This is a genomic window from Streptomyces sp. S6, from assembly GCF_054880855.1.
In genome coordinates this window covers 1-57671 of sequence record NZ_JBTYMC010000002.1, presented here as the reverse complement: position 1 = coordinate 57671, position 57671 = coordinate 1, and the positions used below count along the sequence as shown (strand labels likewise).

43 protein-coding genes (1 of these 43 running past the window's edge) are annotated in these 57671 nt (G+C 69.9%); 16 read left to right on the top strand and 27 right to left on the bottom strand.

The window, feature by feature from the left end; all coding sequences use genetic code 11:
- On the bottom strand, nucleotides 1–2297 hold the 5' portion of the coding sequence (locus tag ACVNF4_RS00570) for a type ISP restriction/modification enzyme (protein ID WP_461800603.1). Its footprint begins 1084 nt before the window's first position; only the first 2297 of its 3381 coding nucleotides appear in the window; its start codon is at nucleotides 2295–2297; the stop codon falls past the left edge of the window.
- A gap of 330 nt (nucleotides 2298–2627) precedes the next feature.
- Between ACVNF4_RS00570 and ACVNF4_RS00565 the strand changes: the two genes are divergently transcribed.
- Both ACVNF4_RS00565 and ACVNF4_RS00560 read left to right on the top strand, forming a co-directional pair.
- Nucleotides 2628–3974 (top strand): endonuclease domain-containing protein, encoded by a 1347-nt coding sequence (locus ACVNF4_RS00565; protein ID WP_461800602.1) that lies wholly within the window; start codon nucleotides 2628–2630, stop codon nucleotides 3972–3974.
- A gap of 252 nt (nucleotides 3975–4226) precedes the next feature.
- On the top strand, nucleotides 4227–5648 hold the full coding sequence (locus ACVNF4_RS00560; RefSeq protein WP_461800601.1) for a hypothetical protein: 1422 nt from the start codon (nucleotides 4227–4229) through the stop codon (nucleotides 5646–5648).
- 315 nt (nucleotides 5649–5963) lie between these two features.
- Here the strand turns inward: ACVNF4_RS00560 and ACVNF4_RS00555 are convergent, their stop codons facing one another.
- Together ACVNF4_RS00555 and ACVNF4_RS00550 are read right to left on the bottom strand one after the other, a co-directional pair.
- Nucleotides 5964–6617, bottom strand: a complete 654-nt coding sequence (locus tag ACVNF4_RS00555; RefSeq protein WP_461800600.1) for a class I SAM-dependent methyltransferase — start codon at nucleotides 6615–6617, stop codon at nucleotides 5964–5966.
- A 78-nt stretch (nucleotides 6618–6695) separates the two neighbouring features.
- Nucleotides 6696–7196, bottom strand: a complete 501-nt coding sequence (locus ACVNF4_RS00550; RefSeq protein WP_461800599.1) for a glycine-rich domain-containing protein — start codon at nucleotides 7194–7196, stop codon at nucleotides 6696–6698.
- A gap of 307 nt (nucleotides 7197–7503) precedes the next feature.
- On the opposite strand from ACVNF4_RS00550, the gene ACVNF4_RS00545 reads away from it, so the two are divergent.
- The 3 genes from ACVNF4_RS00545 to ACVNF4_RS00535 are packed head-to-tail and all read left to right on the top strand — an operon-like array spanning nucleotide 7504 to nucleotide 9106.
- Entirely contained in the window at nucleotides 7504–7755 is a 252-nt protein-coding gene (locus ACVNF4_RS00545) for a hypothetical protein (RefSeq protein ID WP_461800598.1), read from the top strand.
- Entirely contained in the window at nucleotides 7730–8245 is a 516-nt protein-coding gene (locus tag ACVNF4_RS00540; RefSeq protein WP_461800597.1) for a DUF6879 family protein, read from the top strand. Before ACVNF4_RS00545 ends, ACVNF4_RS00540 begins: the two co-directional genes overlap by 26 nt.
- Nucleotides 8246–8251: 6 nt before the next feature.
- Nucleotides 8252–9106, top strand: coding sequence for a DUF5753 domain-containing protein (locus tag ACVNF4_RS00535; RefSeq protein ID WP_461800596.1), 855 nt, complete (start codon nucleotides 8252–8254; stop codon nucleotides 9104–9106).
- Between the two features lie 139 nt (nucleotides 9107–9245).
- Here ACVNF4_RS00535 and ACVNF4_RS00530 read toward each other — a convergent pair whose 3' ends face one another.
- The 3 genes from ACVNF4_RS00530 to ACVNF4_RS00520 form a co-directional block, all read right to left on the bottom strand.
- Nucleotides 9246–9581, bottom strand: a complete 336-nt coding sequence (locus tag ACVNF4_RS00530) for an XRE family transcriptional regulator (protein ID WP_461800595.1) — start codon at nucleotides 9579–9581, stop codon at nucleotides 9246–9248.
- 2 nt (nucleotides 9582–9583) lie between these two features.
- Nucleotides 9584–9940 (bottom strand): type II toxin-antitoxin system RelE/ParE family toxin, encoded by a 357-nt coding sequence (locus tag ACVNF4_RS00525; protein WP_461800594.1) that lies wholly within the window; start codon nucleotides 9938–9940, stop codon nucleotides 9584–9586.
- A gap of 581 nt (nucleotides 9941–10521) precedes the next feature.
- On the bottom strand, nucleotides 10522–10767 hold the full coding sequence (locus ACVNF4_RS00520; protein ID WP_461800593.1) for a hypothetical protein: 246 nt from the start codon (nucleotides 10765–10767) through the stop codon (nucleotides 10522–10524).
- A 262-nt stretch (nucleotides 10768–11029) separates the two neighbouring features.
- Here ACVNF4_RS00520 and ACVNF4_RS00515 point away from each other — a divergent pair, with 262 nt between their 5' ends.
- Both ACVNF4_RS00515 and ACVNF4_RS00510 read left to right on the top strand, forming a co-directional pair.
- Nucleotides 11030–11272, top strand: coding sequence for a GntR family transcriptional regulator (locus ACVNF4_RS00515; protein WP_461800592.1), 243 nt, complete (start codon nucleotides 11030–11032; stop codon nucleotides 11270–11272).
- 188 nt (nucleotides 11273–11460) lie between these two features.
- Nucleotides 11461–11601 (top strand): DUF397 domain-containing protein, encoded by a 141-nt coding sequence (locus tag ACVNF4_RS00510; RefSeq protein ID WP_461800613.1) that lies wholly within the window; start codon nucleotides 11461–11463, stop codon nucleotides 11599–11601.
- Between the two features lie 15 nt (nucleotides 11602–11616).
- Here ACVNF4_RS00510 and ACVNF4_RS00505 read toward each other — a convergent pair whose 3' ends face one another.
- The 7 genes from ACVNF4_RS00505 to ACVNF4_RS00475 form a co-directional block, all read right to left on the bottom strand.
- The gene (locus ACVNF4_RS00505; RefSeq protein WP_461800591.1) at nucleotides 11617–13263 is read right to left on the bottom strand and encodes a hypothetical protein; all 1647 of its coding nucleotides are present in this window, start codon (nucleotides 13261–13263) and stop codon (nucleotides 11617–11619) included.
- 312 nt (nucleotides 13264–13575) lie between these two features.
- Nucleotides 13576–14727: an EcsC family protein gene (locus tag ACVNF4_RS00500; RefSeq protein WP_461800590.1), complete on the bottom strand. Its 1152-nt coding sequence runs from the start codon at nucleotides 14725–14727 to the stop codon at nucleotides 13576–13578.
- Between the two features lie 33 nt (nucleotides 14728–14760).
- On the bottom strand, nucleotides 14761–18768 hold the full coding sequence (locus ACVNF4_RS00495) for an Eco57I restriction-modification methylase domain-containing protein (RefSeq protein WP_461800589.1): 4008 nt from the start codon (nucleotides 18766–18768) through the stop codon (nucleotides 14761–14763).
- Nucleotides 18768–21728 carry a helicase-related protein gene (locus ACVNF4_RS00490; RefSeq protein WP_461800588.1) on the bottom strand — a complete coding sequence of 987 codons (2961 nt, stop codon included), beginning with the start codon at nucleotides 21726–21728 and terminating at the stop codon, nucleotides 18768–18770. Before ACVNF4_RS00490 ends, ACVNF4_RS00495 begins: the two co-directional genes overlap by 1 nt.
- Before the next feature lie 29 nt (nucleotides 21729–21757).
- Nucleotides 21758–28051 (bottom strand): protein kinase domain-containing protein, encoded by a 6294-nt coding sequence (locus ACVNF4_RS00485; RefSeq protein WP_461800587.1) that lies wholly within the window; start codon nucleotides 28049–28051, stop codon nucleotides 21758–21760.
- A 14-nt stretch (nucleotides 28052–28065) separates the two neighbouring features.
- Nucleotides 28066–28524 (bottom strand): hypothetical protein, encoded by a 459-nt coding sequence (locus ACVNF4_RS00480; protein WP_461800586.1) that lies wholly within the window; start codon nucleotides 28522–28524, stop codon nucleotides 28066–28068.
- A 748-nt stretch (nucleotides 28525–29272) separates the two neighbouring features.
- The gene (locus tag ACVNF4_RS00475) at nucleotides 29273–29407 is read right to left on the bottom strand and encodes a hypothetical protein (RefSeq protein WP_461800615.1); all 135 of its coding nucleotides are present in this window, start codon (nucleotides 29405–29407) and stop codon (nucleotides 29273–29275) included.
- A gap of 74 nt (nucleotides 29408–29481) precedes the next feature.
- Between ACVNF4_RS00475 and ACVNF4_RS00470 the strand changes: the two genes are divergently transcribed.
- Both ACVNF4_RS00470 and ACVNF4_RS00465 read left to right on the top strand, forming a co-directional pair.
- Nucleotides 29482–30267 (top strand): SDR family oxidoreductase, encoded by a 786-nt coding sequence (locus ACVNF4_RS00470; protein WP_461800585.1) that lies wholly within the window; start codon nucleotides 29482–29484, stop codon nucleotides 30265–30267.
- Between the two features lie 371 nt (nucleotides 30268–30638).
- Entirely contained in the window at nucleotides 30639–31769 is a 1131-nt protein-coding gene (locus ACVNF4_RS00465; protein ID WP_461800584.1) for an ADP-ribosylglycohydrolase family protein, read from the top strand.
- Nucleotides 31770–31883: 114 nt separating this feature from the next.
- Here ACVNF4_RS00465 and ACVNF4_RS00460 read toward each other — a convergent pair whose 3' ends face one another.
- From ACVNF4_RS00460 to ACVNF4_RS00450, 3 genes are all read right to left on the bottom strand, one after another.
- On the bottom strand, nucleotides 31884–34469 hold the full coding sequence (locus ACVNF4_RS00460; RefSeq protein ID WP_461800583.1) for a bifunctional FO biosynthesis protein CofGH: 2586 nt from the start codon (nucleotides 34467–34469) through the stop codon (nucleotides 31884–31886).
- Nucleotides 34470–34596: 127 nt separating this feature from the next.
- Complete coding sequence (locus ACVNF4_RS00455; protein ID WP_461800582.1) at nucleotides 34597–35442, bottom strand: LLM class F420-dependent oxidoreductase; 846 nt, start codon at nucleotides 35440–35442, stop codon at nucleotides 34597–34599.
- A gap of 103 nt (nucleotides 35443–35545) precedes the next feature.
- On the bottom strand, nucleotides 35546–36409 hold the full coding sequence (locus ACVNF4_RS00450; RefSeq protein WP_461800581.1) for a serine hydrolase domain-containing protein: 864 nt from the start codon (nucleotides 36407–36409) through the stop codon (nucleotides 35546–35548).
- A 129-nt stretch (nucleotides 36410–36538) separates the two neighbouring features.
- Between ACVNF4_RS00450 and ACVNF4_RS00445 the strand changes: the two genes are divergently transcribed.
- A complete protein-coding gene (locus ACVNF4_RS00445) occupies nucleotides 36539–38062 on the top strand; it encodes a CehA/McbA family metallohydrolase (RefSeq protein ID WP_461800580.1) in 1524 nt (507 codons plus the stop codon).
- 138 nt (nucleotides 38063–38200) lie between these two features.
- On the top strand, nucleotides 38201–38596 hold the full coding sequence (locus ACVNF4_RS00440; protein WP_461800579.1) for a nitroreductase/quinone reductase family protein: 396 nt from the start codon (nucleotides 38201–38203) through the stop codon (nucleotides 38594–38596).
- A gap of 97 nt (nucleotides 38597–38693) precedes the next feature.
- Here the strand turns inward: ACVNF4_RS00440 and ACVNF4_RS00435 are convergent, their stop codons facing one another.
- The 9 genes from ACVNF4_RS00435 to ACVNF4_RS00395 all read right to left on the bottom strand — a co-directional run bounded on the left by ACVNF4_RS00435 (nucleotide 38694) and on the right by ACVNF4_RS00395 (nucleotide 48154).
- Nucleotides 38694–39485, bottom strand: coding sequence for an alpha/beta fold hydrolase (locus ACVNF4_RS00435; protein ID WP_461800578.1), 792 nt, complete (start codon nucleotides 39483–39485; stop codon nucleotides 38694–38696).
- Nucleotides 39486–39557: 72 nt separating this feature from the next.
- A complete protein-coding gene (locus tag ACVNF4_RS00430; protein ID WP_461800577.1) occupies nucleotides 39558–41009 on the bottom strand; it encodes an aldehyde dehydrogenase family protein in 1452 nt (483 codons plus the stop codon).
- A complete protein-coding gene (locus ACVNF4_RS00425; protein WP_461800576.1) occupies nucleotides 41006–42736 on the bottom strand; it encodes an N-acyl-D-amino-acid deacylase family protein in 1731 nt (576 codons plus the stop codon). The genes ACVNF4_RS00430 and ACVNF4_RS00425 overlap by 4 nt, the downstream gene beginning before the upstream one ends.
- A gap of 6 nt (nucleotides 42737–42742) precedes the next feature.
- The gene (locus ACVNF4_RS00420; RefSeq protein ID WP_461800575.1) at nucleotides 42743–43861 is read right to left on the bottom strand and encodes an LLM class flavin-dependent oxidoreductase; all 1119 of its coding nucleotides are present in this window, start codon (nucleotides 43859–43861) and stop codon (nucleotides 42743–42745) included.
- A 97-nt stretch (nucleotides 43862–43958) separates the two neighbouring features.
- Nucleotides 43959–44267, bottom strand: coding sequence for a cupin domain-containing protein (locus ACVNF4_RS00415; protein ID WP_461800574.1), 309 nt, complete (start codon nucleotides 44265–44267; stop codon nucleotides 43959–43961).
- A gap of 115 nt (nucleotides 44268–44382) precedes the next feature.
- On the bottom strand, nucleotides 44383–45162 hold the full coding sequence (locus ACVNF4_RS00410; RefSeq protein WP_461800573.1) for an SDR family NAD(P)-dependent oxidoreductase: 780 nt from the start codon (nucleotides 45160–45162) through the stop codon (nucleotides 44383–44385).
- 94 nt (nucleotides 45163–45256) lie between these two features.
- Nucleotides 45257–45910 (bottom strand): LuxR C-terminal-related transcriptional regulator, encoded by a 654-nt coding sequence (locus ACVNF4_RS00405; RefSeq protein ID WP_461800572.1) that lies wholly within the window; start codon nucleotides 45908–45910, stop codon nucleotides 45257–45259.
- A 76-nt stretch (nucleotides 45911–45986) separates the two neighbouring features.
- Nucleotides 45987–46925, bottom strand: a complete 939-nt coding sequence (locus ACVNF4_RS00400) for a TIGR03619 family F420-dependent LLM class oxidoreductase (protein ID WP_461800571.1) — start codon at nucleotides 46923–46925, stop codon at nucleotides 45987–45989.
- A complete protein-coding gene (locus ACVNF4_RS00395; protein ID WP_461800570.1) occupies nucleotides 46922–48154 on the bottom strand; it encodes an amidohydrolase family protein in 1233 nt (410 codons plus the stop codon). Before ACVNF4_RS00395 ends, ACVNF4_RS00400 begins: the two co-directional genes overlap by 4 nt.
- 384 nt (nucleotides 48155–48538) lie before the next feature.
- Here ACVNF4_RS00395 and ACVNF4_RS00390 point away from each other — a divergent pair, with 384 nt between their 5' ends.
- From ACVNF4_RS00390 to ACVNF4_RS00380, 3 genes are all read left to right on the top strand, one after another.
- Nucleotides 48539–49141 (top strand): hypothetical protein, encoded by a 603-nt coding sequence (locus ACVNF4_RS00390; RefSeq protein WP_461800569.1) that lies wholly within the window; start codon nucleotides 48539–48541, stop codon nucleotides 49139–49141.
- 74 nt (nucleotides 49142–49215) lie between these two features.
- Nucleotides 49216–50382, top strand: coding sequence for a sensor histidine kinase (locus tag ACVNF4_RS00385; RefSeq protein ID WP_461800612.1), 1167 nt, complete (start codon nucleotides 49216–49218; stop codon nucleotides 50380–50382).
- Nucleotides 50379–51044, top strand: coding sequence for a response regulator transcription factor (locus ACVNF4_RS00380; RefSeq protein ID WP_461800568.1), 666 nt, complete (start codon nucleotides 50379–50381; stop codon nucleotides 51042–51044). The genes ACVNF4_RS00385 and ACVNF4_RS00380 overlap by 4 nt, the downstream gene beginning before the upstream one ends.
- Nucleotides 51045–51181: 137 nt before the next feature.
- Here ACVNF4_RS00380 and ACVNF4_RS00375 read toward each other — a convergent pair whose 3' ends face one another.
- Both ACVNF4_RS00375 and ACVNF4_RS00370 read right to left on the bottom strand, forming a co-directional pair.
- Nucleotides 51182–54157: an AfsR/SARP family transcriptional regulator gene (locus ACVNF4_RS00375; protein ID WP_461800567.1), complete on the bottom strand. Its 2976-nt coding sequence runs from the start codon at nucleotides 54155–54157 to the stop codon at nucleotides 51182–51184.
- A gap of 182 nt (nucleotides 54158–54339) precedes the next feature.
- Entirely contained in the window at nucleotides 54340–56001 is a 1662-nt protein-coding gene (locus tag ACVNF4_RS00370; RefSeq protein ID WP_461800566.1) for a fatty acid--CoA ligase family protein, read from the bottom strand.
- 110 nt (nucleotides 56002–56111) lie between these two features.
- Between ACVNF4_RS00370 and ACVNF4_RS00365 the strand changes: the two genes are divergently transcribed.
- Nucleotides 56112–57260, top strand: coding sequence for a lipid-transfer protein (locus ACVNF4_RS00365; RefSeq protein ID WP_461800565.1), 1149 nt, complete (start codon nucleotides 56112–56114; stop codon nucleotides 57258–57260).
- A 46-nt stretch (nucleotides 57261–57306) separates the two neighbouring features.
- Nucleotides 57307–57671 (top strand): Zn-ribbon domain-containing OB-fold protein (locus ACVNF4_RS00360; RefSeq protein WP_461800564.1); only part of this gene is annotated, 365 nt, incomplete at its 3' end.

The following is a 57671-nucleotide window of genomic DNA, read 5'->3' as shown; positions in this document are numbered from 1 at the left end:
CCGGGCAGGGGCGGTTCGGGCTTGTCCGGTCGGCGGTCTCCGGTGCTCTTCATCAGCGCCGCCTTGGCTTCCGCCGGCGCCTGGATGAGCCGGCGCCAGCGCCTTTCCAGAACTTTCCGGCTGGGTGAGACGGGCCAACTCCGGTTGTTCTTATTGCCGGAGCTCGTCCAGGGCAGCAGGGCGTCCACCGGTGGCATGACCGACCACTCGGAGTCGGACGTGACATGGAAGGGCGCGGTCCATTGGGTGGGGCAGAGCTGCCAGGAAGTCCCGTTCCTGTGCCCCTTGACGCCGAGCCCTTCCAGCCAGTCGAACTTCTCCTCGCGCGTGCCCTCCGGGACGTCGAGTCGCCATACCGGTGCCGGGGTCCCCGGGTCCGGAGAACCCCGGCGGACGAAGACGGCGACGCAGATCTCGCGCTTCACGTCCTGGAACACACGGGTGCGGGTGTCGGAGTAGGGGCCTTCCGGAGAGAGGCCGATGACCCAGCCCTCGTCGGCCGCCTCGCGCAGATAGTGACGCATTCCGGCCGCGCCCTCACTGTCCAGGTATCCGGAGTTGGTGATGAGGGCGACGATCCCGCTGGGCGCCTTCGGTGTGCCCGAGGCCGTGAGCTGGTCGAAGACCTTCCAGGTGGACCACGCCCAGAAGTAGACGTAGAGGTTGTCGAGCGCGTATCCGACGCGTCCGTTGTCCTCGGGGTGGAAGCGGGCGAGGATCGGGCCCTGCTCGTTCGGGTTGCCCTCGGTGATCCAGCGTCCGACACCCGACTGTCTCGCACCCCGCAGGTAGGGCGGATTGCCGATGACGACCATGACCTTCTCGTCCGCCTTGATCTTGTTCGCCATACGGCGGTGGCGGGCGATCGCCTCGTACATCAGGCCCAGATGGTGCTCGACGGCTGGATCGTCGAGTGTGTCGGCCACGAGAAGCCTCGGCGGGTGACGCGTCACATCGGAATCGTGGGCCTGGAACGCGTGGTGGACACGGAGTTCGGCCACCGCGTAGGGCCCGGTCTGTTTCTCCAACCCGACGAGCCGCTTCGAGAGTTCCCGCAGGAGCCCGGACTTGAGGTGGCTGCCGTACTTCAACGCGAAGTCCTTGGCCACATGGTCGATGATGTTGATGAGGAAGGTCCCGGTACCCATGGCCGGGTCGACCACAGTGACATCCTCGCTTCCGTACCCGTCCTCCTGGCCGAGCCGGTCGCGCAGCACCTCGTCGGTGAACCCGACCATGAAGCGGACGACTTCCCCGGGTGTGTAGTACGTCCCCGTCCGCTGCCGCAGTTCCGGGTCGTAGGCGCTCAGAAAGCCCTCGTACAGGTGGAGGTAGGCGTCCCCGGTCTCGTCCTTGAACATCTCGGGGTCGACGGCGGATATGACGTCGATCAGCGTGTCGATGATCCCCCGCAGGTCGACGAGGGCCTCGTCCGTCAGGACCGCGAGCGCCTTGCCCATCAGGGAGTGACGCTTGCCTAATCGGATCGCGACCTCGGGGAGGGAGAGCTTGCGCAGATCGATGCGATCGAGACGGGCCAGCAGGACGGCGAAGGTCAGCGTCTGGCTGTACTGGTCCGCGAACTCCTCCGGACGCGCGTCGGGGAAGAGCAGGTCCTTCCAGTTCCCGGCCAGGATCGAGAAGGCCGCGTCCGCCTCGCCGCGTTCCTCGCGGGTGAGACGTTCGGTGACCTCGTCGCGCAACAGGTCGCAGATTCCCGCGATGCGCCTGACCAGTTCGTCGATGCTGCCGTGGGTGAGAGGCGCCGGCGTGAAGAAGTGCGTGAGGGCACGCTCGAACCCCTCGTCCGCAACGACAGGTTGCCGACCACCTGACTTCAGATCTCCGACGAGGTGTCCAATGGGGCCTACTTGTACGCCGAAACGGTAGACCGCCCACTCGTGTCCGTCGGTGTACAGCACGTTGGGGAGGGCCTTGATCTTCTCCCACTGCTTCCGGTCGTGGCTCTTCAGGGGCCACTTCTCCGGATCGACCCCCTTGCCCGGTTGCTTCAGCTCGACATGCCCTATGGTCCTGCCGCCGCAGCTGATGGCGAAGTCCGGTCGGATCCCTAGTCTTTTGACGCGGCTCTGGCCGTGGGCGACGAGTCTGAGGCGCTGCCGCGAGGCCATGCCGCGCAGGAGGTGCTCCACCGGTGCGGTGAGGCTGTCCTCCTTGCCGCTGTCCGCCCCGGCGGGGCCTCGCAGTTTGGCTCTGACCTCCTGGCCGAACCGGGCGACGAGATCCGCGACCGATCCGGTGGTACCACTTCCCGCCCAGCCGTCCCCTCGTGACATCGGCCCCCCAAGGCTGCGCCCACCCAGGTGATCAGACCCATACAGAATGCCCATGACACGGCAACCAGCAAACACCGGACAACTCGGGTGAGGGGAGCGCGTGAAGCCTGCTCAAACGTGCCATGTCGACCGGACGGGGCGCGACGGCCTTACGCAGGGGCGCCGTCTGCGGGCCGTCCAGGGGAGGCCGCTACCGCCCGCGTGAACCGCAGCGGGTGCCGTCGGCAGGAAGCCGAACGACGGGCAACTGCCATCGAGTTGAGTGCGGGTGACCGACTGCCCGAGCCTCTTGGCGAGCCGTCGCCGCGTCGGCGCCATTAGCCTGTCGGCATGTCAGAGCGTGTCATGCCCGGTCGCATGGTCGGCCTGATCCCCTTGGACGCCGCGGACGCTCTATGGGTCGAGCTGACGGCCGACAGCGCCGTGCCGACGACTTCCGGGGCGTTCACCCTCTCTCCTGCCCATGCGCGGTCGGGGTACGCCCTGCTCGGCGGCCACGTGGTGGCGACGGTGCGTGCGGACGGCGGTCAGTGGAGTGTCCCGGAGAGTGGGATACGCCAGGCAGCCGCGGAGCTGAACGCGGTGAGGACGGACCGGCAGGACCTGGTCCGCATCGGCCCGTTTAGTGGGGCACCGAGGCAGAAGGGCGACGAGGAGACGGCCCTGCGTTGGCGTCGGCGCATCACGGAGGAAATGCAGGAGTCGGGCCGCCCCCAGCAGACCGCACGACGTGATCGCGACCGGCCGTACCATCTGGCGGGACTCGACTGGCGGCGGATGCTCGTGGAGCAGACCGACCGCGACGGGACGCGGCGGACGTGGTGGCTCCCGCGCGCCGTGGTCAGGCTGTTGGACGCGGCCGAGCACGCCGAGACGCAGTGGGTGAAGGCCACGCGGACCCGCCAGGCAGACGCGACCGTCACCGAGTCCCCCTCCCGTCCTCGGCGAGCCCGAGGCGCCGAGGGGCAGCGGACGACGAGCCCCGAGGGCCCCACCCCCGCACTGCGCCCGTACAGCGGAGAGCTGGAGGGCCAGTTGCACTCGGCGCTCAGCAGGAAGCCCGGTACTCCCCGCAGAGTGGCCGGGTGGGCGTGCGCCGTCTGCCGCACCGCGCCCGCCACCGTGCTCGACCACTGCCACGAACACGACTACGCCCGCGCCCCTCTCTGCCAGTCTTGCAACACCCTGGAACGCCCCGACCACCTGTACAGCAACGACATCCGGGTGGCGAACCGCTACACACGCCTCTTCGACACCGACACCGAGGACTGGCTCCGCCACTGGCACCGCTGCCCCGGCTGCCGCGCACGCACCACCCTGCCCCTGCAACACCTCGCCGCATGGACCGCCCACACAGCCTGCCGATCGCTGCGCCCGACCCACCGCGCCGCGCGCGGGCGCACGCCCTGCGGAATCCTGCGTGTGTCCTGGACGGGCAGCCAGAACGCGCCCCGTTCCTGCCTGCTCACGGTCACCGTCGACTGCTGCCCTTCCGGTGAGCACCGCGTCCTGGCCCGAGTCCCCTACCGAGAAGCCGCCGAACGGTTCCGTGCCTGGCTGGCCGAGACGGCCCCCGCCGTGGCCGCCGAGGCCGGCCCCGACCGCCTGGACGGCCTCCCCGCCCAGCCCCGGCCGGTCATCGCGGACACCAGCGGCGAGGGTCTGGCACTGTTCTGAGCGGGCGGACGACCAACGTCGGTCCGTCGTCCCGCAGGTCGGTGAGCTGGAGGAGTGCCCAGTCGCCCAGGTCGACGTCGTCCACGGTACGGCCGTCGTTGTCCACTGCGGGCAAGTCCGGCCTTGTCGAGCTGCCGCACTTCGCTATCCGACGGAACGCGATGTTCCGGTCGGAGACCGGCTTTCACAGCCTATCTGAGCAAAGCAGGATTCCGGCGATGGTGCTCCGCCGCACGTTCATACAATGGTCGGGTGCCCGTCTCGAAGCCACGCAAGAAGAAGCAGTCGTCACGGTCCGCCGACAAGGCGGGGCGGTCGGGTAATCCCGCCAACCGCCCGCCCCGACAGGAAGCAGCGCCGTGGAAGCAGCCGGCGCGAAGCCTGTGGGGGGAGTCGGCCGGCTTCGGGGAGCACCGTCGCCGGCTCGACCGGCACCGGATGGATCTCGCGGCACGCGACGCCGAACCGATCGTCACCGGCCTGGTCGCCGCGGACGGCTTGGCATCCTGGACCGAGGACGAGCTGTGTCGCAGCTTGGGCCGGACGCTTTCCGGGCAGGACGCGGCGAGCGACACGCGGCGGGAATCAGGGACCGCCGAGATCCTCGACACCTACAGCCCGGACCAGCTCCTCGAAGCCGTGACCGATGCCACCGTGCAAGCAGCCTTCCAGGCCGGCACGGCCGCCGACGAGCCGCAAAAGCGGAACGGCGCATGGCGGTTGCTGCTGGCCCTCACCAGGATCACCCCGCACCCTGCGGCCCAGGTGGCCATCAAGGCCGTCACGGACCTGCGGGAACGTACCGTGTCGCTTCCGGACGGCTCGATCGCCGCCGAACCGACCGGCATGGCCCTGTGGTGCCGGGACGCCTACGGCAGCCGGTTCGCCGTCACCGCGCCGTTCGCCGCCGCGGACGGCCCGGACCAGTGGTACCTGTGGGACATCGACGCCTGCGGCGGCGACCCGCTGACAGTCGGTGCCGGATACTTCCCGGACGCCGACCAGGCATGGGAATCCTGGCTGGCCGCCGTCGGACCGGTCGCCACGTCCGGATGCCGTCTCGAACCCGTCTCGGACCCCCACCTCGCCGCGCGGCTGCTCCCCGGCCCGGCAGACTTCTTCCACCCCGGGGGCGAGTCGGAAGGGCAGTACGCGGAGTTCCACCGCTGCCGTCGGCTGGCCCAGGAGCTCCGCGGCTCGGACTTCCTCGACGGGAGAACCGCGACCGCCGGCGCCCCCGCGCCCGCACAGCCGGTCGACAAGGACACGTGGATCGCCGAGTTCGCGGCCTGGCGTGCCGAATTCCGGCCCGGCCACAACGCGGTCCCTGACGATTTCCCGCTCCAGGAGGAGGGCGAGGAACCTCCCACCGAGGACGACATCTACCGTGAGCTGGCCGAAGGCTGGTTCATCAGCGAACTCCCCGAACTCGCCCATGCCTGCTCCCCGCACCGGATCGCCCTGCTGGCCGCGCACATCCGCGACTTCTACACCAGCGACTTCGCACCGGTCGTTCTGAGCCTCGTCCCGGATCTGGCGGCCTGGCTCACCGAACGGTCCGGGCTGTCGGCCGAGGTGGGCGGACGCACCCGGGCCTACGCCGATGGCACGACCGTTCAAGATGTGGATCTGGGCCACCGCGCTCACAGCTTGCTGACACCCATCCGAGAGTGACCGGACCAGGCGACGGTGGGACGCCGAGGTCATCGCGGCCTGCCCCAGGACGCGGTGGACTCCGTCTACCGGGGCAAGGCCCTCATCGTGGCGGGTGGCCAGAAGCGGCTGCCACCGACCTCGTTCTCCGCCGCAGCCGGCGACGACGACGGCGACCGAACAGTGGGACGAGCACGCAACCGACGGCGCTCGCCTTGACCGGCGGGATTGTCAGGCCGCCGGCACTGGGTTGGCATTGACGGGGGCCCATTCCGAGGGCCATGAAGTGACGCGGTCGGCTACGGAGAATTCCGACCGGGGTCGTGACGCGACCCGTCAGGCGCGGGCCTGGACGATGAGCGTGCCGATGTGCCCGGCCTTCGGGGCGTCCACCACCGTCGCCTCGGCGGACGTGAAACCGGCTCGGAGCAGGTGCCGTTCCCATACCGCGGGCTTGTAGCTGTACCGGTACGTGAACATGGCCTTTCCCGCGAACCCGCCCTTGTACATGCCCTGCGGCCCGTAGGCGCCCGGGATGGCCGGCGGCTGGGAGAACACGAAGGCGCCGCCTGGGACGAGGTGTTCGCGGACGAGGGGGAAGAGGAGGGACGGGTCGGTGAACCAGGCCGCGCCGAAGACGGAGTACACGGCGTCGTACCGTCCCTCATCGGCGGCGAGCCAGTCGAGGATCTCTCCCGGCTCGATCCGGACCCCGAGCGGCGCCCACTTCTCGCCCGCGAGCGCCACCATGCGCGGCGACAGGTCGACCCCGGTGGCCTTGACGCCCTGTCGCGCGAGGTGGGCGAGGGCGCGGCCGGTGCCGCATCCGATCTCCAGCACGGTCGCCGGGCTGCCGAGGAGTTCGGGTCCGGGGCCGTGGCCGGCGTACTGGGTCCAACAGAACGACGGCTCGGCATCGTCCTTGAACGCGGACTCGGCGTAGGCGTCCCACAGTTCGGTCTCGGCGGCGATGTCGTGCGGTACGGGCACAGCTTGTTCCTCTGGTGGTCGGGATGCGGGAGCCCCCGCCCTCGGGAGCCGTGAGGACGGGGGCGACTGTAGCCGGGCTCAGTGGCTGTCGGGGACCTTGTCGTCGCAGGGCGAGCAGTCCGTGCCGTCGATGGCCCACAGCTCCTCGTCGATCGCCCAGCCCTGGGAGCGGAGGAAGTCGCCGGTGCGCAGGCACAGGCCGTCGTGGCGGCGTTCGACGAACGGGGCATGGTGCTTGAACCGGCCGCCGTTGTAGAGGCGGCAGATGCCCCACCAGACGGGTGTGTCGAGGATGAGCTGGTGGACGCCGATGTCGACGAGCTTGCCGACGCCCAGGTGGACGTCGGGGTTCTCGATGGAGCCCATGACGTACATGACGGCGTTGCCGAGGATCCGTTCGGCCATGTCGCGGACCATGGTGTGGTCGCGCAGGAGCAGGGAGACTTCGCGGTCCCACAGGCTCATGCCGGAGTCGAACACGTTGACGGTCAACTCGGTGATGTGTGGAGCGACCGCGTTGAGGAGTTCCTTCGGGTCCCGCGTGAGCGTCCTGGCGGGCTGTTCGAGTGTGACGGTCATTGACCTGCCCTTCTGAGGTGTCGTCGCCGTGCTGTGTGGTGCTGACCGCCCCGGCTGCTCGACCTGTCCGGAGTTGGGGAGCCGGGGCGGGAGTTCAGCCGCCCAGGGCCGTTCGCGAGGCCGCCGGGGTTCCGGCGTCTTCCCTGACCGTAGGAGCCCCTCCATTGACCAGGCCACGGAGTTGCACCGAATTACACTTCAGTTTGAGGGCACTGTTCGTTCGCAGTATGCGCTCTTGACGACACGAAGTGTGCGCACGATGGTGGTGTAAATCGCTGCAACCGACTAGCGCGGGAGACCAGCCACCATGAACATTCAGTTCGTCGGGATCGATCCCGAGACGGACGAGGACGGATGCCCGACAGTCTGGGTGGACACCAGCACGGACGATCTGCTGATCCAGAGTTACCGGGCCGACGACGAGACGACCGCGACATGCGACACGTTGTCCCCGGCGAGGGCGCCGATCCCGCCCGGCGAGACCGTCATCAGGATCCCGGCCCGTATGATCCCGATCATCAGGAAGGCGTGCGATGAGCTCGATCCCGGAGTTCGCTGAACTCCTCGCCGACGCCAAGCAGTCGGCGGCCCATCTGGAGATGAGGGACGCCTACTTCACCAACCCCCGCTTCGAAGCCTGGCAGGACGGGCGGCGCGTGGACTGGGACGACCGGGGTTCCTGGTGGCGTCCCTACCACCAGAACATCGCGGACGCCGTCGCCCGCGGCGTGCACGTGCGGCGCGTCAGGATCGTGTCCGAGCCGGTCACCGACTACATCGCGTGGGAGCACTACCAGACCCGCGCCAACGTGGAAGCGGGCGAGGAAGTGCGCTGGCTCGCCCGGCACCGCGCGTGGGACCTGCTGGTCCCGGGCACCGACCTGTGGATCTTCGACGGGCGGCTGATGCGCGTCCACCACTTCTCCGGCGACGGAGAATGGGTCGGCAAGGAACTCTGCGACGAGCGCGGCACGGTCTCCCACCACGCGGCCGCATACGAACGAATCTGGGAGCGGGCCACCCCCCACGATCAGTACGAGGTCAAGTAGCCGTCCATGTCCATGTTCTCCACGTCCAGCGTGCAGGAAGCACGCGCGGCTCTCGCGGCCCGGCTTCGGGAGTTGCGCCTGGACGCGGGCATCACCGGCAAGGAACTCGCCCGTCTCGCGGGCTGGTCCGTCGCCAAGTCGTCGAGGATCGAGAACGCCGTCACCGCCCCGGCCGACGCCGACATCCGTGTCTGGTGTGCGGCCTGCGGCGCGGCCGACCAGGCGGACGACCTGATCGCGGCCAACCGGCAGGCAGACGCCATGTACCTCCAGTGGAAGCGGCTCCAGCGGACGGGCATGAAGCAGTTGGCGGAAACCTCGGCCAAGCTGTACGAGCGCACCCGCCACTTTCGCGTGTACGCCTCCCACGTCGTGCCCGGCTATCTGCAGACACCCGGCTACGCGACGGCGCTGATGCGCACGATCGCGGACTTCCGCGGCACCCCGGACGACGTGGCCGACGCGGTCGAGGTCCGCATGCGCCGTGCGCGCGTCATCCACGAGGGCGACCACCGGTTCGCCACCCTGGTCGAGGAGAACGTCCTCCATCACCGGATCGGCGATCAGGACGTGATGGCCGGCCAGCTCGGCAACCTGCTCGCCGCGATGTCCCTGCCGTCCATGTCGCTCGGCATCATCCCGGCCACGGCGGCGCGGGAGGCGGTCATGTGGCCACTGGAGCAGTTCACGGTCTTCGACGACTCCCGGATCCACGTGGAGCTGCTCGCCGCGAAGGTGACCGTCACGGCGCCGGGCGAACTCGACATGTACTTGCGGGCGTTCGCCCGGCTCACAGAACTGGCCGTGTACGGGGCGGACGCGCGCGCCCTGATCGTGAAGGCCATCGACGCCCTGGGCTGACCCCGGCCGCGCCGAAACTCACGGGCGGCTTCGACCACCTGGTTCAGCGACGATCCACGCACGGGACTCCAAAGACGTCACGCGCCCCGAGCACATGGTCGGGCGTGGCGGTCGGGCGCGGTTCGTAGGGCGAATTGCCTTACCCCAGTACAAGCGATTCGTCGCCGAAGTCGGCCACGAGCTTGAGCTTTCCGCCGAGGGCCTCCACGTAGGCGGCAAGCGTGTCGACCTCGGAGCGGCTGAGCGCACCCTTCTCGATGGCCGAGACACGCCCCTGGGTGATACCGAGGATCTTGGCCAGCGTCGTCTGCGTCATGTGCTGGCGCTTACGGACCTCGGCGAGGCGGTAAGCGCGCACCTCGGACAGGAGTGCGGCGGTGCCCTGTTCGATCTCCTTCTTCTCGTCCGGGGAGAAGTCGAACTCTTCCTTGAGATCATCCCAGTCGACGGCGTTCGCAGTGCTCTGCTTCTTCATGCTTATGACTCCTCCCTGTACGCCGAGTACGCCTCTTCCGCTTCCTTGATCGCCGTCCGGTACCACCCGGACCAGTTGCCGGCTTTGTCGCCGCCGACGAGGATCACAGCGTTCCGCTCGGGATCGAACACGAACAACAATCTCACCTCGCTCGCTCCGGATGAGCCGGGCCGCAACTCCTTGAGGTTCGGCAAGGCCGAGCCGGTGATCCGGTCAGCGAGAGGGCGCCCCAGGGCGGGGCCTTCGATCTGCAGAACGTTGAGTGCCTGCGTGATCTGGACCAGTGTGTCCCTGTCGGTTTGACGGAGATGGTGCAACCAGCTTCTCGCCGGTTCCACCACGACGATCTTGAAGGGCATGCACTCCCTCACTCCCGTTCATTACCCCTGCACAATATCATGCAGGGGTAATATTTTGCCTTGGTTGTGTAGTGCGCGCCTCCGCAGGGCGGTCGCCCGCAGGCCGTGCGCGGGAGCCACTACCGGCCGCGTGGACCGCGGCCGGTCCGGCACCTCGGGCAGCGGCACGGGGGCCACCCGAGGGACACCGGCGGGAGCGTGGTCGTGCCAGGGGTGTACGCGGTCGGCTCCGCCGCGCCGAGCAGGCGCCCGTCGCCGTCGAGGTGGTAGGTGCTGATGACCATACGGGACCTGCCCGGTTCGGGAGGGGTTCCGGCCTTCACCGCTCGCCACCACCGTGGCCAGACGCCGGCGGCAGCGACAGTACGTCCGGTACTGGCGGGAAGTGCGGGGCGCAGTCCTGGCACACGTACACCGTGAAGCCGGGGCCGGTTCCCTGGTGCACCACCGAGACGACGACCGGCGTATCGGTGATCGCACAGCAGCTGACACACATACGCCCCGGCGCACGCGTCCGGCCCGGGACGGTCTCGGGGCCCCGCTCGGCTCCCGCGGCTCGCGCGGCCTGCCCGGCTCACTCATCAGGCCACCGCCTCGGCGCCGACCACATGCCGGTCGAGGTCGATACCGAAGTCGGCGGCCAGGACCATGGCGACACGGCGCCGCCGCTGCCGCGCCCGCTCACACGCCCACTCGCGCTCCCGCTCGGCGAGGACGACGTACGGTCGGACCACGGCTGTCGCCTCACCGGGCAACGGCACTTCGACGCCGTAGGGCGAGCGCCGCAGCGGGGGCCACGGCGCGGTCGCAGGGGGCGCCTCCAACATACAAGCGGGGGTCTGCCCGGCGGAGCGTGTGTCCGCCCGGCGCCTGCCGGTACCGGGCACGAACACTCCCAGGGTCCACCGCACGAGCGTGTGGATAATTCTCACTGTCATCAGCTCCTTGGAGGCTGGTGGCCACGCCCCGGGGCCCTGCCAGGCCGCCGGGGTGTTCTGCATACAGAGTATGCATAGCTAGCTAGGGTAGCTAGTCTGTATTGACCAACTCGTCTCGCTCATCTTGATAGGGCCGCCTAGCGTCCAGGGCATGGAATGGGAGCCGGATGTACCACGCTGGAAGCAGGTCTACGCGGTCGTTGAGGGGCGGATCGCGGACGGAACCTATCCGCCGGGATCGCAGTTGCCCGGTGTTCTGGCGATCCAAAGCGAGTTCGGCATCGCACAGATGACCGCACGGCGCGTGTTGACGGAGCTACGGGCTGCGGGTCTGGCGCAGATGCACCCAGGCGTAGGCACCTTCGTCAGCGAACTCCCCGCGCAGCCCAGGTAACAGCGGGCCGTTAACAGTCCGTCCGTCGGTGAACGCGCGGTGGTCTACCTGTGCTGCCCCCAGCAGTTCTCTGCCTGCTTGTGGTGACTCCGTCGAATCTCCTTGGGGCCGCGCATCGCACGGGGATGGACCAGCTCGGCCCATGAGTGTGAAGGGACTCGCCCGGCTCGGGATCAGCTACAAACGGAATCCAGAGCGACAGTTACGTCGAGGTCGCCCGCACCGAACAGGCCATCTACGTACGGGACTCCAAGGGCGTGACTCGCCCGCACTTCGGCGTGGGGCGAGATCACTGGACGGAGTTCGTGGCATTCGTGGCCGGGGCCTGATCCCTACCGCGCCCGTCAGGTCAGGGTGTTGCGCAGGTGGGGGCCGAGATACCCCACGTACACCCGGCCTGTCTGCGGTCCGTCGTCGTAGAAGTGCAGGCGCGGGGCGACGGTGTTGCCCGAGCCGATGCGCAGGTGCGCCTGCATGAAGACCTCGCCGGCCGGGTCCACCGACTTCGGCACGGGGAGCATGCGTTCGCGGCGGAGCTTGTCCTTGCGGGCGACGGTGTCCGACTCGCGCATTGCGACCTTGGCCGCCGGGAACGGGTATGCCTGTGACTCCTCGCCCTTGCACCAGCTGAGGAAGTCGCCGCCTGCGGTGCCGTCTGCCGAGGCCTTGGCGAAGTGGTTCAGGGAGAGGAGAGCGTCCCAAGCGACGTGAAGCCAGTTGTCCACGGACTGGCTGTCCAGGTCGCGGGTGATCTTCTGCTTGCCGGTGAAGGAGAGATGCGGGAGTTCGCCGAGGCGGTCGAGCAGGTCGGAGAAGGTCTCCGGGTAGATGATGTCGAGGGTTGGGGGCTCGGCGTTGGCGGCTTCGAACTCGCCGGTGTTCCTGAGCTGTTCCTGCAGGAAACGGACGCGGCGCTGGACGGCCTGGAACTGCTCGTACAACTCCTCGTTCTCGCCACGGAGTTCGTTCGCGGCGTGGTCCGCCTTCTCCAGGTCCTCGTTGAGTCCGCAGATCTCCTGGGCTCGGGTCGCCTCGATCTGCTCGGCCTCGTCAAGGAGCGCGTTGAGGGTCTTGTTCTCGACGGTCAGCTTGTCGACGTCGGAGCCGTGGGCTTGCTGGCGCGGTCTGGTTCGCTGGATGGGCAGCGATGCCAGAGCGCCAGGCAACTGGTGTCGTAGTGCGAGACGTTGAGGGAGGACTGCGAGGGTTTTCGCGGCACGGTGCACGTCCGCCTCAAGGGTTCGCCGTGACATCACCGGGTGACGTTGGGCGTCCGGCTTCCAGGCGGGGTCCATGCCGGGGAGGTAGGTGCGGATGCCGCCCCCGAACACCGGGTGGAATTCGAGAGCTCTGTTGAAAGCGGGCTGGGCCTCGGGCGAGAGGACGTAGAGGATGGCGAGGCCGGGGAGGTACTTGCAGGCGGTCTCCAGCGTGGTCTCGGCGTAGGTGTCGGCGTCAGCGCCGTACGGGACGGTGGCGACGACGACGGGGAGGCGGCGCTGCTCGTCGCAGAGTTCCTCGATGACCTCCTGGACATCCTCCGGCTCGATGAAGCTGGGCTTCGACTTCACCTCGGCGAGACCGTCTCTCGCGTCGAGGGAGTCGAGAAGCAGGCGCGCGATGGCGGGAGTGTTGGCGCGGGTCGGTGGATTGTCGCGGGACGCCGGCATGTGCTCGATGTCGACCTGGAGCCAGGTGCGGTCCTCGGGGTCCCGATGGTCCCGGCGGATGATGAGCGTGGACTGCCAGGTCCCGACGTGCGGAGACGGGGTCTCGCGCATGCGCCAGCGGGTGTAGGCGCCCCGAAGGCCTGACGCCGAGTCACGGTCGAGCGTGACGTTCGCGGCTATGTCGTTGCGGCCCTCGTCCAGCGCGGAGGTGTCGTAGCGCTTCTGTTCCAGCCAGGCGTAGAGCTGGCGTTCGGCGAGCGCGGAGGCGGTGACGTAGTCCTGCGGGGTCGATATGACCATGCGGTAGCCGCGAGGTTCCATCGGCTGTCCCTTCGGCGTGGCCGGCCGACGCTGACCGGCCGTTCGGTTGTCTCTTGAGAGGGGTGTGGATTGGCTCTCGCGGTGGAGGTGTAGCTCCCGCCTTCGGTAGGCGGGGGGTCGCCAGGGTGGGGCCGACGGCGGCCGTGCCGATGTGCTCGGCGACGTTCAGCTCCTTCGCGTGGTTGACACCGGACTTGGCTTTGTCCCTACGACGCTGTGAGGAGTGGCCGCGGTTCGTGGGGTGCGCGGTGGGGCCTGAGCTGTGTTCGTCCCAGCGGTCGCGTCATGACGTTCATCGCCGGACACCGGGGGTCAGTGGAGGTCGGGCCCGCCCGCCTCGGCTATCTCGTCGAGCACACTGATCTCCTCGTCGGCGTCGTCCGGGACATCCGAGTCGTCCTGGCTGATGTCGGCGAACGAACCGTCTGCCTCCTCGTCGGCGAGATGCGGGTACTTCTCCAGGAGGAACCGCCGCCGGTACGCCATCTCGGCGGCGTCGACGATCCCTTCCAGGGTGGCCCAGTTGAGGGTGCTTCCGACGACGATTCCGAACGCGGGTACAGCCTTGCCGAGTCCCTTCTTGGTGAGACGGAAGCCGAACGCCTTCGCGAACTGCTGCGAGACCTTGGTGACAAGCGCCTCGTTCAGGACCTCCCACGTCTTGCCGCGGAAGAGAGCCTGGGTGAGCCGTGAGACGTCGGACATCGCACGGTTCTTGGCGGCGACCGAGCTCGCCGTCCCGACGTTGACGACAGACATGACGAAGAGCTTCTCGGCGGGCTTCTCCGGGTCGTAGCCGTAGAACAGCGAGACCTGACCCACGGCACGGGACGCGAGTCCGAGGACGACTGCGGCATCGGCGACGAAGGCACCGGTGATCGCGCCGCCGGAAGGGGCCGCCGCTGCGCCGGCGGAGGCGGCGATGACGAGCTCTCCTCCAGAGATCACAAGTCCCGCACCCGCTCCCGAGAGCGCTGCGGCGGCCGGGAAGTACCAGCTCGCCGCCCGTCCTCGGACGGCGTCGACCTGTTCGAGGTCGAGGCGGCGCAAGTCGCGCAGCGATGCGACGTCGTGCCCGCGCTTCGTGTGGAGCGCCACCACACGTTTGGGGGACAGGCCCGCTCGCGAGGCCCGCGCCAGCGTCTTCTGTATGGACTGAACTGCGGTGCCGCTCCAATCCGGCATGGCGTCGGCTGCCTTGCGCGTTCCGGCGCCCACTTTCTGAGCGCCCTTGGCGACGAACTGCTGTCCCCGTGAAACAGCCGACTTGGCCCGCGGGTGGTTCTCCAGTTGCTTCGCGGCACGCTTGCCGAACTCCGCGACGCCGTTGGCCACGTACTCGCCGGCGTTTTTCATCCCTTGCGACAGCGGGCGGCCCTTGAACTGCTGGATATCACGCCATGCATCGAGCTCGTAGTCCGAGGGCAGCTGATCGGGCTGCTGCGGGTGCTGCGGGTTACTCATGGTCCGTGGCGCTCCTGTCTCCGGGGAGAGCTCTCAGGCGGGGTGGCGGGGGCCGTGGCCAGGGGGCGGGGTGAGCGTTGAGGTGTAGTTCTCACCGTCCATAAGTGGGTTCTCCAGGGTGAGGCCGGCGGCGGCCATGCGGTCGTACTCGGCGAGGATCAGGTCCTTGGTGCGGTACGTGCCGTACTTGGCCTCGTCCTTGCGGCGGACGATGGGGAAGGTGTCGAGGATGTAGTCGACGTCTTCGCGGGAGATGCCGTAGAGGTGGAAGAAGGCGGCGTCCAGCTCCGCACGGATGACGGTGCGACGGCCCTCGTTCCAGTGGAAAGGGGGTCTACTGTCACCGAGGTCACGGGCAAAGGGAGCAATATCGTATGCGGTGTAGGTTAGTTCGAGGACTCGGTCGAGCAGGAAGGACTGATGTGGAGCCAGTTGTTCGGGTTCCGGCACAGGAAGCTGTTCCAGAATGTAGTCGGATACGTGCAGCCCTCCTTGACGCAGCCGTAGAAGATAATCCGCTACATGGGAGTTGAAAATTGAGAGCAGAAGTGGAGCCACTGTCGAATTTCGGGTGAATCCGACGCGCAGTGTGTAGTCAGTCGCAACACGAGGAACAATGAGAGAAATCAGGGTTCTTTCGTCGGTGTTGCGCGCCACGTCAGCCCAGACGAGAGCCCATTCCTTTTCCCAGAGCCCAGAGATCTTGGCATCCAGGTCCTGTGCGGAAATTGTGTAGCGTCCGTAATTTTTCCATTCAGGATCATTCAGCTCCCGAATAGCGGCATAGCGCGTTTCTTTGACGGTGTCGGTCTGGTACGTGGCGTAACGGTGATTGTATGCGTGTGTCAACTTGGACTCAAACATCGACACATGACCTTCGCCGGGAACTACGCTTCGCTGGCAAAGATCCTGAACATCGCGCATTCCCATGTTGAAGAGTCGCCGAATGGTTAGCCCGAAGGGGCCAGCTGAATCCTTCCGGCGGAGTGGGCCGAACCGTTGTGCTGCGCGCACCGAGATCTCGGCCTCGCGACGCGAACGGAACACAGGGCACGTGCCGGTATTGGGGTTGAGGAGTGAGAGCTCTTGAGGGGTCAAAGTGAATGACTTGTCGGCGCCATCGAGTTCTGCGGGATCTTGTAGGAAGAAAGCGAACCGTGACACTGGTTGACGTAGGGATCGACCGGTGACAGACAGGATGCTGAACTTGAACGAGCGGTGCACACCGGGAAAGAGAGGTGCGGCATTCTCGAAGTCGTACAGTGCGACGATGGACAGGCTGCCGACCATGTCACGGAACAGAAACTGAGTCACAGCATCGGTGGCAATTCCTGTAGGAACGAGGAGGCCGGTGCGACCACAGCTGGAAGTCAGCATTCGGCCCCTCTCTACGAAAAGAAATTCGAACTTATATCGATTCGCACCCTTGACCTCTCGCATGCCGCGAGAGTAGAGGGGGTACAGGGCAGAGTTGCTGACGAAGTGAGGGATGGACTTCAGCTTCCGGAGAGCCTCCTTGTACTCTCGATACGCTACCGGATCAACGGCTTCTAGATCGGAGATCGCACTCTTCCGATCGGATCCCGAAGCTTGGGCAATTTCCGTGGAGCGCGTTTCGAAGAATTCTTTTTCTTTGAATTCGATATTCTCCCACGGCGGGTTACCCACAACACAGTCGAAGCCGCCCGCCCAACCGGTGTCCGGCGACACACCCCGCCCGTCCTCCGGCACGGAGAAAACCTCGGGGAACTCCAAGTGCCAGTGGAAGAAGGAGAACTGCTCACGCAGGCGCTTGATCTCGGTCTTGGTCTCCTCGGTCACTCCCTGACCGCTCGGATCCTCCAGTGCCTTGAACACCGCGTACGTCACCGGCCGAGGCGCCTCCGACGTCTTCAGCCACACGAACGCCGCACACCACGCGTCGGCGACACGCAGCGCACGCCGGTAGTCGGCAGAGCCGGTCCACTTGCCGTACGCCTCCTCCTGACGACGTACGTCGGGCAGTTCCTCAGCCTGGGCCAGGGTGATCGCGCGCAGCCCGCTCGCGAACACGGTGTTGGCGACGCTGACCGCCTCCCCGCCCAGGTCGAACAGGCTTCCCTGCCCGACCCGCTCCTGCTGGTTGATCTTCTCCAGGGCCTTCGCGTACTTCTTGTCGTCGCCCTCGGTCGCGATGAACGCCTCGTCGGGGATGCCGTCACGCAGCAGCTTGGGCGTGGCGCCGATCAGGCCGTTGCCGTGCTTGACGTGCGCGTCCAGGAAGCTCAGCGGCTTACCTGGCTCCAAGGCCTCCAACCACAGGGACACCTTGGCCAGGTCCACGGCCATGGGGTTGAGGTCCACGCCGTAGATGCATCGCGCGACGACCTCGTGCAGGGCATGGCGCACCGCGTCCAGCGTGGGCTCCGGGTTGCGTTCCCGGACCGCCGCGACCTGCTTGGCGATACGGCGGGCCGCTGCCACCAGGAAGTGACCCGAGCCGCAGGCCGGGTCGCATACCGTCAAAGACAGCAGCTCGTTGACGATGGCGTCGGCCGGATCGGTGGCTCCCGATCGCGCCGCCGCCTCCTCACCGCGCTGGACGGCATCCTTTATCACCGGGTCCAGCGTGGAGTTCAGCAGGCATTCGATCAGCGAGGACGGCGTGTAGTAACTACCTGTCGCCTTACGGGTGTTGCCCGCCACCTCCACCAGCGCGAACGTTCGCTCGGCCGCGCTGTACTTCGGCTCCAGCTCCAGCAGCGACTCGTAGACCGACCCCAGTTCCTCCGCGTCCAGGTGCCGGTAGTCCACCGCCCGCCAGCGGCCCGAGCTGCCGTCCCGGACCTGCGAGAGGTGCCGCACGGCCGTCAGCAGTGCCTCGTTGGAGAGCTTCAGGTCGCGCAGCGGGGCGTCGGCGTCCGTGTTGTTGAACAGGCCGCCGAGGCCGGGCAGGCCCAGCTCGGGGCGGCCCTTCTCGTCGCCGAGCGCAGTAAGGACGATGCTCAGAGCTTCGTAGAGGTCCCCGTGCGCGGTACCTCGTCGCTTCCTCGCGTGGGCGCGCAGCCGTGCCGACGAGAAGTACGTCTCGTAGCGCTCGCGGGCGATCCCGTCCGCGCCCGGAGACAGCAGCGCCTCGCGGTCCTCGGCCACGAAGACGAACAACAGCCGGTACACCAGGCGCAGCAAAGCGCTCTGCAGCGCCTTCGGGCGGACGTCCTCCCTCAGTGCCGTGTTCTCCGGGTGCCGCAGGAAGCCCGTGCCCAGCGCGGTGATCGCCTCCTGCACCCCCTTCCGCAGCTGGTCCAGGGCGCGCGTGCCGCTCGCGATGGCCTCCGTGCGCCACTTCTCCAGCCAGCAGGAAGAAGGCGCCGCCCCCTCCCCCACCTCGAACCGCGACACATGCAGTACCCGGTACAGCAGCACGAACTCGCTGAACAGCTCGCCGTCGAAGATCGCTTCGAGGTCGAACTCGACGTACGACGCCGTGGCCAGCGCGCTGGAGTCCCGCAGCAGCCGCACCTGGCGGCCGTTCGTCAGGACGCCCCACAGGTGGGCCTCGGTGCGGTTCAGGCACTCCTGGAGCATCGACTGGGGCGGGACCGTGCCCGCGCCGCCCGGTCGCTTGTCCAGGTCGGCGTTCCAGGCGGTCTGGTGGATCAGGGCGTGCTGCCAGCGGTGCGAGACCGGGAACTTCTTCTCCGTGTCGGAGTCTGCGGTGATGCCCGCCGCTCCGACCGCCGTGAGCCGGCCGAAGCCCAGCTCGCGCCAGAGCGGCGTCAGCCAGTCGGTCCCGGCGAGTCCCGTCGGGTCGTGTGCCGGAACGCCCGTCTCCCGGTCCTCCGGCAGGCGCTTGCGCAGGTCGCGCCAGAGCGGCTTGAGGTACTCCCAGCTCCGCTCGGCCTCGTCCCGTACCGAACGGGACGACGGCAGGCCGTAGTCGGCGGGCTTGGACCCCGGGACGTCCTTGCCCTCGGAGATCCGCACCAGCATGTCAGCCGGCAGCAGCCCCCCGACCGTGTGGACGGCGGTGAACACCTGGTTGCGGGTGGTGGCGGACATCAGGCGGACACTCCAACCGGGACAGAAGCGGCGGCGGGCAGGTAGACGTACGCGCCGAGGATGTCGGCGGGCTTCTGGGCGGTGACCGACAGGCCCCGGACGATCTCGCCCGAGGCGGCGCGTACCCGGCGGTGGGCGGCGTCCAGTTCGGCGGCGAGTTCGTCGCCGTATGTCTCCAGATAGCCGTTGACATCCGTCAGTTGGCCGAGGATCCGTGTCATCGTGCGTTCCCCGAAGTGCGGGTCGGTGTTCTCCGAGGCGGTCGCGTCCAGCAGGGCGGCCGACTGCTCCGGCGTGAGCCACACGCCGTTCTTCGGCGCGCCCTCGAACGCCAGCAGCCGTGCGTCCTCCGCCACCAGCTGCCGTTCGCCGCTCCGGGACGGCAGGGTGAGGTGGAAGCGGTAACGGACCAGCAGCAGGGTCGTCCTCGTGCGCACCGCGTCCGTCGTGATCACGCCGCAGCGGCGGGCCGGGCGGGCGCCCTCCGCCTGGGTGTCCAACGCGGCGTTGAGCACATGGGAAGCGAGCGCGCCCACCACCGGGTCCGTGCGGACCAGCGCCGCCTCCCCCCGCGCCACCGCCGGATCGCTCCGGAACGGGATCTCGCGGTCCTTGTCGACGACCTCCGCGCCCACCACCGGCGCCAGCGCGTCCCGCAGGCCCGCCGGGGTGCCGCCCACCTGCGCGGTGAAGTCCTCACCGCCGCCCCGCAGTACGGCGTTCAGGGCGCCCAGCGACTCCCGTACGAACGTCCGGATCTCGCCCGTGCCGCCGAGCGCATCCCGGATCGAGGCGACCTCGCGGGCCACCTCCTCCGGGTGGACCGAGCGTTGCGCGAACCGCGAGCGGGACTGCCGTTCCCGCTCCGCCGCCGAGTTCCAGTCGCTCTCCAGCTTCTCCTTGCCGACCTTGAAGGCGTCCGCGCTGAACAGGGCGTCCTCGTTCTCCCGGCCGCGCATCAACAGCCATTCCACGATCGCGTCCGTCACGCCCGTCGACAGTTCGTCGGGGACGGAGACGGAGATGCCGAGGTCCTTCTTGATCTGGCGGTGCTTCTTGATGAGCACCTCCAGGACCTTGCCGTCGATGCCGTTGTCGTCGCCGTAGAGGGTGATGACGCGGACCTCGTCGCGGCGCTGGCCGTAGCGGTCGACGCGGCCCTCGCGCTGGTCGTGGCGGGTCGGGTTCCAGGCCAGGTCGTAGTGGACGACCGCGTCGAAGTAGTGCTGGAGGTTGACGCCCTCCGACAGGCAGTCCGTCGCGATCAGGACCCGGCGGGCCCCCGCGTCCTCGCCGGCCTCCGCCGCCAGTGCCTCGATCCGCTCGATGCGCTGCTGCGGCGACAGCTCGCCGGTGACCGCCTTGACGACCGTCTTCGCTCCCAGGGGGCCGCGCTTCTTCGTCTCCGGGTCGTTCGCGAGCTGCTCCGCCAGGTACTTGGCCGTCGGGATGTAACGGCAGAAGACGATCGGGTTGTAGCCGTCGGCGAGCAGCGCCTTGAGGTGCTTGATGAGCGCCTTCAGCTTGAGGTCCTTGTCCGGGCCCTTCAACTGCTCGGCCAGCTGCGCCAGTTCGGCGAGCTGCGACTTCACCGGCCCCTCGCCGGATCCCCCGTCCGGCCCCTCGGCCGTCTCCGCGCCCGGCGCCACGTCCATGCCCTCCATCGCGTCGCTGTCCGCCGCGTCGCTGTTGAGAGGGGCGCCCAGCTTGTCGGCCTCCTCCGCCGACGCCGCGATCGCCGCCGCGGAACGCGTCGTCAGGGTCTGTGCGGCGGCCGCCGGGGACGACACCAGTGAGCGCAGCAGCGCGATCGCCGACCACCAGGCGATACGTGCCTCCCGCCTGCCCTGGCCGCCCGCCTCCTCGACGCGCTCGCTCGCGTAGGCGATCGCGTCGTCCAGCAGGGCCCGGTACTCGGGGGACAGCTTGTACGTCTCGTCCTTGAAGAAGCGGTCCGAGGGGAACGCGGTGCGCTCGGCCAGCGAGTCGTCCGCCAGGCCGTCCTCCTTCGTCAAGTACTGGCGTACGTCCGCCCGCTTGCGGGCCACGAAATGCTGGGCGAGCAGCTTCCGGCCCGTCTCCGACTCCAGGTTCACGTCCGCCAGCTCCGGCTTGACCAGGCCGAGCAGGTTCCGGAACGCCGACTCCTTGCCGCTGTGCGGGGTCGCCGTCACCAGGAGCAGGTGCCGCTCGGCGTCCTCGGCCACCCGGCGCAGCAGCTCGTAGCGAAGCTGGCTCTGCGCGCTCGTCGAGGTGTCGTCGGCGGCCACACACGTGTGCGCCTCGTCGACGATCACCAGGTCGGGGCAGTGGCGCACGAAGTCGTCGCGGTGGCGCGTGGACTTGATGAAGTCCGTCGACACGATCACGTTCGGGTACCTGTCGAACAACGACTGGCCCAGGTCCAAGCCCCGTTCCAGCCGCGACACCGTCGAGGACAGGACCAGCTCCGCGTCGATGCCGAACTTGCCGCGCAGCTCCTGCTGCCACTGCTCGGCCAGGGCCGGGGAGCACAGCACCGCCAGGCCGCTCGCCTCTCCCTGGGCCAGCATCTCGCTCGCGATCAGGCCCGCCTCGATCGTCTTGCCGATGCCGACGTCGTCCGAGATCAGCATCCGTACCGTCTTCTGGCGCAGGGCCATCAGCAGCGGTACGAGCTGGTACGCGCGGGGCTCGACCGCGATGCCCGCCAGCGAGCGGAACGGGCCCGCGCCCGAGCGGAAGCCGACTCGCAGGGCCGTGCGCAGCAGTCCCGCCGCCCGCTGGTCGCCGAGGTCGGCCGGCTCGGGCGGCGCGAAGCGGGCCTCCTCGACGGGTTCGAAGGGGAACACAGCCGCGATGTCGTCGTCCGAGCCGCCGAGCGGGCGCAGGACGAGCAGGTCGGGCTCGCTCTCGGGGAGTACCACCCACTCGCGGCCGCGGGCCTTCACCAGGGATCCGGCGGAGAACGTGAATGCCATGGCGATCCTCAGATCCTTTTCTTCAAAGGCTAGTTGGCGGCCGTGGAGCCGAAGTAGCGGGTATGGGCGGCGGCGATGGCGTCCCAGTCGTCGCCGTGCGGGAAGCGAACCACGTCCCAGGTGGCGTCGAACAGGCGCTCCTCGGCGTCCGCGTCACGCAGCGCACTCGGCTCGGTGCCGGGGCCGTCGACGAACACCGCGACGTTGGCGCCCGGGAGCCGGTAGACGAAGTCCGGGGCCGCGTTCGCGTCCGTCAGGAAGACGTCCTTCTCGTCGGGAAGCCGCAGGCCGCGTGCCCTAGCCCAGCCCAGGAAGTCGCCCTGTGCGGCCAGTTCGGACGCCGACGCCTCGACGGCCGTGGGAGCGGCCGGGGTTTCGGCCAGCAGCCGCCGGTACTGCTCCGATCGGGACTCCCCGCGTGACTCGCGGGCCGCCGTCGCCGATGCGAACCGCACCAGCAGGGCGGCCACCGTGTGCCGGTTGATCTGGGCGTGGTCGAGCTGGTTGCCGTAGGTGAGGAGGCACTCGTAGCAGCCGAGCGCGCAGGCTCGTCCGGGGCGGTGTTGCTCGTCGCCCTCGTCCTTGCCGTCGGCCGAGAAGTGGCAGATCTCCAGGGCGCGGCCGGCCGCCTTGGCGAAGGCGTCGTCCTCCGCCTGGAGGCGGCGCAGCACGCCGGCGCCGCCCTCGGCCGCCTCCATGAGGAGGATGCGGCGCCTCGGGCCGTCGTCCGGCGGCAGCAACTCGCTGGACAGCTCGGCGTCCTCCAGCTCGAACGCGGCCTCGATGCCCCGTTCCAGCGCGTACATCAGGGTGAGTGCGATCGGCTCGGGCAGCGCCTCGTCGAGGGTGACGACGAGGATGTTGCGGCGGTCCTCCACGAACGGGATGACCCGCTTCTTGCGGCGCCGTTCGTTGCCGTCCGCGTCCACCAGCGGCAGTTCGCCGGAGTCGCCGGACGCCTCGGACGCGTCCTTGTCGTTCATCCAGCGGCCGTCGGCCAGGTCGAGCCAGTAGCCCGGCGGTTCGTCCGTACGGGCGCGTACCCGGCCGGTGTTGGTGATGCGGACGGTCGCGGAGTCGCCGTAGGTGATCTGCGCCAACTGACCGTCCGGGTCCGCGATCGTGGCGTTGAGGCGGCCCTTGCGAACGCCGTGGTCGTGGAAGCGGTACGAGGTCTCCAGCCGGAAACCGGCCCGGCGCCGCTCCTCCTCGTCCGAGGAGATCCGCTCCCGGCGCGTGGTGTACACGGTGTGCAGGTGCAGCAGGCCGTACGTGGCCGCGCCCAGCGTCTCGTCGCAGAAGCCGCAGCGGTCCTCGCGTTCCTTGGGCTCGTGATGGTAGCCGCAGTTCGCGCAGCGGCGGGCCTCGCCGGTGGTCAGCTCGCCGGAGGAGTCCGGGGGCAGCTGAATGCGGGTGACCTGGTAGCGGGCGCCCTCGTGGTAGATGAGCGAGCCGGGGCCGAACTCGCGGATGGCGAGGAAGCGGGGGCGCTGGAGGTAGTCTCCGTCGCCGCGGCGGCGGACGATCGTCGGGATGTAGGCGGCCAGCGGCAGGCGCGGGAAGCTGTAGCCGGGCAGGAAGCCCTCGGAGGCCAGGTAGCGGTACGGGTTGAAGTCGGAGAGGACCGACTTGCTGTCGACGCTCTCGTTCATCAGCAGGTTCAGCTGTGTCTCGGCCTCGCGGCGGCGGGCGTTGGCGCGGTTGCGGTCGCCCTCGGTGAGGCTGTAGTCGAGGCGCCGCTTGTTCTGGACGTACTGGTCGTCCAGGGCGGCCCGGAACAGGCTGCGCCAGCGGTCGAAGGCCCGGTCGAAGCGTTCGGCGACCGTCCGGACCTTGTCGTCGATCCAGTCGTCGTGCCACCAGGTGGTGTCCGCGAAGTCCTTGAACAGCGGGCCGAGGACACGCAGGGCCGCGTTGACCGTGCGCCGCTGGGCGCCGTCGTCGTGGGCCGCGTCCCGGATGTCCGACAGCAGGTGCAGGGCCGGGTCCGGGCGGTCGCCGGAGTCCGGGTACGACACGTCGAGCACCTCGGGGAGGGAACGGCCCAGGCGCAGGCCGGCCTCGGCGATCCAGATGCCCTGGAGGTGGGAGAGGACAAGGTCCTCGTTGGCGAGGTCAAGGCGCGGCGGAGCTACCGCACCCGCCACCATGCGCCAGGGCCGGCGGAAGTAGTACTGGTCGTGGCTGTTGCCCGTCGCGCAGTACGTCGTCACCAGCGCGGGCTGGCCGCTGCGGCCCGCACGGCCCGAACGCTGGGCGTAGTTGGCGGGCGTGGGCGGCACGTTGCGCATCATCACCGCGTTGAGCTCGGAGATGTCGACGCCCAGCTCCATCGTGGGAGAGCAGTACAGGAGCTTCAACTCGGCCTTGCGGAAGGCCTCTTCGCGGGCTTCGCGGTCCTCGGGGGACACCTGGGCGGTGTGCTCGCGGGCGTACAGGCCCGACAGGGCGTCGGCGGTCTCCCGGTACAGCTTGAGGAAGAACGTGTTGATGCGCGGGCCGTCGCCGCTCTGGTAGGTGCGGGTCAGCGGGTCGTGCGCGCCGGACTCTCCCTTGCCGGCACGCCAGACGAGCGACTGGGCGGCCACCCGGTAGCCGATCGCGGCCGTGGCCGACGTCCTGCGGTAGCGGCCGGCGCGCTGCGGGGCGGCCTCCACCTCCTTCACCAGGCCCGCCTTGGTCAGCACCTTCAGCAGTTCGGCGATGATCAGCTGGAGGTCGTCCTGGTCCAGGTCGCGGAAGGTACGGTCCGTGCGCCGCAGGTACTTGCCGAACTTGCCGCGTGCCGACAGGAACAGGCTCGAACGGTCCGTGCCGGGCCGGGACGGGTACGGGAAGGCCGTGCCGACCCGGGGCTTGTCCGCGGAGGACAGCACCCAGGGGTCGACCAGCCGCTCCTCGCTGGCGCGCTGGAGGGAGTCGAAGGTGTCGTCGCGGAAGTACGACACGTCGATGGCGAGGGAGCGGCGCATCTCGTCCAGCAGCGCCTTCATGACCTCGGCCCGCAGTGCCGGGTCGGCGTCCCGCAGTGCCTGGTGGGCGCCCTCCCAGCGGTCCTGCTTGGCGGCGACCCAGCCCAGGTCCTCGTAGTCGATCTCCAGCAGGCCCGTCTGCTCCAGGTTGGGCATGGTGATGCGCCAGCCGCGCTCCAGGTCGAGGTAGAGGCGGAAGGCGACCACGTCCCGCAGGGTGCGGGCCGCGTTGCGGGCCAGTGACGGCGGCAGGTCGGTCTCGCCGGTGTAGTCGGCGGGTGAGACGGCGAGCGAGTTGGTCACCGCCGAGGCCAGTTCCTCGTGGTGCAGCCCATCCTCGCCGGCGTCCAGCGCCGCCCGGTACAGCGCGCCACGCAACTGGGTGATCTGCACGAAGTCGTTGAAGTGGCCGGCCTGGAGGGAGGCGTCCTGCCGGTTGTCGACGAACGTGAGGAGCTTGCGCGCCTTCTTGTCGAGGGCCTCCGCGGGCACCGACTTCAGCGAACGGACGATCGACGCCGAGACCAGCGAGGTCGCGGAGGAGCGGCCCTCCTGGTCCAGCGTCGCCAGCTTGGCGAAGTCCCGGCCGCGTGTCTGCTCGTACGCCACGCCGCAGTGCAGGCAGAACAGGAACGGCGAGGGGATGAACGCGGCTTTCAGCTCGCCCCGGCCCTCACGGCCGAACGCGTCGACGGTGACGGCCTTCGGTACCCGGTCGCGGTAGGTGCGCTTGACGACCTCCTGGCCCTTGTCGTCCAACTCCAGCCAGGATTCGGGCAGTCGGCGGTCGTCCACCGCGTACTGCACGTTGGACGGCCACTCGCGCTCGTGGTCGACGTAGAGGTAGCCGTCGCCCTGTCGGCCGCCGGTGGCCGAGGTGTCGCGGCGGGCCTCGTAGCGGACCTCGCCGTCCTTCTCCGTGCGCCACACGGTCAGGTACTCCTGGCCGCACTCCCGGCAGAACGCCAGTGGGATCAGTGACTTGCCGCCGCTGCCCGGCTGTTCGATCTGGTAGGAGCGGGTGAGGTGGCGGGAGGACTTGTCCTCCAGGGTGACGTAGACGGTGTCGCCCTTGGAGAGGAACTGGTGCAGGCGGAACGCGAACAGCGGCCGTTCGTTGCGCGGGTTGAGCGCCTGCGAGCCGGCCTCCAAGGTGGCACGGATCGCCTCCGCGCAGTTCTCCTCGTCGACGCCCGACGTCTCGTGCAGCTCGCGTGCCGCCACCTCGATCTGCGTAGGCGGCCGGCGTACCAGGCGGCCGGTGGCGTCGTCCTCGACGAGGCCGAAGCGGTCCTCGATCCAGCGGGCCAGCGGGTCTCGTGCCAGGTCGTCGTAGGCGCGCGGGGCGGCGGAGGTGAGGCGCTCGGCCGGTACTGTGTCGGGTGCCTCACCGGTCGCCCGAACCAGGGTCTCGCCGATGACGTGCTCGGGGCGGACCGTCGTGCCGAACAGCGTGCTCGCCACACCGGCGACGACCTGCCGCTGGTCCTCCAGCGTGCCCTCGGTCGACATGGTGGCCGACGTGCCGATGCACTGGAGGTTCTCCGCCTGGCAGGCTTCGCGGACCCGGCGGATCAGCAGCGCGACGTCGGCGCCCTGTCGGCCTCGGTAGGTGTGCAGTTCGTCGAAGACGAGGAACTCCAGGCCCCGAGCCATCCTGATGAGGCTCGCCCGGTCGGCCGGGCGGGTCAGCATCAGCTCCAGCATCACGTAGTTGGTGAGCAGGATGTCCGGCGGGTTGTCACGGATCTCCTTGCGCTTCGCGTCATCCTCCTGGCCCGTGTAACGGGCGAAGGTGACCGGCTCGCGGCCCGCGCCGTAGCCGTCGCGCAGGAACTTCTCCAGCTCCCGCAGCTGACTGTTGGCGAGCGCGTTCATCGGATACACGATGATCGCCCGCACGCGCTTCGGAGCGTTCGGGCCCTCCTCGTCGCGCTCGTGGAGCACCTTGTCGACGATCGGGACGATGTAGGAGAGCGACTTGCCCGAGCCGGTGCCGGTCGTCAGGACGTACGACGCCCCCGAGGCGGCGGCGTCGATGGCGTCGCGCTGGTGCCGGTGGAGGAGGAGCGGCCGGCCGTCGCAGACGGTGCCGCCCTCGGTCTTCTTCGCCTGGAAGATGCGGGCGCACTCGGGGTGCAGCACCTTCTGCTGGGCGAGCTCGACCACCGTGCCGCCGCCCTGGAAGAAGGGGTTGAGCGACAGCCAGGGGTTCGGCCACTGGGACTTGTCGTCGAGGTCCTTCTCGACGTACGCCTTGATGCGCTCGTCGCGGATGACCGTGCCACCCTCCGTGAAGGAGCGGTAGTCGCGGATCAGCGCCTGATGGACACCGAAGACGTCCATGCCGGCACCGGAGCCGAGCGCCGGGGCGGGCGGCTGCGGCGGGACGGTCACCGGGGCCGGGGCGGTCTCGCGCAGGGGGAGCGTCGGGTCCCGCTCGCTCCAGGCAGGGACCAGACTGGTGCCGTCCGACGACGGTACGGCGAGAGGGAGCAGAGCGTCCCGCACGGTCACGGCGTCGGCCGGGCGGTCCGCCGGGTCCTTGGCCAGCAGCCGGTCCACGAGACGGGCGAGCTCGGCGGGGACTTCGCCGCGGATCACGCGGACGGGGCTGGGCTCCTGATGGACATGCCGCTCGGCGAGCTCGTACGCCGACTCGCTCGTGAACGGAGGGACGCCGACCAGCATCTCGTACAGCACGCAGCCCAGTGCGTACAGGTCGGCGGCCTGGGTCACCTGCTTGGCCTGGCACTGTTCCGGCGCCATGTAGCGGGCGGTGCCCACGCTGACGCCGGTGCTGGTCAAGCGGGTCTGGTCCGGGTCGTCGACGATGCTGCCCATGCCGAAGTCGAGCACCTTGACCGTGCCGCCCCGTGTGAGCATGACGTTGGCGGGCTTCAGGTCCCGGTGGACCACGCCCTTCGCGTGGGCGGCGGCGAGGCCGGCGGCGATCTGGGCGCCGATGGCGGCGACCCAGGCGACCGGGAGCTGCGACTCCTCCTCGATGAGGTCGCGCAGCGACTCGCCGTCCAGGTGCTCCATCGCCAGGTAGGGCAGATCGTCGCAGTCCGCGGCGATGCCGCCCGCGACGAGCCTGGTGATGTTGGGGTGATGATCCAGCTGGCGCATGATGTTCACTTCGCGGGCGAAGCGCTCCACGGCCTTGGTGTCGCCGCCGGTGTCGATCCGGCCTCCGGTACGGCGGCGCAGGATCGTCTTCACGGCCACCGTGCGGCTGGGCGAGCCCTCAGGAGCGCGCAGGTCCTCGGCCTGGTGGACCTCCCCCATGTTGCCCCTGCCGATGACGCGCCCGATGCGGAATCTGCCGTCGACGAGCTCATGGCCCATTGCCGCTCCTCTGCCTACTGCTCGCGTTCTCGCGGTTCCGGAACGGAACGCGCCCCCTGGTCTGCTGCCGCGCGGCCCATCGTGTCAGAACGGACAGTGAGCCAGTCGTCACTGTACACGAAATCCATCCCGATTGAAATGCGCACATCCGTTGACATCGTCAACGCGCCAGTCTTAATCTCGCTCTGAAGTGAGCGGGGGTGGGTGGCATGCAGGATCGAACCACCGGGGAAGCGACTGCGCCCGGCTTGAGAGCCGCCATGGGCGAACTGCTGTCTCGCTTGAGACGTGCCGCCGTGAATGGTGTCGTGCCGGAGCCGGTCTTCGCACAGAGCATGCGGACCCTGGGGCTCGGCCGGACCGAACAGGACCGACTGCGGCACGAGTTGGCCCGATTGGGCCTGCAGGTCCAGGACGTGCGTGTGCATGTAGACGCGGACACTCCGGATGCGGAAATGGTTGCACAAATCCATGATGAAAATGTGTCTCCTCGTGTCAGGCGGGTGCGGGCACTTCTGGTGCGCTACACGGACGCCGATGGGTGTGTGACTTCCCGTGTCCTGGACGGAGTGATCCGGCTTGCCGGGCTCACACCGCGATGGCGTCCCGCGTGATGCAACGGCGTTGCATCAGAGGGGACGTGACCGCCGTCCTCTCGGAGCCGAGCCTGCTGTAACTACCTGCCGCGTAGCGGCCGGTGAGGTCGCCGAGCAAGAGAAGATCGGCTGCCGCCGCAGGGCGTTGATGGCGGCCTGGTCGGCCGTTCGGGTGAGGGGTCTGTCGCCGTGGTTCTGTCTGGTGGGTGTGGTGTGGCACGGTGGGGTCGTCTCGCAAGGACGTGGACCACCCAGGCCCGCTAAAACCACGGGTGGCATCCGGAGCCGACCTCCAATCGGTGCCAGGGAAGCCTCCAGGATTGCCCGTCCTGGGGGTTTTCTTATGCCCGTCGCCGTACGGAGGCAGGCGTCCCCATCGCAGCTCGACCAAGGTCGGAGCGAAGAGCCGTCGGGAGCACCACTCCTGATCGACGCCCGTCAACTTGGGTCAGGCAAAGGCGAGTTGCAGAGGGATCGCCTCTGACTGCCCCCGAGCGGCCCGGGTCGAACTGGGGTCGAATCAGAGCGTTTTCCTCTGACTGCCTCCGATCGCCCCTGCAACCCGTCCTAGCAGGTCACAGCCGTTTCGACTCCCATAAGCTCAGGTCAAAGGGGTGCACCGGAATTACCAGCGGTTGTAGGCGTACTCGTGCCCGGGGTGCGGTTCGACCATGGTGATCAGGGCGTGGCCGGGGTGGACGCCGTAGGGGCCCACGGACGCCAACTCGGCATACAGGTCACTGCTGTTGCCCTCGCTCATGCACGTTCCCCTTTCCTGCGGTCGCCCATACTCTGACGGTCCGTCAGACAATGCGGAAGTCTCAGGGAGGGCTCATGTCTCTGCTCGCCGGCAGGACCGTCGTCGTCTCCGGAGTCGGTGCGGGTCTGGGGCACCAGGTCGCGGCGGCCGTCGTACGGGAAGGGGGGAACGCCGTGCTGGGGGCCCGGACCGAGGATCGACTCGCCAAGTCCGCGCGGGACATCGACCCGGGCGGGACGCACACCGCCCACCTCTCGACCGACATCACCGACGAGCAACAGTGCGTACGGCTCGCCGAGTTGGCGGTCTCGCGGTTCGGGGGGATCGACGCCGTCGTCCAAGTCGCCGCCTGGGACTCCTACTTCGGGGGTGTGGAGGACGCCGACTTCGAGACCTGGCGGTCCGTCATGGATGTGAATCTGCTGGGGGCGCTACGGATGACGCGCGCCTGTCTGCCGGCGCTGAAGGAGGGCGGGGGCGCGGTGGTGTTCATCGGGACGCAGTCGGCGGTGGCGGCTCCCTCCCAGGTCCGGCAGGCCGCGTACGCCGCGTCCAAGGGGGCGCTGACGAGCGTGATGTACTCGCTGGCACGGGAGTTGGGGCCGCACCGGGTGCGGGTGAACACCGTGCTGCCGGGGTGGATGTGGGGGCCGCCGGTGGAGGCGTACGTGCGGTTCACGGCCCACACCGAGGGGGTGCCGGAGGCGGAGGTGCTGGAGCGGCTGGCCGGGCGGATGGCGCTGCCGGAGCTGGCGACGGACGGGGACGTGGCGGACGCGGCGGTGTTCCTGGCGTCGCCGCGGGCTCGGGCGATCACGGGGCAGTCGTTGCTGGTGAACGCGGGGGAATTGATGCGGTGAGTGGCGTTCTCCCGGCTGGGGCGAGCGATGCTTCTCGGCCAACTTGCCGTTCACGTACAGGAATTGAAGTCACCTTGGCAGACGATTTTGCTTGCCCTTGGCCTTCTTCACGCTTGCCGTAAGCCCTCCGTCGCGCCCAGAGTTCAGCAGGACCCTGTACGCACCTGACCCCCTACTTCAGCGGTACGCCGTACGGCTGACCTCCACCCCGCCTGCCTCCCCGTGTGCGGAAACGGTGCGAGTACGGTCGAAAACCTTCGCGCTTCGGGCACAGAGGGCATACCGAGCAGCCCCTGAACTCCCCGTCCCCGTTCGATTACAGTGGCGAATCGTGTCGCAGGGACGGCGGACGGTGCCAGGGAGGCTTGGTGGTGAGTACGGCGGCCGGGCCCATCTGGGGCCGCACCGAGCAACAGGACTTCCGCAGCCGGGTACGCGGCACACTGCTGGGCGGGGCCCTCGGGGACGCCCTCGGAGCTCCGGTGGACCGGGTCTCCGCGCAGGAGATACTCAGGGTGTACGGGGTCGACGGGGTCGCCGACCTCATCCCGGCCTACGGCAGACGCGGCGCGATCACCCACCTCACCCAGCTCACCCTCTTCACGGTCGACGGCCTGATCCGCGCCCAGGTCCGCCGCGACACCGGCGCCTGGCATCCCCCCACAGATCTACATCGCGCGTATCTGCGCTGGGCGGCCACGCAACGCGACTGGGGCCCCGACCTACGCCGCAAGGACGACGGCTGGCTGGCCCGCGAGGAGTGGCTGTACGCCCGCCGCGACCCGACGCGCGCGCTGCTCCTCGGCCTCGGGGACGACCGGATGGGCACCCTCGAATCACCGAAGAACCCGGCGGCGGACGGCCCCGAGGCGCTCGGCCGCTCGGCGCCGTTCGGTCTGCTGGTCGGCTGGGAGCCGCAGTTGGTCGCGCAGCTCGCGGTGGAGTGCGCGGCGCAGACCCACGGCCACCCCGCAGCCTACCTCGCGGCGGGCGCGTACGCCGTCACCGTCCACGCGCTGGCCAGGGGCGACAGTCTCGACAGCGCGGTGCAGCGGGCCCTGTCCCACCTGTCGGCGCGGCCCGGCCACGAGCCCGTCTCCGAGGCGCTGCAACGCGGGCTCGGCGCGGTCAGACAAGGGCTGCCGACCCCTGTGCGAGTCGAGGAACTCGCCGGGTCCGGCAGCGCCCCCGAACTGCTCTCCGCCGCCGTCTACTGCGCGCTCGTCGCCGAGGACGTCCGGCACGGCCTGCGCCTCGCCGTCAACCACAGCGCCCCCTCCGCCCCGACCGCCTCCCTCACGGGCTCCCTCCTCGGCGCCCTCCACGGCGAGACGGCCCTCCCCCCGGCCTGGCTCGCAGAGCTTGAGGGGCGGCCGACACTTCTCGAACTCGCCGACGACTTCGCCATGGAGATGACGCAGGGGCCGGCCCTGCACAACCCTGCGGGGGCGGCGCCGGGGTGGGTGGCGCGGTATCCGCGAGGTGGGGCGGAGCTGGAGTAGGGGGTGGGACGGGGGTGACGGGGGTGGCTGTACGGACGATCCGGCGCCTGTCGGACGCTCGTACCGGTCCCCCTCAGGTACCGTCCCGAGATCGCGACAGGCGCCCCACCAGGGTCAGTCGAGGACCGGCAGCAGTTCCGGAAGGTGCCCGTCGGACGCCTCCGCCGCCCGCTGCCGCGCCTGCGACACCTCGCCGTACAGCGTCGTCCGCGGCTTCGCCGGGCGCCCTGCCGCCTGCGCGACGGCGATCAGGTCCCGGACCGACTTGTACGACCCGTACGACGAGCCCGCCATCCGCGAGATGGTCTCCTCCATCAGCGTGCCGCCGAGGTCGTTCGCCCCGGACCGCAGCATCTCGGCCGCCCCCTCGGTGCCCAGCTTCACCCAGCTGGTCTGGATGTTGGGGATCCACGGGTGCAGCAGGAGCCGGGCCATCGCGGTCACCGCCCGGTTGTCCCGGATCGTCGGCCCCGGCCGGGAGATCCCCGCCAAGTACACCGGCGCGTTGGTGTGGATGAACGGCAGCGTCACGAACTCCGTGAATCCGCAGGTGCGTTGCTGGATGCCGGCCAGCGTGCGGAGGTGGCCGAGCCAGTGGCGCGGCTGGTCGACGTGGCCGTACATCATCGTCGAGCTGGTGCGCAGCCCCAACTCGTGGGCGGTGGTGACGACTTCGATCCAGGTCGCGGCGGGCAGCTTGCCCTTGGTGAGGACCCAGCGGACCTCGTCGTCGAGGATCTCGGCGGCCGTGCCGGGCAGGGTGTCGAGTCCCGCCGCCTTGGCCTCCGTCAGCCACTCGCGGATCGAAAGCCCGGTGCGCGTCGCGCCGTTGACGACCTCCATCGGCGAGAACGCGTGCACGTGCATGCCCGGGACGCGTTCCTTGACCGCCTTGGCGATGTCGAAGTACGCGGTCCCCGGCAGGTCGGGATGGATGCCGCCCTGCATGCAGACCTCGACCGCCCCGACGTCCCAAGCCTGTTGGGCCCGGTCGGCGACCTGGTCCAGGGAGAGGGTGTAGGCGTCGGCATCGGTGCGGCGCTGGGCGAACGCGCAGAAACGGCAGCCGGTGTAGCAGACGTTGGTGAAGTTGATGTTTCGGGTGACGATGTAGGTGACGTCGTCACCGACCGCCGACTTCCTTACGTCGTCGGCGATTTGGGTCAGCGCGTCCAGTGCCGGGCCGTCCGCGTGGAAGAGGGCGAGGGCCTCGGCGTCGGTGAGTTTCGTCGGGTCGTCGGCGGCCGTCGCGAGGGCCTGGCGGACGTCGGTGTCGATGCGCTCGGGGACCATGCCGGGGGCGGCGGCCTCGCGCAGCTGCGACCAGTCGCCGTACACCTCGTCGAAGTCGGCGCGACGGTCGGTCGTCCGGCCCTCGGTGTCGATCGTGCGGTGCAGGTCGGTGCGGCCGGTGCCCTCGAAGACCTCCTCGGGTTCCTGCCAGGGGCGGCCCTCGACGACGGCGTCGGGGAGCGCGAGACCGGTCTCCGGGTCGGCGAGGGCGCGCACGTGCGGGAGGAGGCGGGGGTCGAGCCAGGGTTCGCCCCGGGTGACGAACTCCGGGTAGACGCACAGGCGTTCACGCAGCTCGAAGCCGGCCGCCGCGGATCGGCGGGTGAGTTCCTCGATCTGCGGCCACGGGCGTTCGGGGTTGACGTGGTCGATGGTGAGCGGGGAGACGCCGCCCCAGTCGTCGATGCCCGCGCGGATCAGGCGCTCGTACTCGCCGTCGACCAGGTTCGGCGGGGCCTGGATGTTCGCGGCGGGGCCCATGACGAGCCGGGAGACGGCGACGGCGGCGACGAGTTCGTCGAGTTCCGCGTCCGGCATGCCGCGCATCGCGGTGTCCGGCTTGGCGCGGAAGTTCTGGATGATCAGTTCCTGGATGCCGTGGTGGGCGCGGGAGACCTTGCGCAGCGCGAAGAGGGACTCGGCGCGCTCCTCGTACGTCTCGCCGATGCCGATGAGCAGCCCTGAGGTGAAGGGGACGGAGGAGCGGCCGGCGTCCTCCAGTACCCGTAGCCGGACTGCGGGTTCCTTGTCGGGGGACCCGTAGTGGGGGCCTCCGGGTTCGGACCACAGGCGGGTCGCGGTCGTCTCCAGCATCATGCCCATGCTGGGCGCGACGGGCTTGAGGCGCTGAAGGTCGGTCCAGGACATCACCCCGGGGTTGAGGTGGGGCAGCAGGCCGGTCTCCTCCAGAATGCGGACGGAGATGGCGCGGACGTAGGCGATGGTGTCGTCGTAGCCGTGCGCGTCGAGCCACTCGCGCGCCTCGGGCCAGCGGTCCTCCGGCTTGTCCCCCAGGGTGATCAGGGCTTCCTTGCACCCTAGGGCGGCACCCTTACGGGCCACGTCGAGGACCTCGTCGGGGGACATGAACATGCCGTGCCCGGCGCGGCGGAGCTTGCCCGGGACGGTGACGAAGGTGCAGTAGTGGCACTTGTCGCGGCACAGGCGGGTCAGGGGGATGAAGACGCTCTTGGAGTAGGTGATGACGCCGGGCCGACCGGCCGCCGAGAGCCCCGCGTCGCGCACCCGGGCGGCGGACGCGGTGAGGTCGTCGAGGGCCTCGCCGCGCGCCTGGAGCAGCACAGCCGTCTCGGACACGTCGAGTGCGACGCCGTCCCGGGCGCGTTTGAGGGCGCGACGCATGGAGTTCTCGGTGGGGCCGGTTCCCGAGGTCGCGGAAGTCGTCATCCTTTGAGCATACGTTCGGGCTGATCAGGGGTGACGGGGATGTATCAGGGGTCACCCCCGCCGGCTCACCGGGTACTACGGGGTTTCCCGTAGTACCCGTACCCCCGCTGCCTCCTTCGGCTCCGCCTCACAGGAAGCGGGCCAGCCCGTCCAGTACCCGTAGTACTTCGGTCTCCCCCGCCGGCGGCAGCTGCACGACGGTCTCCTCGATCCCCAACTCCCCGTAGTACTTGAGCTTTCCCTCCTCGGGGACCACGGCGTACGGCACCACCTGGAGGTCCGCCGGCTCACGCCCGGCGTCCTGCCAGGCGGCCCGCAGGACCGGCAGGGACTCCCGGAGCCCGCGCCCGCCGATCGGGAGCCACCCGTCGGCGTACTCGCAGATGTGGGAGAACAGCTTGGGCCCGGCGTCACCCCCGATGAGGGTGCGGGGCCCGACGACCGGACCGCGCGGCCCGCGCACCGGCTTGGGGTAGGCGATGGACGGCCGTACGCTCCCGAACTCGCCCTCGTAGCCGGTGGGTTCCTCGGACCACAGCGCCCGCATCAGCGCCATCCGGTCCCGCACCAGCTCCCGCCGGGTCCGCCACTCGACCCCGTGGTCGGCGGCCTCCTCGACGTTCCACCCGTACCCGAGCCCGAGCGTCAGCCGCCCTCCGGAGAGGTGGTCGAGGGTCGCGGCCTGCTTCGCGAGGGCGATCGGATCGTGCTGCGCGACCAGTGTGATCCCGGTGCCGAGCCCGAGCCGTTCGGTGACCGCCGCCGCCTGCCCGAGCCCGACGAACGGGTCCAGCGTCCGCCCGTACTCCCTGGGTAGCTCCCCACCTGCGGGGTAGGGGGTGGTGCGGTCGGCCGGGATGTGCGTGTGCTCGGGGAGATAGAGACCGGCGAAGCCCCGGTCCTCCAGCTCTCGGGCGAGACGCGTGGGCGTGATGGTCTCGTCGGTGAGGAAGATGGTGACCGAGATACGCATACGACGGCCTTTCGGGGTGTACGGGGGGCATGGCGCGGGTGATGCCCCCATCTGTACCCGGAGTGGCCTGAACTGTCCATACCGACTGGTCGGAATCGTTTGCTCAAGGTGCCGTCCCGTCCGTTCCCCGCGCCGCGACGGCCGCGCGGAGGATCTCCGTGGCCAGCCGATCGGTCTCGGCCGACGCGCCGAGCCGGTGCAGCAGCAGCCACGCCCCGTCGTCGTGCACGGCGGCCATGACGGACGACCCCCGGGTGGCCCCGTTGTGCCACAGGGTCGTCGGCCCCCGCTGCCACGCGAGCGCCGGTTCCCCCAGCCGGCGTTCGACGAGCAGCGCGACCACGATGTCCGCCAGCGTCCGGCACGTGGACCACAGTCCGCCCGCCGGGAGGATCGGCCCGGTGAGGTCCCACAGGGGAAGGACCCGGCCGAACAACCCGCGCGGCACGAGCCGGGACCCGGCCGGGGGATGTGCCGTCACGGCTCCCGGGTCGAGCCCCAGGGGCAACAGCACGTATTCGTCGACGAGTTGCTGGTACGACCGGCCCGAGGCGACCGTGAGCGCGTGCCCGAGCACCGCGTACCCGAAGTTGGAGTACTCCTCCTCGCCCTGCCGCCCGGCGACCTGGCGGTCGAGTTCCCGCAGCGCCTCGCCGAGCGCCGCCTCCGTGAAACCGGCGTACGGGTCGTCCGGAGGTCCTAGGGGTACTACGGGCAGCCGGGGCAGCCCTGACGTGTGCTCGGCGAGGTTGCGCAAGGTGATACCCGTACCTCTCGGGACGGACGGCAGGCACTCCTCCAGGGGCAGGTCGAGGCCGACGGTCCCCTCCTTCACCAGTCCGGCGAGCACGGTCGCCGTGAACACCTTGGTGATCGACCCGATCTCCACGAACCGGTCGGGGTCATGACCGTGATCGACCCGTTCACTGATGCCGGCTCCGCCCAGCAGGCACGTCGGTGTGCGCATGTTCCGTATCTCCCGGTGTTCCGTCTCCAACTCGGCCAGCCCCTGACCGGAGTGTGTGCCCCAGACTGCCTCACTCTCCGATTCCCTTGAGGCCGCCCCGAGTTCACCCCTCTCCTGCACACTGGCCCCATGTGCGAGGACGCTCACGAGATCGGCAGACGCGCCCTGTTCGTGACGGGTGCGGCCACCGCGATGACGCTGGGAGGGGTGAGTTTCGCCTCCGCCGAGGAGCAAGTGCCGAGGCAGGGAACGCAGACCAGGACCGTGCGCGGCACCTTGCCGACCGGCGCACCGGACTTCGTGTACGTACCCGTCGAAGTCCCGTCGGGTGTCAGCGAGTTGCGGGTGTCGTACACCTACGACCGGCCGACCGTCCCGGCCGGCACCACCGGCAACGCCCTGGACATCGGCCTCTTCGACGAGCGCGGCACCGAACTCGGCGGCCGGGGTTTCCGCGGCTGGTCCGGGGGCGCGCGCACCGAGTTCTTCGTCCGGGCGGACGACGCGACCCCCGGCTACCTCCCGGGAGTGATCCGGCCCGGCACCTGGTCGGTCGCGCTCGGCCCGTACACCGTCGCCCCGCAGGGACTCTCGTACGAGATCACCGTGACCCTCACCTACGGGTCGTACGGGAAAACCCCCAGGGCCGTGTATCCGCCGGAGCGTGCGAAGGGGCGGGGCCGGGCCTGGTACCGGGGTGACTGCCACCTGCACTCCTGGTACTCCGACGGCCGCCGCACCCCCGCCGAGATCGCGGCGCTGGCCCGGGCGGCGGGGCTGGACTTCATCAACACGTCCGAGCACAACACCCATGCGGGGCACGCCCATTGGGCCGACCAGGCCGGGGACGACCTGCTGATCCTGCTCGGCGAGGAGATCACCACCCGCAACGGCCACGTCGTCGCGCTCGGCACCGACCCCGGCACCTTCGTCGACTGGCGCTACCGGGCCCGCGACAACCGGTTCGGCACGTTCGCCCGCCGGATCCGCCGGGCGGGCGGGCTCGTCGTCCCCGCGCATCCGCACGCCACCTGCATCGGCTGCGCCTGGAAGTTCGGGTTCGGCGACGCGGACGCGGTGGAGGTGTGGAACGGCCCCTACACCCCGGACGACGAGTTCGCGCTGGCCTCCTGGGACGCGACGCTGGTCGCCGCCGTGCGGGAGGGCCGCGACTGGCTCCCGGCCATGGGCAACAGCGACGCCCACCGCGATCCGGACGTGGTGGGGCTCCCGCAGACCGTCGTCCTCGCCGACGACCTGACGCGGGAGGCGATCCAGGCGGGCATCCGGGCGGGGCGGTCGTACGTCGCCGAGTCCAAGGACGTCTCCGTCGCGCTGACCGTCACCGGGCCGCGCGGTGAGCACGCCGGTGTCGGGGAGCGGCTCGCGGTGGGGGCGGATACCTCTGTGGTCGTACGGGTGGAGGTCTCAGGGGTCACGGGGTGCGTGGTGCGCCTCGTCACCGACCAGGGCGTCCTGTTCACCGGCGCACCCGTAGGGGACTCCGGGTCCGGGGTCTTCGAGTGGCGCACGACGCCGTCGTACGCGGCGTACGTGCGGGCCGAGGTCCGGCACGCCGCGACCGCGCCGCCGCTGCCGGGGGCGTTCGCGGCGCTGACCAATCCGGTGTTCCTGGGGCGCGGGCGGGGCTGAGGGGGCGGTCGACGGGCCGAAGGGGACAATCGGCGGGGTACCTGAGGGGTACGGGAATCATGTGCTGTGTCCCGCACCGCCGGGTGCTGTGTCCCGCATCTCCCGTCCTTTGTCCGCCCTCACTCGTCAGGACCCTCGATGTCCCCACGCACCGACCGCCGCTACCGGATCACCACCGCCTTCCAGCGCCGTTTCAACCCCCTCATCCGCAGGTTGCCGCTCCAGACCGTCCTGGAGACCACGGGCCGGACCTCCGGGCTCCCCCGCCGCACGCCGCTGGGCGGGCGCCGGGTCGGGGACGCGTTCTGGCTGGTGTCGGAGTTCGGGGACCGCTCCCAGTACATCCGGAACATCAAGGCCGACCCGAGGGTCCGGGTCCGGCTCAGGGGCCGCTGGTACACCGGGACGGCGCACATCCTCCGGGACGACGACGCGGTGGCCCGGCTGCGGGGGCTGCCGAGGATGAACAGCGCGGCGGTACGGGTACTGGGGAACGATCTGCTGACCGTGCGGGTGGATCTGGACGCGGGGTGAGCCCTGTCATACCCGTAGTACCAGCCCCCCCCCGACCCCGACCCCGACCCCAGCCTCAGCCCCAGCTCCCGCTTCGGGCGCCCCCACTCCCCTCCCCTCACCCCAGTTCCCGGTACAACCCCTCGACCAGCTCCACAACCGCCCCCGGCACCCGCAGCGTGGGAAAGTGGTCGCACTCGGCCTCCCGGACCAGCCGGCACCCCGGGATCCGTGCGGCGATCACCTCGTTCCGCTTGACGACGACCGACTGGTCCTTCTCCCCGAGGAGCAGCGAGCACGGCACCGCCAGCTCCCTCAACCTGTCGAAGCAGGGCGGCAGTTGGTCCTCGTACTGGTACGACGTGAACCACCCCGGCAGCACCCCCCGCAGCATCCGCCGCGCCTCGCTGTCCGGCGGCGTCCCGGCCCCGCCCCACCACGACATCCCGAGGTCGGCCAGTCCTTCGAGGTCCCCGGCCCGCGCCAACGGCTCGACCTGCGCGGCCATTTCGGGCGGATCGGGCTCGGGGTACCCCGGCACACCGGGGACGAGCAGCCCCAGCGCGGCGACCTGTGAGGGATGGTCCAGCGTGTAGGCCGTCGCGGTGGCCCCGCCCATGCTGTAGCCGATCAGCACGGCCCGTGAAACGCCGAAGTGGCCGAGCACCAGGGCGAGATCGGCGTCCTGGCGGTACGGCGAGGTGGGTGCCGGAGACCGGCCGTACCCCCGGGCGTCGTACCGGATCACCCGGTGCCGCGAGGTCAGCGGGCCGAGTACCGGTTCCCAGATCTCGGAGGCGCCGACGCCGGGGTGGAGCAGGACCAGCGGCGGCCCGTCCCCGTCGCCCCGCGCGTCGGCCCAGACCTCGCCGCCGTCGACCGCGACCATGGCGCCCGCTTCATCACCCATGCACCGATAGTGCCGCATGACGGGGCACCCCGCCCGGCGGGAACCGGTCGCAGAAACCACCGGAAACCGCTCTCAGCCCGGCCACACGATCGCCTGCACCTCGCTGTACGCGTGCAGCGCGTAGGACCCCACGTCCCGCCCCACCCCGCTCTTCTTGAACCCCCCGAACGGCGCCTCCATGTTCCGCCCGACGGTGTTGATCCCCACGCCCCCGGCCCGCAGCCGACGGGCGACGCGGAAGGCGCGGGCGATGTCGCCGGACCAGACGTAGTCGATGAGCCCGTAGTCGGAGTCGTTGGCGAGGGCTATGGCCTCCTCCTCGTCGTCGAAGGGGAGGACGGCGACGACGGGCCCGAAGATCTCCTCACGGACGGCCCGCATCGCGTTGGTGCAGTCGGCGAGGACGGTCGGCCCGAGGTAGAAGCCCCGCTCGGGAAGGTCGACGACCTTGCCCACCAGGGGAGTTGCCCCCTCCCGGACGGCGGACTCGACATGCGAACGCACCCGCTCGCGATGGACGGCACTGATCAGCGGCCCCATGACGGTCCCGGCCCGCCCGGGATCGCCCAGCGTCAACCGCCCGGCATACGCGACGAGTTGTTCGACCAGCCTGCCGTACAGCCCTCGTTGGACCAGGACCCGGGTCGGCGCCGTGCAGATCTGTCCGCTGTAGAAGGAGAACGTCGTCCCGATCCCGGCGACGGCCGAGCCGAGGTCCGCGTCGTCGAACACCAACGCGGCGCCCTTGCCGCCGAGTTCCATGAGCTGGCGTTTCATGTCCCGCCCGCAGACCTCGCCGATCCGTACGCCGACGGCGGTGGACCCGGTGAAGCTCACCATGTCGACGTCGGGTGAGGCGACGGTCGCCTCCCCCACCTCGACGGCCTCCCCGGAGACGACGTTCACGACGCCGGGCGGTACCCCGGCGGCCTCCAGGACCTCGGCCATCCGGTAGACGGACAGAGGGTCTTGGGGTGCCGGTTTCACAACGACCGTGTTTCCCATGGCCAGTGCGGGTGCGATCTTCCCGGCGGGGTTGGCCCAGGGGTTGTTGTAGGAGGTGACGCAGGTGACGACGCCGACGGGCTGCCGTACCGCCAGCGCCCCCATCACCGCGGCCCTGCCCATCGGCCCGGCCTCGTTGATCTGCGGGGGGATCGCCCACTCGGCGGGTTCGACGCGGGCGTAGCGCCTGAACCGGGTGGCGGCTACGCCGAGTTGCATGGCGCGGACGGTCGCGGTGGTCGCTCCGGTCTCGGCGCGGGCGAGGTCGGTGAGTTCGGTGCGGCGGGCGAGGATCAGGTCGGCGGCGCGGGCGAGTACGGCGGCCCGTTCCTCGGGGCGGGTGCGTGACCAGCCGTCGAACGCCGCACGGGCCGCCGCGCAGGCGTCCCGGGCCTGCCCGGCGGACGCCTCGGGCGCGAGCCCGACGACGTCCTCGGTCGCGGGGTCGATCACCTCGTAGTGCCCACCGTCGGGCTCGACCCACTCGCCGCCGACGAACAGCCGCTGGCCGTCGGTCACTTGGTGCTCACCGTGCGGGTGTCGGTGCCGGAGCGCAGCACCTTGCCGGGGACGGCGCCGGTGGGGACGTCGTCGCGCAGTGATTCGACTCCGTTGACCCAGACGGCTTTTATGCCGATGGCCTTGGAGTCGAGGCGTGGGCTGTCGCCCGGCAGATCGTGGACGAGGGTGGCCTTCCCGGCGTCGATGCGGTCGGGGTCGAAGAGGACGAGGTCCGCGTGGAACCCTTCCGCCACCCGTCCGCGCCGGCGCAGTCCGAAGAGTTGGGCGGGGTCGGCGGTGAGCATCTTCACGGCCTGTTCCAGACCGACGAGTTGACGTCCCCGCAGGCAGTCCCCGAGGAAGCGCGTGGTGTACGGCGCCCCGCACATCCGGTCGAGGTGGGCGCCGGCGTCGGAGCCGCCGAGGAGGACGTCCTCGTGCCGCCAGGTCTCGGCGCGCAGCGCCCAGGAGGCGGGGTCGTTGTCGCGGGGCATCGGCCAAAGGACCGTCCGCAATTGATCGTTGGTGCAGATCTCGACGAGGGTCGCAAAGGGGTCCTGGCCGCGTTCGGCGGCGATGTCGCGGACGACGCGCCCGGTGAGGCCCTCGTTCTCGGGGCTGTAGGTGTCGCCGATGACGTACCGGCCGAAGTCGGCGAGCCGGCGGAAGACGCCCGCCTCCTTGGAGTCGGCGCGGCGCAGCATTTCGGTGCGGACGTCGGGGTCGGCGAGTTTCTCGATGCGCTGCGGGACGGGCAGGCCGAGGATCGGGCCCCAGCCGGGGATGAGGTTGAGCGCGCAGAACGTGCCGAGCGACATGTTCATCGGCGTGAGGATCGGCATGGTGAGCGCGACGATCCGGCCACCGGCCTTGCGGGCGCGCTCACTTGCGTGCAGTTGGCGGGGAACGCGGTCGGGGACCTGGGCGTCGATGGTGAGGACGTTCCAGTTGAGGGGGCGGCCTGCGGCGGCGGACATGTCGACGAGGAGGTCGATCTCGGCGTCGTCGAACTGGTCGAGGCAGCCGGCGACGATCGCCTCGATCTGGGTGCCCTCGTGTTCGCCGACGGCCTTGGCCATGGCGATGAGTTCGGCGGGCGACGCGTGCCGGGACGCGACGGGTCGGCCGTCGCCGTCGGAGTGGGTGGTGGACTGTGTGGTGGAGAAGCCCCAGGCTCCGGCGTCCATCGCCTCGTGCAACAGCCGGACCATCTCGGCGAGTTGTTCTTCGGACGGCTGGCCGCCCACCGCGTCGGCGCCCATCACGTGCCGTCGCAGCGCGCAATGGCCCACCATGAAACCGGCGTTGACGGCGATGCGGCCTTCCAGGGCGTCGAGGTACTCGCCGAAGGAGTGCCAGTTCCAGGGCGCCCCCTCCTCCAGTGCGACCAGGGACATGCCCTCGACCTTGGACATCATCCGCCGTGTGTAGTCGGCGTCTTCGGGGCGGGCTGGGTTCAACGGGGCGAGGGTGAAGCCGCAGTTGCCCGCCGCGACGGTGGTGACGCCGTGGTTGAGGGAGGGGGTGGCGTAGGGGTCCCAGAAGAGCTGGGCGTCGTAGTGGGTGTGCGGGTCGACGAACCCGGGGCACAGGACGAGGCCGGTGGCGTCCTCGAACGTCCTTGACTCCTCGGTGACTTCACCGATGACGGCGATCCGGCCGTCCCGGATGCCGACGTCGGCGACGCGGGCGGGGGCCCCGGAACCGTCGACGACCGTGGCCCCCTTGATGACGTGATCGAGCATGAGCTCTCACGCCCCCTGACGGAACCGTGTGGTCCGGTGCACGGGGTCCGTGTCGATCTTCGGGATCACGTGTTCGCCGATCAACTTGATGGTCTGGAGGGTCTGTTCCTTCGGTACGCCGACCGGCAGTCCGAAGCTGAGCTGGTCGGCGCCGGCCTGCTCCCACCGTTTGCACTGGCGCGTCACCTCGTCCGGGTCACCGCAGATCAACAGCTCCTCCTCGATGAGGAGTTCGACGAACTCGGCGGTGTACTCGGGCAGGGTCTCGGGCCAGACGGGGAAGCCCTCGGGGCGCGGGAAGGTGTCGTGGTAGCGGAAGACGAGCGACGGCAGGTAGTGCAGGCCACCGTTCACGGCGACCTGGATGGCCTCGTCGTGGGTGGGCGCACAGATCGCCGTCGTCGTCACCATCACGTTGTCGTTGACGAAGTCCCCGACGGGTTCGGCGTTCACGATCGCCGTCTTGTACTGCTCCAGCACCCACTCCATGTCGGAGACCTTCTGGATGCTGAACCCGAGGACGCCGAGGCCCTTGTGGGCGGCCATCGAGTACGACGACGGCGAGCCGGCCGCGTACCACATCGCCGGGTGGGACTTGCCGTACGGCTTGGGCAGCACCTTTCTCGGGGGCAACTGCCAGTGTTTTCCCCGGAATCCGGCGTACTCCTCCTGGAGCCACATCTTCGGGAACTCGGCGATCGTCTCTTCCCAGATCTCCTTGGTGTGGTTCATGTCGGTGATGCCCGGCATGAATCCGAGGATCTCGTGCGATCCGGCGCCCCGGCCGCTGCCGAACTCGAAGCGGTTGCCGGTGAGATGGTCGAGCATGGCGACCTTCTCGGCGACTTTCACGGGGTGGTTGACCGGCGCGAGCGGGTTGAAGATGCCGGAGCCGAGGTGGATGCGCTCGGTGGCGTGCGCCAGGTAGGCGAGGAAGACCTCGTTGGCGGACAGGTGCGAGTACTCGTCGAGGAAGTGATGTTCCGACGCCCAGGCGTACTTGAAGCCCGACCGGTCCGCCTCGATGACGTACTCGGTCTCCTCCATCAGCGCCTTGTGCTCGGCCAGCGGGTCCGTCTCGGCCCGCTTGCCGACGTATCCCTGAACAAAGAGCCCGAATTCCAAGGAGGTTCACCACCCCAAGCGGTTATCTGACACACCGTCAGCTCATGGACTGCGGCCGACTCTGGCACCACGGGCATACACCGTCAATAGCTGACGCTCAGTCAGATGTGTCCGCCTCGACGATGACCAGCGTCCCGTGACTGCCCGGCCGCACGGCGTGCCGGACCCCGGCGGGCACCCGGTACAGCTCTCCCGCGCCGACCGACACCGGGGCACCTTCGACCGCCAGCTCCAGACTCCCGGCCACCACGAACAGCGCCTCCGCGCCGGCGTGGACCTCCTCCGCGACCGGCCGCCCGTCCATGCGCAGCACTTTCACGCACGCCGTCCCCACCCGCCCCAGCGGCAGCGAACTCCACGCCTGCGGCAGCGCGGCAGCCGTCCCCGACACGTCGACCGGTCCCATGGCACACCTCCCGGCGGACCCCTCCGGCCAGGAGGGAGCCCGCTCATCGCGATCCGTGAACGTCGAGGACGCTATCCGGACCGCGCGGCCGATCGGTCGACCGTTCGGCAAAACCTCAGATCACCGACACCCCCGCCAGCCAGCCGCCGTCGATCACGAAGGGCTGGCCGGTGATGTACGAGGAGTCGGCCGACGTCAAGAACAGGGCGAGGCGGGCGACTTCGTCGGGGCGGCCGATGCGGCCGAGGGGAACGAGCTTGCGGTACAGGGTGTCCAGGGCCTTCGAGGTCTCTTCGGGGTCCGAAGTCGGGTCCAGAAGAGAGGGGTTGGACATGGCCGTGTCGATCGCGCCGGGGCAGATCGCGTTGACGCGTATGCCCCGGGGAGCCAGTTCCAGGGCGGCGACGCGGGTCAGGCCGAGGATCGCGTGCTTGCTCGCGGCGTACGCGCCGACCGCCGCCATGCCCGTGATCGCCGTGTACGAGGCGGTGTTGACGATCGTCCCGCCGTCCGTGAGGTCCGGCGCCGCCGTCTTGATGCCGAGGAAGCAGCCGACCTGGTTGACCCGCACGACCTGCATGAACTCGTCGAGCGGTGTGTCCGTGAGGGCGTTGAAGCGCAGGATGCCGGCGTTGTTCACGAGTCCGTCGAGGCGGCCGTACGCCTCCTTGGCCGAATCGACCGCGAGGCGCCAGGAGTTCTCGTCACGGACGTCCAAGTGGACGTACAGGGCGTCGAGTTCGGCGGCGAGCGCCTGACCCTGTTCGTCCAGGACGTCGGCGACGACGACCCGTGCCCCCTCGGCGGCGAAGAGCCGCGCCTCCTGCTCACCCTGCCCTCGGGCCGCGCCGGTGACGATGACGACCCGGCCGTCCAACTTGCCTGTGCTGTCCATGGGACCCCCTCGGCATCGGTGGAGGCCAGCATCGTAGCGCCGCATCTGACACATCGTCAGATGCCTGCACGGGCATTGCCGGGAACGGTCTTCTTCAGGCCCGGAGCACCGGCGTGGCACCCAGCCAGCGCAGGACCGCGTCCGTGCCTCCCCGCGCGTCGAGCTTCGCGTAGATGTTGCTGAGGTTGTTGCGCACGGTCTTCTCGGACAGCCGCAGGCGCAGCGAGATCTCCTGGGCGCCGAGCCCGGTCGACAGCAGCTCCATGATCTGCCGTTCGCGCGGCGAGAGGAGGGCCCGCAGGCGCTCCACCGCATCCCCTCCGGCGGGCGCCTCGCGGGCCCCTTCCCGCAGTGCCGCGCAGGCCGCCGGGGACAGGTAGGTGTGGCCGACGGTGGCCGCCATCACGGCCGAGGAGAGCATGCAGGCGCAGTAGTCGCCGTCGACCAGATAGCCCGCCCCGCCGCGGAACACCTCGACGACCGTCTCGACGTCCCGCCGCCCACTCACCACGATCACCGGCACCCCCCGCCCGGCCAGGGCGCCCGTCAACTCCGGTAGGTCGCGGGCGGGTTCGGCGCAGCTCAGCAGGACGACGTCAAGCGGCGCGTCGGCCAACTCCCCGTAGGGCGGCGCGATCCGCCACACCCGGCCCACGTACGAGTCGTCGGGCGCGGGCCAGTCGGCGTGCGGCCAACTGGCGCCTTCCGCGCAGGCCAGAGCTACGGAGAGCCTTTCCGAGGAGCGCACCGTGGGGTCCTTCCGCCAGAACAGCGACGTCCGTACGTTCGTACATACGCTGACCGGCGCGGACATGTTCAAAGATTCAAGAGAGTTGGCTCACAGGACCCAGCAAAGGGGCCACCTCGGCGCCGAACGCGCCGATCTGATCGACCAGTTCCCCGACCGACCGGCTCCTGAACCTGACTTGGACCTGCCCCACCCCCAACTCCCCGTACTCACTGAGCGATGCGGCCAGTTCCCCGGGGCTCCCGGTGAGCGCCCGCCGGCCGACGTCCCAGCCGGGCGTCCCGACGTACAGCGGTTCGGCGATGGCCCCGACGGTGAACTCCCCGAGATCCGGACGCAGTTGCCGGATCGCCGCGATCTGCCCGGGCAGCCGCTCACGCGGATCGCCCTGCGGCAGCCAGCCGTCCCCCTTGAGCGCGGCGCGGCGGACGGCAGCGGGTGAGGAACCGCCGACCCAGACGGGAACGTGCGGCTGAGCCGGGCGAGGACGCTGGCCCAGGTCGTCGTAGTCGTACAACTTGCCGTGGTGGCCGACGAATTCGTCCGGCCCCAGCGCGCCGCGCAGCGCGTCCAGGGTCTCGTCCAGCACGGCTCCCCGGCGTTCGAAGTCGACGCCGAGCGCCTCGAACTCCTCCGTGACGTGCCCCGCGCCGACCCCGAGGATCAGTCGGCCGCCGGAGAGGTGGTCGAGGGTGGCGTACTGCTTGGCGGTGAGCAGGGGGTGCCGCAGCCCGGCGACCGCGACGTGGCTGAGCAGCCGGACGCGGGTCGTGACGGCGGCGAGGTGGGCCAGGGTGGCGACGGGGTCGTACCAGACCGTCCCCATCGCGTCCGCGAGGCGACGGGGGATCGCGACGTGGTCACAGCAGGCGACGTACGCGAACCCCGCGTCGTCGGCGGCCTGTGCGACCGCCACCAACTCTCCCGGCCCTGCGTCGAGTTCCCACGGTTCGACGTAGATGCGGCTCTGGGACTGGACGGGGAGCTGGATGCCGTAGGCGAGGCGCCGGGTCATTTCGGGCCCGGCCAGAGGCCGTCGGGGGTCAGCCCGAGCAGGTCGATCGCGTTGCGGCGGACGATGCGGTCGACCACGTCCGTGTCGAGGTGGCCCATCTGTGCCTCGCCGACCTCCCTCGACTTGGGCCAAGTCGAGTCGGAGTGGGGGTAGTCGGTCTCGTAGAGGACGTTGCCGACGCCGATGGAGTCGAGGTTGCGCAGGCCGAACGCGTCGTCGAAGAAGCAGCCGTAGACGTGGTCGGCGAAGAGTTCGGACGGCGGGCGGTGGACCTTGTCGGCGACGCCGCCCCAGCCCCGGTTCTCCTCCCAGACGATGTCGGCGCGCTCCAGGATGTAGGGGATCCAGCCGATCTGCCCCTCGGCGTACATGACTTTGAGGTTGGGGAAGCGCTCGAACTTGCCGCTCATCAGCCAATCCACCATGGAGAAGCAGCAGTTGGCGAAGGTGATGGTCGAACCGACCGCAGGGGGCGCGTCTTCGGAGGTGGACGGCATGCGGCTGCTGGAGCCGATGTGCATGGCGATGACGGTGCCCGTCTCGTCGCAGGCGGCGAGGAAGGGGTCCCAGGCGTCGGAGTGGACGGACGGCAGGCCGAGGTGGGGCGGAATCTCGGAGAAGGCGACCGCACGGACCCCGCGTGCGGCGTTGCGGCGGACCTCGGCGGCGGCCAACTCGGCGTCCCACAACGGGATCAGGGTGAGCGGTACGAGACGGCCGCGGGCCTGCGGACCGCACCACTCCTCCACCATCCAGTCGTTGTACGCGCGCACGCACAGCAGCCCGAGCTCGTGGTCGCTCGCCTCGGTGAAGGTCTGTCCGCAAAAGCGCGGGAAGGTGGGGAAACACACCGCGGACTGCACGTGGTTGACGTCCATGTCGGCGAGCCGCGCGGGGACGTCGTAGGAGCCGGGCCGCATCTGGTCGTAGGTGATGACCTCCAGGCGGATCTCGTCACGGCTGAAGCCGACGGCCGTGTCGAGGCGGGTCAGCGGGCGTTGCAGGTCCTCGAAGAGCCACCAGTCGCCGACCGGCCCGTCGTCGCCCCGCTCACCCATCACGGGCTTGAACCGCCCACCCAGGAAAGTCATTTCCTTCAGGGGCGCCCGGACGACTCGCGGGCCGGTGTCGAGGTGCTTCTTCGGGAGGCGGTCCTGCCAGACGCGCGCGGGTTCGACGGTGTGGTCGTCGACGGAGATGATCAGCGGGAACTCTGTCGTGGTCTCCATGTCGGCCACGGTAGCGCCGATCTGACGGATCGTCAGCTACCGTGCAGGAGGGGGTTCCTCGGCCGCGGCGACTCCCCCTCCGTGCCACCGCGGCCGTCCCCGCCGTCCCCCCAGGCTCCCCCGTGGAGCGGGACGCCCGTCCGGCTACTCCCCCGAGTTGTCGCCGGACGGGCTCTGAACGACTCCGGCCGTTCCCCCCTGGTCCGGCCGTTCGTTGGTAAGAGCATGTCAGAGGCCGATAAACGTTCCATGAACGCCGGCCGCCACATGCCAGAGGCAATCCCCGGCGCCGGCGCAGCAACGCGCCCGGCCGGCTGTTTCTCCACCCCGGACTCCACCCCTGGGTGCAGGCGTCGCGGGCCCGTCGACAGCACGCTTGAGGGCATGACAACGACCGAGTGGATCACCGACATCGCCCTCATCCTCGTCGTCTTCCGGCAACTGCGCGAAGGACGGCTCGACCTCAAGACGTTCCTGATCCCGCTGGGGATCGTGGCCTTCGTGGCCCACACGTACCTGGACTCCGTGCCCACCGCCGGCAACGACCTGGTACTCGTCGGCGCGCTCATGGGCGCGGGCGCCGTGCTCGGCGTCGCGGGCGGCGTCTACACCCGCGTCCGGATCGCCGGCGAGCACGTCCTGATCAAGGCGGGCGCGGTCTCCGCGGCCCTGTGGGTGCTCGGCATGGGCGCCCGGATGGGCTTCCAGCTGTGGACGGAGCACGGCGGCGCCGACGACGTCGCGCGGTTCAGCCTCGTCCACCACATCACCAGCAGCCAGGCGTGGGTCGCCGCGTTCGTCCTGATGGCGCTCACCGAGGTCGTCACCCGGCTGGCCACGATCTTCGTCCGCAGCCGGATGCTGACGGCCGGACGGCGCACCCCCGCCGGACGGCGTAACTCTGCCGGACTACCCACCCCCGCCGAGCAGCCCTCCCCCGCCACGAAGTCCACCCCCGCCTCGCACCGTGTCTCGGCCCGGCCGTGAGTTATGGTCTGGCCGTGCCCGCCACCTCCACCCAACAGGTCCCGCCCCGGCCGGTCCCGGGCCGGGACCCCCGGGTGCAGTGGGCCCTGACCGCGGCGGTGATCGTCAGCGGGGCCCTCACGATCCGGCCGATGGGCATCAGCGGGCAGGGCCTGGCGGTCGCGGTCCTGTACGTACTGAACTGCGCTGCGCTGCTGGCCCGCGGCCTCCCCCAGCACAAGGTCCCGCCACGGGCCGCCGTCGTCTGGCTGTCGCTGGGCGTCCTCGCGGCAGCCGCGCTGATCGGGGCGAGCCGCAGTGGAAGCGGTTACCTCTTCGCTTTCTTCCTGTGCGGCCACATCGGGTACCGGCTACCGACCCGGCAGGCCCTCGTCCTGGCACCGGCCTGCGGGCTGCTCTGCGGCGGCGTCCTGTACTTCGAGTTCGGCCCCGGCCACCAGACGCTGCCCTGGGCCGTCGGTCTCACCACCTGCGCGCCGGTCCTGATCGGGATCCTCAACCGCGCCCAACACCGGGCCGTGCAGGCCGCGTTGTCGGCGGCGGAGAGCGCGGAGCGCGCCGCGCGGGCCGAGGCACAGGCCGCCGTCCTCGCCGAACGCGGCCGGATCGCCCGGGACGTCCACGACGTCCTGGCGCACTCGCTGGCCGGTATCAACATGCAGCTGGAACTGGCCGACGCGCTGCTCGACACCGGCGACCTGGAGAAGGTCAGGGCCGCCAACGACAAGGCCCACAGCCTCGTCAAGGAGAGCCTGAAGCAGGCACAGTGGACGGTCCACGCGCTGCGTGAGGACTCGCTCCCCCTGGTGGAGACCCTGACGGCGATGCTGGAGTCGTCCGGCCACCGCGACGCGTTGACCCTGAGAGGTACCCCCGTGGAGCTACCCGCCGGGGTCACCCAGAACCTGCTGCGGATCGCCCAGGAGTCCCTGACGAACGCCGCGCGGCACGCGCCGGGTGGAGAGGTGCGGGTGGAGCTGGCCTTCGGGGATACCCGTACGACCGATTCCTCGACGGCGGCTTTCGCGACAGCGGCTTCCTCGACGGCGGCCTCCGCGACGACGCTGACGATCCGCAACCGGCCCGCGACCCGTACGGTGAACCCGGGCGTCGGCAGCGGAATGGGGCTGATCGGCATGCGTGAACGCGTCGCTCTGCTGGGCGGCACCCTCACCGCTGGCCCGGTGGCCGAGGGACCCGACCAAGGCGGCTGGCAAGTGGAGGCAGTGATCCCGCGATGAGTCAACCCACCGAGAACTCCCGCCCGTTGCGCGTGGTCGTCGCCGACGACCAGGCCGCCGTCCGCGAACCGCTCGCGGCGGTACTGGAGTTGACCGAGGACATCGACGTCGTCGCGGCGGCCGAGGACGGCAACGGCGTCCTGGACGCGGTCGCCGCCGGGCCGGTGGACGTCGTGCTGATGGACCTGCGCATGCCCGTGCTGGACGGCATCGAGACCACCCGCAGGCTGAGCGACGAACACCCCGGCGTGGCCGTCGTCGTCCTCACCACGTTCGCGGACGACGACTCGATCCTGGCCGCCCTCAGCGCGGGCGCCCGCGGCTACCTGACGAAGAACGCCGGACGCCAGGACATCGTCCGCGCGATCCGCGCCGCCGCCGCGGGCCAGTCCGTGCTGGACCGGGAGGTCCAAGACCGGCTGCTGGCGACCGTCCGCGCGCAGCCGACGGCGTCCGCGCAGGCGCTGCCCGCGGACCTCACGCCCCGCGAGCGCGAGGTGCTCAGCCTGATCGGCCGGGGTCTGCCCAACCGGGCGATCGCGGAGAAGCTGTTCGTGAGCGAGGCGACCGTGAAGACGCACATCAACAATCTGTTCGCCAAGGCGGACATCCGGGATCGGGCGGACGCGGTACGGCGGGCGATCGCGGCGGGGTTGGCGTGAGGGGTTGGTCGGGGTGGAGTGAGGGGCCGGTCAGGGTTGGCGTGAGGGGTCGGTCGGTCAGGTTGGCGTGAGGGGCCGGCGTGGCCTGCCCCGAAGAGGCAGAGCCCAGCCCCCTAGCTCTCAGGTACCCCAGCCCCCTACGCCGCCACCGACAACTCCAGCAGCCCCCGTACCTCCTCCGCCTCCGGCGCCCTCAGCTCCTCGTAGATCGACAGCGCCTCGGTCCAGCACACGTGCGCGCGGCCGGCCTGCCCCAGCCCGCTGAGGGCCCGACCGAGGACCGTGAGGACGAGCCCCCGGCGCCACGCCCCGCCGATCCCCCGCAGGGCGGTGAGCGCGAGGTCGGCGCCCGCGGCGGCCTGGGCGGGGCGGCCTGCGGCGAGGTCGACCTCGGCGAGCCGGAAGAGGGTCATGCCCTCCCAGAGCCGCTGGCGGCTGTCGCGGAAGACGTCGAGGGCGTCACGCAGGATGTCCCCGGCGGTCGTGAGCAGTCCGCTCTCGGTGAGCGCGAGCCCCAGCGCGTACCGTCCGTTGGCGCCGCGCAGCGCGTTGCCGGTCTGGTCGTAGATGCCGATGCCCTGGTGGGCCAGCGTCACCGCGCTGTCGACGCGGCCGGTCGCGAGGTGGATCCGGGAGAGGTTGCACAGGACACTCGCCTCGCCCGCCCTGTTCCGGTTGGCGCGGAAGTTGTCGAACGCGAGCGTGAGATGCCGCTCGCCCTCTTCGTGCCGGCCCTGGTAAAGGGCGATGATCCCCCGGGCGTTGGGCGCCCAGCAGCGTGCCACGGGGTCGTCGGCGTCCTCGGTGATCCGCAGCACCTCGACGGCGGCGGCGTCGGCCCGGTCGAAGCGCCCCGCGACGAGGTGGACGTCCGTCAGCGTGATCAGCGCCCGCCCGAGTGCGTGCCGGTCGCCCGCCGAACGGGCCTGCTGGAGCGCCTCGTTGGCGGCGACCTCGTACTCGCGGGCGTTCGCCCCGGACTCCGCGAGGTCCTTCGCGACCCACAACAGGTCGACGGCCCGGCGCAGTCGGCCGTCCCCGATGGACTGCCGTACACAGGACAGCAGCGCGCCCGCCTCGGCGTACAGCCAGTCCTGCGCGTCGTGCCGGTCCTCGAAGTGCAGCCCGGGGTAGGCAGTTTCCTCCAGTTGCTCCACGAGCCGGTCACCGGGCCGCTCGACCGCGTACACCCCGGCGGTCGTCGCGAGGTAGAAGTCCAGCAGCCGGGTGAGCGCCGACTCCCTTTCACAGGCGAGGAGTTCGTCGCGCTCGGCGCACGCGCGAGCATAGAGGCGGACCAGGTCGTGGAAGCGGTAGCGGCCGGGCGCCGCCGATTCGAGGAGCGAGGTGTCGACGAGGGACTCCAGCAGGTCCTCTGTGTCGTCCAGCGGCAGATTCAGCACGGCGGCAGCGGCGGCGAGCGAGATGTCAGGCCCGTCGGCTAGTCCGAGCAGCCGAAAAGCGCGGGCCTGCGCGGGCTCCAACTGCCCGTAGCCCAGCTCGAACGTCGCCTTCACGGCGAGATCTCCGGCCTGGAGTTCGTCCAACCTGCGTCTCTCGTCGGCGAGTTTGTCCGCGAGGACAGAGACCGTCCAGGTCCGGCGGGCGGCCAGCCGGGAGGCGGCGATGCGGATCGCGAGCGGCAGGAATCCGCACGCGGCGACGACGTCGAGCGCCGACTCCCGTTCGGAGACGACGCGTTCGGCTCCGACGATGCGCATGAAGAGGGCGAGCGCCTCGTCCGGCGCCATGACGTCGAGGTCGACGAGGTGCGCGCCCGCGACGCCCACCATGCGGCTCCGGGAGGTGACGAGGGCCGCGCAGCCCGCCGTCCCCGGCAGCAACGGCCGTATCTGGGCGGCGTCGCGGGCGTTGTCGAGCAGGACCAGGACGCGGCGGCCGTCGAGCAGGGAGCGCAGCAGCGCCGAGCGTTCCTGGAGGGAGTCGGGGATCGCCGGGTCGGCGGTGCCGAGGGCGCGCAGGAACGCCCCGAGGACGGCCTGGGGTTCGGCGGGGCGGGGGCTCGTGCCCTGGAGGTCGACGTACAACTGGCCGTCGGGGAAGGCGGATCGGACCTGGTGGGCGACGTGCACGGCGAGCGTCGTCTTTCCCACACCGCCGATCCCGGCGACGGCGGAGACGGCCATCACCCGGTGCTCGTCCCCGGACTCCCAGCGGAGCACTTCCCCCAGTTCCCGGGTGAGTGCGTCCCGTCCCGTGAAATCCGGTACCGAAGCGGGGAGTTGAGCGGGCAGAATACGGACGACGGGGGTTTCGGCGGTCGGCGTCTCCGGTTCGGCGAGCGCGGGGTCGGCGCGCAGGATGCGTTCCTGAAGCTCGCGCAGACCGGGACGGGGGTCGACGCCGAGTTCCTCGGCCAGCAGGCGGCGGGTGTCGGCGTACACGGCAAGTGCCTCTGCCTGGCGGCCACTTCGGTACAGCGACAGCATGAGCAGCTCGCGCAGCCGTTCTCTGAGCGGGTGTTCGGCGGTGAGGGAGGTCAACTCCGCGACGGCTTCGGCATGTCGGCCGAGTTCGAGGTCCAGGTCGAGGCGGTTCTCGATGAGTTTGAGGCGCAGTTCCTCCAGCCGGACCCGCTGCGACTCCGCGTACGGTCCGGGCACGCCCGCGAGCGTCTCGCCCTCCCAGAGGCCGAGCGCGTGGTTCAGCTTGTCCCGCGCGGCGCGTACGTCACCGGCGGCCCACGCCTTCTCGGCTTCTTCGGAAAGGGTTTGAGCCATCGTCAGGTCGAAGCCGATCGGGCCGGACGGGTCCCGCAGCGCGTATCCTCCGGCGTCGCTGACCAGCATGCGCGAGGTGAGGACCTTACGCAGCCGGGAGACGTACGTCCGCAGCGCGGCGAGCGCCTGCGGGGGCGGGTCCTCGCCCCACACCGCGTCGATCAGCTCGGCGGCGGTCACCGTGCGCCCCTCGCGCAGGAGCAACGTCGCGAGCACGGCGCGCTGTTGGGGAGACCCGGTGGGCAGCGGATCGCCGTTCCGCCAGGCCCGTACCGGTCCGAGCACGCCGAATCTCAGACCGGCCACGTCCTCCTCGTCCGGCGAGGGGTCATGGCGTCCCTGTCCCGGCACGCGCGGTACTCGGTCGTCCATCGAGGTCTCCCTGGGCGCTCCTGTTGACCAGCTCAGTTTGCCCTGCTGGCACAGGACCCGTCAGCAACGGGAAACACCGATCACACGGCGGCTCACGGGAGTGCACGGGCCCCTCACACACTCCCCACAGCGAAGGAGGTCCCGGCACAAGCGGCTACGGCTGTTTTCGGCAATCCTCGACGTCAGCCGCGCAGCCGCCCCTTGACCACTTTGCCGCTTGCATTCCGGGGCAACTCGCCCACGAACTCCACCACTCGGGGCACCTTGTAGTTCGCCATCTCCCGTCGTGCCCAGGCGATGAGATCGTCCCCGGTGGCCACAGCACCGGCCCGCCGGACCACATACGCCTTGCCGACCTCTCCAAGGCGGGCGTCCGGTATGCCGACGACGGCGACGTCCGCGACGGCCGGATGCAGCCCGAGGAGTTGCTCTATTTCGGCCGGATACGCGTTGAAACCGCCGACGATGAACATGTCCTTGATCCGGTCGGTGATCCGCAGGTTCCCGGCCTCGTCCAGGACTCCTACGTCTCCGGTACACAGCCAGCCGTCCGGCGTGATCACCTCCCGGGTCGCCGCGTCCTCCCCGTAGTACCCGCGCATGACGTTGAACCCCCGTACCAGCACCTGCCCCGGCCTGCCGGACGGCAGCTCCGCACCCGCCGCGTCCACCACCCTGACCTCCGTCCCGGGGATCGCCCGGCCCGACGTCGTCGCGATCACCTCCGGCTCGTCGCCGCGCCGGCACATCGTGACGATGCCGCTCGCCTCGGAGAGCCCGTAGGCGGTCAGCACCGTCGCCACCCCCAGCTCGTCCCGCAGCCGCTCGACGAGCCGCAGCGGCACGACGGCCGCGCCCGTCACCACCAGCCGCAGCGACGACAGGTCGTACGACTCCCGCGCCGGGTGGTCCAGGAGCGACTGGTGGAGGGTGGGCGGGCCGGGCAGCACCGTGACGCGCTCCGCCGCGATGTTCGCCAGCGCGGTCGTCACGTCGAACACCGGCTGCGGGATCATCGTCGCGCCCCGCGTCAGACAGGCGATCACCCCGGCCTTGTAGCCGAACGTGTGGAAGAAGGGGTTCACGATCAGGTACCGGTCCCCCTCCCGCAGCCCCGCCAGCTCACTCCAGGCGTCGTAGCCGCGCAGGGTCTGCTCGTGGGTGATGACGGCACCCTTGGGGCTACCCGTAGTACCTGAGGTGAAGATGATGTCGGAGGGGGAGGACCCCGTAATACCCGTAGTACCCGCGCCGCCCGGCCGGCCACCCGCAGTACCCGTAGTACCCGTGCCGCCCGGCCGGCCACCCGCAGTACCCGTAATACCCGTAATACCTACGTCCTCCCCCGCCCCCTCCCCGCCCACCAGGAACTCCTTCCACGTCCGGAACCCCAGCGGCGCGTCCTCCGCCAGCACCACCACCTCCGCCAGCTCCGGCAGCCCCGGCAACGGCCCCTCCCCCACCCCGTCCCCCGCGGCCCGCCGCAGCGAGGCGACGTACGACGTCCCCAGGAACGTCCCCGTCACGAACAGCAGCCGCGCCCCACTCCGCCGCAGCACGTCCGCCGCCTCACCCCCTTTGAACCGGGTGTTGAGCGGTACCAGCACACCCCCGGCCGACACCGCCCCCAGCGCGGCGACCACCCACTCCAGCGAGTTCGGCGCCCAGATCCCGACCCGGTCCCCCACCCGCACCCCCGCCGCCCCACAGGCCGCCGCCGCCCGCTCGACCCGCTCGCCCAACTCCCGGTAGGACACCCGCACCCGCCCGTCCACCACGGCCTCGGTCTCCCCGAACCGCTCGGCGGCCCAGCGCACCAGCGCGGGAATGCTCTGCCACTCCATGAACGGCCTCCGGATGAACGGCCTCGGATGAGACGGAAGACAGTAGCTGACGGTCCGTCAGATTAGCGGTAATCTGACGGACTGTCAGCAGATCTGATCGGGAGGGGGACATGGCCGGACTCAAGGACGCGACAGCCATCGTCGGCATCGGACAGACGCCGTTCGCCAAGCAACTCCCCGAGAACGAGAGGACACTCGCGTGCCGAGCCGTCCTCGCCGCCCTCGACGACGCGGGGATCACCCCCGGCGAGGTGGACGCGGTCGCCTCGTTCACGATGGAGGAGACGGACGAGGTCGAACTCGCGAAGGCGGTCGGCTTCGGCGACCTCACCTTCTTCGCCAAGTCCCCCTACGGCGGCGGCGGTTCGTGCGCCACCGTCGCCCACCTCGCCACCGCGATAGCCGCCGGACAGGCGAGCGTCGGCGTCGCCTGGCGCTCCCGCAAACGCGGCAGCGGCCCCCGCCCCTGGACGAACACGACGGCCCAACTCCCCACCCCTGCCCAGTGGACCCGCCCCTTCGGCCTGCTCCGCCCCGCCGACGAGATCGCAATGCTGGCCCGCCGCCACATGCACGAGTACGGCACGACCCGCGACCACCTCTTCAACGTGGCCCTGGCCTGCCGCAACCGCGCGAACCAGAACCCGGCCGCGATCATGTACGACCGCCCGCTGACCCGCGAGATGTACATGACCTCGCGCTGGATCAGCGAACCCCTCTGCCTGTTCGACAACTGCCTGGAGACGGACGGCGCGTTGGCCTGCGTGGTGGTCTCGGCGGAACGGGCCCGCGACTGCCGCCGCCCCCCGGTCTACATCCACTCCGCCGCCCAGGGCCTGCCCGCCCAGCACCACGGGATGGTCAACTACTGGAACGACAACCCGCTCACCGGACCCTCCTGGGCGACAGCCCGACACCTGTGGAAACAGGCCGACTTCACCCCGGCGGACGTCCATGTCGCCCAGATCTACGACGCGTTCACCCCACTGGTCCCGCTCTCCCTGGAGGGCTACGGATTCTGCGGGCGCGGCGAGGGCGGGGCGTTCACCGAGGGCGGTGCGCTGGAACTCGGCGGACGGCTCCCGGTGAACACGGGCGGCGGTGGCCTCTCGGAGGCGTACGTGCACGGCTTCAACCTCATCAACGAGGGGGTGAAGCAGCTCAGGGGCACCAGCACCGCGCAGGTCCCCGGCGCCGCGACCTGCCTGGTCACCGCGGGCGAGGGGGTCCCCACCTCCGCGCTGCTGCTGAGGACGTGATCCTCCCGAAGGCATTCTCCCGCACAGGACTTGAGGAGCCCCATCCATGCTGACCCCGCTCCACGACGCCGACGGCGCCCCTTTCTGGGAGTACGCGGCGCAGGGCGAACTCCGCGTCCAGACCTGCGCGTCCTGCGCCGAACCCCGCTTCCCGCCCCGCCCCTGCTGCCCGAACTGCCAGTCGTTCGAGTCCACTTGGCGGCCTACATCAGGGCGGGGCCGCATCTGGTCGTACGTCGTCCCCCACCCGCCCCTCCTCCCCGACTACGCCGCCCAGGCCCCCTACAACGTCGCCCTGATCGCACTCGCCGACGCCCCGCGCATCCGCCTCGTCGGCAACGTCGTCACCCACCCCGGCGCTCCCCTCAACTCCCTTGATCCGCAACGGCTTCGGATCGGCGCCCGGGTCCA

What these genes read in the sequence shown, in the direction of transcription:
- ACVNF4_RS00565 (WP_461800602.1), top strand. Translation starts at nt 2,628, where the DNA reads ATGTCAGAGCGTGTCATGCCCGGTCGCATGGTCGGCCTGATCCCCTTG.
- ACVNF4_RS00550 (WP_461800599.1), bottom strand. Translation starts at nt 7,196, where the DNA reads ATGACCGTCACACTCGAACAGCCCGCCAGGACGCTCACGCGGGACCCG.
- ACVNF4_RS00545 (WP_461800598.1), top strand. Translation starts at nt 7,504, where the DNA reads ATGAACATTCAGTTCGTCGGGATCGATCCCGAGACGGACGAGGACGGA.
- ACVNF4_RS00540 (WP_461800597.1), top strand. Translation starts at nt 7,730, where the DNA reads ATGAGCTCGATCCCGGAGTTCGCTGAACTCCTCGCCGACGCCAAGCAG.
- ACVNF4_RS00535 (WP_461800596.1), top strand. Translation starts at nt 8,252, where the DNA reads ATGTCCATGTTCTCCACGTCCAGCGTGCAGGAAGCACGCGCGGCTCTC.
- ACVNF4_RS00530 (WP_461800595.1), bottom strand. Translation starts at nt 9,581, where the DNA reads ATGAAGAAGCAGAGCACTGCGAACGCCGTCGACTGGGATGATCTCAAG.
- ACVNF4_RS00525 (WP_461800594.1), bottom strand. Translation starts at nt 9,940, where the DNA reads ATGCCCTTCAAGATCGTCGTGGTGGAACCGGCGAGAAGCTGGTTGCAC.
- ACVNF4_RS00520 (WP_461800593.1), bottom strand. Translation starts at nt 10,767, where the DNA reads ATGTTGGAGGCGCCCCCTGCGACCGCGCCGTGGCCCCCGCTGCGGCGC.
- ACVNF4_RS00515 (WP_461800592.1), top strand. Translation starts at nt 11,030, where the DNA reads ATGGAATGGGAGCCGGATGTACCACGCTGGAAGCAGGTCTACGCGGTC.
- ACVNF4_RS00505 (WP_461800591.1), bottom strand. Translation starts at nt 13,263, where the DNA reads ATGGAACCTCGCGGCTACCGCATGGTCATATCGACCCCGCAGGACTAC.
- ACVNF4_RS00500 (WP_461800590.1), bottom strand. Translation starts at nt 14,727, where the DNA reads ATGAGTAACCCGCAGCACCCGCAGCAGCCCGATCAGCTGCCCTCGGAC.
- ACVNF4_RS00495 (WP_461800589.1), bottom strand. Translation starts at nt 18,768, where the DNA reads ATGTCCGCCACCACCCGCAACCAGGTGTTCACCGCCGTCCACACGGTC.
- ACVNF4_RS00490 (WP_461800588.1), bottom strand. Translation starts at nt 21,728, where the DNA reads ATGGCATTCACGTTCTCCGCCGGATCCCTGGTGAAGGCCCGCGGCCGC.
- ACVNF4_RS00485 (WP_461800587.1), bottom strand. Translation starts at nt 28,051, where the DNA reads ATGGGCCATGAGCTCGTCGACGGCAGATTCCGCATCGGGCGCGTCATC.
- ACVNF4_RS00480 (WP_461800586.1), bottom strand. Translation starts at nt 28,524, where the DNA reads ATGGATTTGTGCAACCATTTCCGCATCCGGAGTGTCCGCGTCTACATG.
- ACVNF4_RS00475 (WP_461800615.1), bottom strand. Translation starts at nt 29,407, where the DNA reads ATGAGCGAGGGCAACAGCAGTGACCTGTATGCCGAGTTGGCGTCCGTG.
- ACVNF4_RS00470 (WP_461800585.1), top strand. Translation starts at nt 29,482, where the DNA reads ATGTCTCTGCTCGCCGGCAGGACCGTCGTCGTCTCCGGAGTCGGTGCG.
- ACVNF4_RS00460 (WP_461800583.1), bottom strand. Translation starts at nt 34,469, where the DNA reads ATGACGACTTCCGCGACCTCGGGAACCGGCCCCACCGAGAACTCCATG.
- ACVNF4_RS00455 (WP_461800582.1), bottom strand. Translation starts at nt 35,442, where the DNA reads ATGCGTATCTCGGTCACCATCTTCCTCACCGACGAGACCATCACGCCC.
- ACVNF4_RS00450 (WP_461800581.1), bottom strand. Translation starts at nt 36,409, where the DNA reads ATGCGCACACCGACGTGCCTGCTGGGCGGAGCCGGCATCAGTGAACGG.
- ACVNF4_RS00445 (WP_461800580.1), top strand. Translation starts at nt 36,539, where the DNA reads ATGTGCGAGGACGCTCACGAGATCGGCAGACGCGCCCTGTTCGTGACG.
- ACVNF4_RS00440 (WP_461800579.1), top strand. Translation starts at nt 38,201, where the DNA reads ATGTCCCCACGCACCGACCGCCGCTACCGGATCACCACCGCCTTCCAG.
- ACVNF4_RS00435 (WP_461800578.1), bottom strand. Translation starts at nt 39,485, where the DNA reads ATGGGTGATGAAGCGGGCGCCATGGTCGCGGTCGACGGCGGCGAGGTC.
- ACVNF4_RS00425 (WP_461800576.1), bottom strand. Translation starts at nt 42,736, where the DNA reads ATGCTCGATCACGTCATCAAGGGGGCCACGGTCGTCGACGGTTCCGGG.
- ACVNF4_RS00415 (WP_461800574.1), bottom strand. Translation starts at nt 44,267, where the DNA reads ATGGGACCGGTCGACGTGTCGGGGACGGCTGCCGCGCTGCCGCAGGCG.
- ACVNF4_RS00410 (WP_461800573.1), bottom strand. Translation starts at nt 45,162, where the DNA reads ATGGACAGCACAGGCAAGTTGGACGGCCGGGTCGTCATCGTCACCGGC.
- ACVNF4_RS00400 (WP_461800571.1), bottom strand. Translation starts at nt 46,925, where the DNA reads ATGACCCGGCGCCTCGCCTACGGCATCCAGCTCCCCGTCCAGTCCCAG.
- ACVNF4_RS00395 (WP_461800570.1), bottom strand. Translation starts at nt 48,154, where the DNA reads ATGGAGACCACGACAGAGTTCCCGCTGATCATCTCCGTCGACGACCAC.
- ACVNF4_RS00390 (WP_461800569.1), top strand. Translation starts at nt 48,539, where the DNA reads ATGACAACGACCGAGTGGATCACCGACATCGCCCTCATCCTCGTCGTC.
- ACVNF4_RS00380 (WP_461800568.1), top strand. Translation starts at nt 50,379, where the DNA reads ATGAGTCAACCCACCGAGAACTCCCGCCCGTTGCGCGTGGTCGTCGCC.
- ACVNF4_RS00375 (WP_461800567.1), bottom strand. Translation starts at nt 54,157, where the DNA reads ATGGACGACCGAGTACCGCGCGTGCCGGGACAGGGACGCCATGACCCC.
- ACVNF4_RS00370 (WP_461800566.1), bottom strand. Translation starts at nt 56,001, where the DNA reads ATGGAGTGGCAGAGCATTCCCGCGCTGGTGCGCTGGGCCGCCGAGCGG.
- ACVNF4_RS00365 (WP_461800565.1), top strand. Translation starts at nt 56,112, where the DNA reads ATGGCCGGACTCAAGGACGCGACAGCCATCGTCGGCATCGGACAGACG.